General features: G+C 60.8%; 52 protein-coding genes, 1 other RNA gene and 2 pseudogenes (1 of these 55 cut by a window edge). 25 read left to right on the forward strand and 30 right to left on the reverse strand.

Translation table 11 applies throughout. The features are described 5' to 3' along the window. Positions 1-144 precede the first annotated feature (144 nt). From HX855_RS25665 to HX855_RS33505, 6 genes are all read left to right on the forward strand, one after another. Positions 145-1,308: a putative zinc-binding metallopeptidase gene (locus HX855_RS25665; RefSeq protein WP_177084589.1), complete on the forward strand. Its 1,164-nt coding sequence runs from the start codon at positions 145-147 to the stop codon at positions 1,306-1,308. A gap of 208 nt (positions 1,309-1,516) precedes the next feature. Next, positions 1,517-1,613, forward strand: an RNA gene (gene ffs / locus HX855_RS25670) — signal recognition particle sRNA small type. Between the two features lie 295 nt (positions 1,614-1,908). Then, on the forward strand, positions 1,909-3,099 hold the full coding sequence (locus HX855_RS25675; protein WP_309139796.1) for a tyrosine-type recombinase/integrase: 1,191 nt from the start codon (positions 1,909-1,911) through the stop codon (positions 3,097-3,099). 322 nt (positions 3,100-3,421) lie between these two features. Next, positions 3,422-3,802 (forward strand): hypothetical protein, encoded by a 381-nt coding sequence (locus HX855_RS25680; protein ID WP_177084591.1) that lies wholly within the window; start codon positions 3,422-3,424, stop codon positions 3,800-3,802. 40 nt (positions 3,803-3,842) lie between these two features. Continuing rightward, the gene (locus HX855_RS25685; RefSeq protein WP_177084593.1) at positions 3,843-5,804 is read left to right on the forward strand and encodes a hypothetical protein; all 1,962 of its coding nucleotides are present in this window, start codon (positions 3,843-3,845) and stop codon (positions 5,802-5,804) included. Positions 5,805-5,991: 187 nt separating this feature from the next. Next, a complete protein-coding gene (locus HX855_RS33505; protein ID WP_177084595.1) occupies positions 5,992-6,276 on the forward strand; it encodes a hypothetical protein in 285 nt (94 codons plus the stop codon). Positions 6,277-6,575: 299 nt separating this feature from the next. Here the strand turns inward: HX855_RS33505 and HX855_RS33935 are convergent, their stop codons facing one another. Beyond that, the gene (locus HX855_RS33935) at positions 6,576-6,803 is read right to left on the reverse strand and encodes an RNase H family protein (RefSeq protein WP_177084691.1); all 228 of its coding nucleotides are present in this window, start codon (positions 6,801-6,803) and stop codon (positions 6,576-6,578) included. 220 nt (positions 6,804-7,023) lie between these two features. Between HX855_RS33935 and HX855_RS25700 the strand changes: the two genes are divergently transcribed. The 4 genes and pseudogenes from HX855_RS25700 (at position 7,024) to HX855_RS25715 (ending at position 9,668) form a co-directional block, all read left to right on the forward strand. Then, a complete protein-coding gene (locus HX855_RS25700) occupies positions 7,024-7,614 on the forward strand; it encodes a DUF6338 family protein (RefSeq protein ID WP_177084596.1) in 591 nt (196 codons plus the stop codon). 524 nt (positions 7,615-8,138) lie between these two features. After that, complete coding sequence (locus HX855_RS33940; RefSeq protein WP_177084597.1) at positions 8,139-8,603, forward strand: restriction endonuclease; 465 nt, start codon at positions 8,139-8,141, stop codon at positions 8,601-8,603. After that, positions 8,519-9,058, forward strand: a pseudogene (locus HX855_RS25710) (N-acetylmuramidase domain-containing protein); the annotation flags it as partial. The gene HX855_RS33940 and the pseudogene HX855_RS25710, both read left to right, overlap by 85 nt. 1 nt (position 9,059) lies before the next feature. Next, positions 9,060-9,668, forward strand: a complete 609-nt coding sequence (locus HX855_RS25715; protein ID WP_177084599.1) for a hypothetical protein — start codon at positions 9,060-9,062, stop codon at positions 9,666-9,668. 116 nt (positions 9,669-9,784) lie between these two features. On the opposite strand, the gene HX855_RS25720 is transcribed toward HX855_RS25715, so the two are convergent. Both HX855_RS25720 and HX855_RS25725 read right to left on the reverse strand, forming a co-directional pair. Further along, complete coding sequence (locus HX855_RS25720; RefSeq protein ID WP_177084601.1) at positions 9,785-10,696, reverse strand: DUF2167 domain-containing protein; 912 nt, start codon at positions 10,694-10,696, stop codon at positions 9,785-9,787. A 61-nt stretch (positions 10,697-10,757) separates the two neighbouring features. Further along, a complete protein-coding gene (locus HX855_RS25725; RefSeq protein WP_003219067.1) occupies positions 10,758-11,621 on the reverse strand; it encodes a LysR family transcriptional regulator in 864 nt (287 codons plus the stop codon). A gap of 97 nt (positions 11,622-11,718) precedes the next feature. Between HX855_RS25725 and HX855_RS25730 the strand changes: the two genes are divergently transcribed. After that, positions 11,719-12,687: a DMT family transporter gene (locus HX855_RS25730; RefSeq protein ID WP_177084603.1), complete on the forward strand. Its 969-nt coding sequence runs from the start codon at positions 11,719-11,721 to the stop codon at positions 12,685-12,687. On the opposite strand, the gene HX855_RS25735 is transcribed toward HX855_RS25730, so the two are convergent. Then, positions 12,601-12,972: a VOC family protein gene (locus tag HX855_RS25735; RefSeq protein WP_177084605.1), complete on the reverse strand. Its 372-nt coding sequence runs from the start codon at positions 12,970-12,972 to the stop codon at positions 12,601-12,603. The genes HX855_RS25730 and HX855_RS25735 overlap by 87 nt on opposite strands. A gap of 147 nt (positions 12,973-13,119) precedes the next feature. Continuing rightward, a complete protein-coding gene (locus HX855_RS25740) occupies positions 13,120-13,434 on the reverse strand; it encodes a helix-turn-helix domain-containing protein (RefSeq protein ID WP_003219061.1) in 315 nt (104 codons plus the stop codon). A 559-nt stretch (positions 13,435-13,993) separates the two neighbouring features. Between HX855_RS25740 and HX855_RS25745 the strand changes: the two genes are divergently transcribed. After that, positions 13,994-15,685 carry a bifunctional diguanylate cyclase/phosphodiesterase gene (locus HX855_RS25745; protein ID WP_177084607.1) on the forward strand — a complete coding sequence of 564 codons (1,692 nt, stop codon included), beginning with the start codon at positions 13,994-13,996 and terminating at the stop codon, positions 15,683-15,685. A 169-nt stretch (positions 15,686-15,854) separates the two neighbouring features. Here the strand turns inward: HX855_RS25745 and HX855_RS25750 are convergent, their stop codons facing one another. Further along, positions 15,855-16,604 (reverse strand): ABC transporter substrate-binding protein, encoded by a 750-nt coding sequence (locus tag HX855_RS25750; RefSeq protein WP_177084609.1) that lies wholly within the window; start codon positions 16,602-16,604, stop codon positions 15,855-15,857. Between the two features lie 133 nt (positions 16,605-16,737). Between HX855_RS25750 and dnaX the strand changes: the two genes are divergently transcribed. From dnaX to HX855_RS25775, 5 genes are all read left to right on the forward strand, one after another. Continuing rightward, the gene (dnaX, locus tag HX855_RS25755) at positions 16,738-18,795 is read left to right on the forward strand and encodes a DNA polymerase III subunit gamma/tau (RefSeq protein WP_177084611.1); all 2,058 of its coding nucleotides are present in this window, start codon (positions 16,738-16,740) and stop codon (positions 18,793-18,795) included. Between the two features lie 43 nt (positions 18,796-18,838). Continuing rightward, positions 18,839-19,177, forward strand: coding sequence for a YbaB/EbfC family nucleoid-associated protein (locus tag HX855_RS25760; RefSeq protein ID WP_003193199.1), 339 nt, complete (start codon positions 18,839-18,841; stop codon positions 19,175-19,177). Positions 19,178-19,316: 139 nt separating this feature from the next. After that, complete coding sequence (locus HX855_RS25765; protein WP_177084613.1) at positions 19,317-20,351, forward strand: NADP-dependent oxidoreductase; 1,035 nt, start codon at positions 19,317-19,319, stop codon at positions 20,349-20,351. Positions 20,352-20,416: 65 nt separating this feature from the next. Then, complete coding sequence (recR, locus tag HX855_RS25770; RefSeq protein ID WP_177084615.1) at positions 20,417-21,019, forward strand: recombination mediator RecR; 603 nt, start codon at positions 20,417-20,419, stop codon at positions 21,017-21,019. Positions 21,020-21,220: 201 nt separating this feature from the next. Beyond that, positions 21,221-22,369, forward strand: coding sequence for an acyl-CoA dehydrogenase family protein (locus tag HX855_RS25775; RefSeq protein WP_177084617.1), 1,149 nt, complete (start codon positions 21,221-21,223; stop codon positions 22,367-22,369). Positions 22,370-22,569: 200 nt separating this feature from the next. Here the strand turns inward: HX855_RS25775 and HX855_RS25780 are convergent, their stop codons facing one another. Together HX855_RS25780 and fnr are read right to left on the reverse strand one after the other, a co-directional pair. Next, positions 22,570-23,118, reverse strand: a complete 549-nt coding sequence (locus tag HX855_RS25780; protein WP_017477175.1) for an adenine phosphoribosyltransferase — start codon at positions 23,116-23,118, stop codon at positions 22,570-22,572. A gap of 80 nt (positions 23,119-23,198) precedes the next feature. Continuing rightward, a complete protein-coding gene (fnr, locus tag HX855_RS25785) occupies positions 23,199-23,933 on the reverse strand; it encodes a fumarate/nitrate reduction transcriptional regulator Fnr (RefSeq protein ID WP_003219044.1) in 735 nt (244 codons plus the stop codon). A 154-nt stretch (positions 23,934-24,087) separates the two neighbouring features. Here fnr and HX855_RS25790 point away from each other — a divergent pair, with 154 nt between their 5' ends. Further along, on the forward strand, positions 24,088-24,564 hold the full coding sequence (locus tag HX855_RS25790) for a hypothetical protein (protein ID WP_177084619.1): 477 nt from the start codon (positions 24,088-24,090) through the stop codon (positions 24,562-24,564). 7 nt (positions 24,565-24,571) lie between these two features. On the opposite strand, the gene hemN is transcribed toward HX855_RS25790, so the two are convergent. The 16 genes from hemN to ccoN (HX855_RS25870) form a co-directional block, all read right to left on the reverse strand. Next, entirely contained in the window at positions 24,572-25,954 is a 1,383-nt protein-coding gene (hemN, locus tag HX855_RS25795) for an oxygen-independent coproporphyrinogen III oxidase (RefSeq protein ID WP_177084621.1), read from the reverse strand. Positions 25,955-26,057: 103 nt separating this feature from the next. Then, on the reverse strand, positions 26,058-26,741 hold the full coding sequence (locus tag HX855_RS25800) for a sulfite exporter TauE/SafE family protein (RefSeq protein ID WP_169387422.1): 684 nt from the start codon (positions 26,739-26,741) through the stop codon (positions 26,058-26,060). After that, a complete protein-coding gene (gene ccoS / locus HX855_RS25805; protein WP_003219033.1) occupies positions 26,734-26,952 on the reverse strand; it encodes a cbb3-type cytochrome oxidase assembly protein CcoS in 219 nt (72 codons plus the stop codon). The genes HX855_RS25800 and ccoS overlap by 8 nt, the downstream gene beginning before the upstream one ends. 22 nt (positions 26,953-26,974) lie before the next feature. Next, positions 26,975-29,425, reverse strand: a complete 2,451-nt coding sequence (locus HX855_RS25810) for a heavy metal translocating P-type ATPase (protein ID WP_177084623.1) — start codon at positions 29,423-29,425, stop codon at positions 26,975-26,977. Between the two features lie 135 nt (positions 29,426-29,560). Next, positions 29,561-30,100: a FixH family protein gene (locus tag HX855_RS25815; protein WP_008437568.1), complete on the reverse strand. Its 540-nt coding sequence runs from the start codon at positions 30,098-30,100 to the stop codon at positions 29,561-29,563. 30 nt (positions 30,101-30,130) lie between these two features. Next, the gene (gene ccoG / locus HX855_RS25820; RefSeq protein ID WP_177084625.1) at positions 30,131-31,546 is read right to left on the reverse strand and encodes a cytochrome c oxidase accessory protein CcoG; all 1,416 of its coding nucleotides are present in this window, start codon (positions 31,544-31,546) and stop codon (positions 30,131-30,133) included. Between the two features lie 207 nt (positions 31,547-31,753). After that, positions 31,754-32,164 carry a type II toxin-antitoxin system VapC family toxin gene (locus tag HX855_RS25825; protein ID WP_177084627.1) on the reverse strand — a complete coding sequence of 137 codons (411 nt, stop codon included), beginning with the start codon at positions 32,162-32,164 and terminating at the stop codon, positions 31,754-31,756. Then, positions 32,164-32,418, reverse strand: coding sequence for a type II toxin-antitoxin system Phd/YefM family antitoxin (locus HX855_RS25830; RefSeq protein WP_177084629.1), 255 nt, complete (start codon positions 32,416-32,418; stop codon positions 32,164-32,166). The genes HX855_RS25825 and HX855_RS25830 overlap by 1 nt, the downstream gene beginning before the upstream one ends. Before the next feature lie 170 nt (positions 32,419-32,588). Continuing rightward, entirely contained in the window at positions 32,589-33,566 is a 978-nt protein-coding gene (ccoP, locus tag HX855_RS25835) for a cytochrome-c oxidase, cbb3-type subunit III (RefSeq protein WP_177084631.1), read from the reverse strand. Then, a complete protein-coding gene (locus tag HX855_RS25840) occupies positions 33,563-33,748 on the reverse strand; it encodes a CcoQ/FixQ family Cbb3-type cytochrome c oxidase assembly chaperone (protein ID WP_008437575.1) in 186 nt (61 codons plus the stop codon). The genes ccoP (HX855_RS25835) and HX855_RS25840 overlap by 4 nt, the downstream gene beginning before the upstream one ends. Before the next feature lie 5 nt (positions 33,749-33,753). Continuing rightward, positions 33,754-34,362: a cytochrome-c oxidase, cbb3-type subunit II gene (ccoO, locus tag HX855_RS25845; RefSeq protein ID WP_177084633.1), complete on the reverse strand. Its 609-nt coding sequence runs from the start codon at positions 34,360-34,362 to the stop codon at positions 33,754-33,756. Continuing rightward, a complete protein-coding gene (ccoN, locus tag HX855_RS25850; RefSeq protein ID WP_177084635.1) occupies positions 34,362-35,804 on the reverse strand; it encodes a cytochrome-c oxidase, cbb3-type subunit I in 1,443 nt (480 codons plus the stop codon). Before ccoN (HX855_RS25850) ends, ccoO (HX855_RS25845) begins: the two co-directional genes overlap by 1 nt. A gap of 473 nt (positions 35,805-36,277) precedes the next feature. After that, positions 36,278-37,225: a cytochrome-c oxidase, cbb3-type subunit III gene (gene ccoP, locus HX855_RS25855; RefSeq protein ID WP_177084637.1), complete on the reverse strand. Its 948-nt coding sequence runs from the start codon at positions 37,223-37,225 to the stop codon at positions 36,278-36,280. Further along, the gene (locus HX855_RS25860; protein WP_177084639.1) at positions 37,222-37,428 is read right to left on the reverse strand and encodes a cbb3-type cytochrome c oxidase subunit 3; all 207 of its coding nucleotides are present in this window, start codon (positions 37,426-37,428) and stop codon (positions 37,222-37,224) included. The genes ccoP (HX855_RS25855) and HX855_RS25860 overlap by 4 nt, the downstream gene beginning before the upstream one ends. Before the next feature lie 3 nt (positions 37,429-37,431). Next, entirely contained in the window at positions 37,432-38,040 is a 609-nt protein-coding gene (gene ccoO / locus HX855_RS25865; RefSeq protein ID WP_177084641.1) for a cytochrome-c oxidase, cbb3-type subunit II, read from the reverse strand. 10 nt (positions 38,041-38,050) lie between these two features. After that, positions 38,051-39,475 carry a cytochrome-c oxidase, cbb3-type subunit I gene (ccoN, locus tag HX855_RS25870; protein ID WP_177084643.1) on the reverse strand — a complete coding sequence of 475 codons (1,425 nt, stop codon included), beginning with the start codon at positions 39,473-39,475 and terminating at the stop codon, positions 38,051-38,053. Positions 39,476-39,554: 79 nt separating this feature from the next. Between ccoN (HX855_RS25870) and HX855_RS25875 the strand changes: the two genes are divergently transcribed. Continuing rightward, positions 39,555-40,250: an alpha/beta family hydrolase gene (locus HX855_RS25875; RefSeq protein WP_177084645.1), complete on the forward strand. Its 696-nt coding sequence runs from the start codon at positions 39,555-39,557 to the stop codon at positions 40,248-40,250. A gap of 108 nt (positions 40,251-40,358) precedes the next feature. On the opposite strand, the gene HX855_RS25880 is transcribed toward HX855_RS25875, so the two are convergent. The 3 genes from HX855_RS25880 to acnA all read right to left on the reverse strand — a co-directional run bounded on the left by HX855_RS25880 (position 40,359) and on the right by acnA (position 45,653). Beyond that, positions 40,359-41,924, reverse strand: a complete 1,566-nt coding sequence (locus HX855_RS25880; protein WP_177084647.1) for a PAS domain-containing methyl-accepting chemotaxis protein — start codon at positions 41,922-41,924, stop codon at positions 40,359-40,361. An 84-nt stretch (positions 41,925-42,008) separates the two neighbouring features. Next, entirely contained in the window at positions 42,009-42,800 is a 792-nt protein-coding gene (locus HX855_RS25885; RefSeq protein ID WP_177084649.1) for a CPBP family intramembrane glutamic endopeptidase, read from the reverse strand. A 111-nt stretch (positions 42,801-42,911) separates the two neighbouring features. Further along, positions 42,912-45,653: an aconitate hydratase AcnA gene (acnA, locus tag HX855_RS25890; RefSeq protein WP_177084651.1), complete on the reverse strand. Its 2,742-nt coding sequence runs from the start codon at positions 45,651-45,653 to the stop codon at positions 42,912-42,914. A 191-nt stretch (positions 45,654-45,844) separates the two neighbouring features. On the opposite strand from acnA, the gene rlmM reads away from it, so the two are divergent. Both rlmM and tusA read left to right on the forward strand, forming a co-directional pair. Then, positions 45,845-46,918, forward strand: a complete 1,074-nt coding sequence (gene rlmM / locus HX855_RS25895; RefSeq protein ID WP_177084653.1) for a 23S rRNA (cytidine(2498)-2'-O)-methyltransferase RlmM — start codon at positions 45,845-45,847, stop codon at positions 46,916-46,918. A 106-nt stretch (positions 46,919-47,024) separates the two neighbouring features. After that, the gene (tusA, locus tag HX855_RS25900; RefSeq protein WP_003218998.1) at positions 47,025-47,276 is read left to right on the forward strand and encodes a sulfurtransferase TusA; all 252 of its coding nucleotides are present in this window, start codon (positions 47,025-47,027) and stop codon (positions 47,274-47,276) included. On the opposite strand, the gene HX855_RS25905 is transcribed toward tusA, so the two are convergent. Further along, positions 47,273-48,661, reverse strand: a complete 1,389-nt coding sequence (locus HX855_RS25905) for an MATE family efflux transporter (protein ID WP_177084655.1) — start codon at positions 48,659-48,661, stop codon at positions 47,273-47,275. The two genes, tusA and HX855_RS25905, sit on opposite strands and share 4 nt — an antisense overlap. A 311-nt stretch (positions 48,662-48,972) precedes the next feature. On the opposite strand from HX855_RS25905, the gene pdxB reads away from it, so the two are divergent. Then, on the forward strand, positions 48,973-50,115 hold the full coding sequence (pdxB, locus tag HX855_RS25910) for a 4-phosphoerythronate dehydrogenase PdxB (RefSeq protein ID WP_177084657.1): 1,143 nt from the start codon (positions 48,973-48,975) through the stop codon (positions 50,113-50,115). A 51-nt stretch (positions 50,116-50,166) separates the two neighbouring features. Here pdxB and HX855_RS25915 read toward each other — a convergent pair whose 3' ends face one another. Beyond that, entirely contained in the window at positions 50,167-50,340 is a 174-nt protein-coding gene (locus HX855_RS25915; protein WP_177084658.1) for a PA1571 family protein, read from the reverse strand. A 254-nt stretch (positions 50,341-50,594) separates the two neighbouring features. On the opposite strand from HX855_RS25915, the gene HX855_RS25920 reads away from it, so the two are divergent. Then, entirely contained in the window at positions 50,595-52,361 is a 1,767-nt protein-coding gene (locus HX855_RS25920) for an ABC transporter transmembrane domain-containing protein (protein ID WP_177084660.1), read from the forward strand. A 63-nt stretch (positions 52,362-52,424) separates the two neighbouring features. Next, positions 52,425-53,189, forward strand: a pseudogene (locus HX855_RS25925) (Fic family protein); the annotation flags it as partial. Between the two features lie 85 nt (positions 53,190-53,274). Here the strand turns inward: HX855_RS25925 and HX855_RS25930 are convergent. Continuing rightward, positions 53,275-55,203: a transglycosylase SLT domain-containing protein gene (locus tag HX855_RS25930; RefSeq protein ID WP_177084665.1), complete on the reverse strand. Its 1,929-nt coding sequence runs from the start codon at positions 55,201-55,203 to the stop codon at positions 53,275-53,277. A 212-nt stretch (positions 55,204-55,415) separates the two neighbouring features. On the opposite strand from HX855_RS25930, the gene HX855_RS25935 reads away from it, so the two are divergent. Next, positions 55,416-55,930, forward strand: the start of a protein-coding gene (locus HX855_RS25935) for an ATP-binding cassette domain-containing protein (RefSeq protein ID WP_177084667.1). 1,408 nt of this gene lie beyond the right edge of the window; 515 of the gene's 1,923 nt are visible here — the first part of the coding sequence; it begins with the start codon at positions 55,416-55,418; its stop codon lies beyond the right edge, outside the window.

Below are 55,930 nucleotides of genomic sequence, written 5' to 3' on the forward strand. Positions count from 1 at the left end.
ACAAAATTTCTGACACCCCCCAACGGGGGACAAGCCCCCTCGCCACAATAGCCCCTCGCCACAAGTAACAGGCCACCCGTAAAAAACTGGAACGATCAGCGCGTAACCATGATCTAGTCTTGGGCAGCCCAGGGAGAGATCGCCATGTACCGCTTTTTCGAACAACTCAGTTCGCGCATTGCCGCACCGTTCATGGCCGAGACCTCGCGCAACAGCAAGGTCTGGCAGTGCCGCTGTGGGCAGTCGCTGTTCTTTCGCAACAGCCAGTGCCTGGCCTGTTCGGCGCTGCTGGGCTATCAGCCGGAGCAGAGCCGCCTGTCATCGCTGCAACCCGGGCCGTACGCCGATACCTGGCTGCTGGACGCCGACCCGCAAGCCGGCGCGTTTCGCCGCTGCGCCAACCTCGACACACCCGCCGCCTGCAACTGGTTGCTGCCTGCCGACAATGGCCAGACCTTATGCGTGGCCTGCAGCCTGAACCGCACCATTCCCGACCTGTCGATCCCCGAAAACTCCGACCGCTGGCGCAAGGTGGAAACCGCCAAGCGTCGCCTGGTGGCGCAACTCATCAGCCTGGGCTTGCAGGTCATCTCCAAGACTGTCGATGACGACACCGGCCTGGCCTTCGATTTCGTCGGCATCGACCTGGAAGGCAACGCGCCCACCACCGGCCACGCCAATGGCCTGATCACCCTCGACATCAAGGAAGCCGACGACGCCCACCGCGAGAAAATTCGCGTACAGATGCGCGAGCCTTACCGCACCTTGCTCGGCCATTTTCGCCATGAGGTCGGCCACTACTACTGGGACCGCCTGATCGCCAACAGCCATTGGCTGGAGCCGTTCCGCGCAGTGTTTGGCGACGAGCGCGCCAGCTACGCCGACGCCCTTGAGCAGCACTACCAGAACGGCCCGCGCCCGGACTGGCAGCAAACCTGCGTCAGCGCCTACGCCACCATGCACCCGTGGGAAGACTGGGCGGAAACCTGGGCGCATTACCTGCACATGATGGACGCCGTGGACACCGCCCTGGGCTTTGGCATGAGCGCCCGGGAGATGGACCTGGATTACCAGCCGTTTCCCGTCAGCACACTGTATGACCCTGAACATCCTGGCGGTGCGGAGTTCCTGTCCTTCGTCAATGCGTGGATCGAACTGGCCGGCATGCTCAACGAACTGTCCCGCAGCATGGGCCAGCCGGATTTCTACCCGTTCGTCCTGCCGCCGGCGGTGATTGCCAAGCTGCACTTCATTCACCTGGTGATCCAGCAAGAGGGCGGCAGGGCGGATGAGGTCGTGCTTTTGTAGGAGCAAGCTTGCTCGCGAGGGTCGTCAACGATGACGTGCCTATGTGGAATGAACGCGGCGTCTTTGCGGTCTTCGCGAGCAAGCTTGCTCCTACAGCCAAGTACTTGAACCATCAGATGTTTTTAATCCCGCGTGAACGGTTGTAACTTCCGATGAGATCGGTACAATGGCGCGGCTTGCCGAGAGGCCAGCGTCGTTATGGTGACCCCATCGGTCCCCCCGCAACGATTACCCGTGAACCTGGTCAGAGCCGGAAGGCAGCAGCCACAGCGGGAACATTGTGTGCCGGGGTGTGGCTGGTGGGGTTGCCTCCAATCATCTAAGTGATTGATTATTAACGGTTTTTCACCCTTTGCCACGCGATGGTACAAGGAGTGATACATCCGTGTCGACCATCCCGTCCTACCTTTTGCTGTCCCGCGACTCGGTCTACTACTTCCGAATCGTGGTGCCGGATGTCATTCGCCCGTTATTCCCCCAAAAAAAATTCGTCGCTCCCTGCAAACTCGTTGCAAGCGGGAGGCGCTGATTCGTGGGCGTGACATTCTGGCCCAGGTCCAAGGGCTGTTCACGCAAGCGTTCCAGGGGAGTAGACCCTCTGTGGAGCTTCTGCGTGGTGCCTGGGAGGCAGGCGGCAAGCGTCTTGCGTGTTGGGCGTCGTGGCTGCGTCAGCAGCAGTTGCTTGGCGTCGTCATGCCATCGCCTGAAGTCTTGCGGGAAGCGCCCCCAGTCACCTTCCAGGCCCCCACAGCCCCGCCTTCCGTGATAGCAAAAGAGTCGGTACAGCAATCGCTTGGCTTCCTTGCGGTGGTCGACGAACAACTGGTCCAGCAGCGCCGGGAAGGCGTCGCGGTCAAGTCGCTAGACGACAAGCGTGCGGTAGCCGTGCTGCTGACCCGAATCATCGGTGACATGCCCATCGACCAGATAACCCGAAAGGACGCCCACCTTTTCCGGGAGACGGCGCTGAAGCTTCCGCCGCGCTTGCACCAGTTGCCGGACCAGCCCCTTGAACAGTCGATTGCGGAGGCGACCACGACCATCAGCGTGACGACCTTCAACAACTACGTGAAGAACTTGACGACCTTCTTTTCGTACGCGGTCAGGGAGGGCTATTGCAGTCGCAATCCGTTCGATGGTCTGCGTGTGCGTATTCGGCGCAAGGTCAGCGAGGAACGAAGTGCTTTCAGTGCCGAGGACCTGAAGGCTTTGTTTTACACAGCCACGTATGCGCCGGCCCATGGGGGTAAACCAAATCAATACTGGCTCCCTGTCCTGGGGCTCTATACGGGGGCCAGGCTCAACGAACTGTGCCAGCTTTACACTAACGACGTGGTGACCATCGACGGTATTGCCTGCATCCACATACGGGCTACGAGGCCGGACCAGAAGCTAAAGACGCCGTCATCCGAGCGACTTGTGCCGATCCATTCCAAGCTTTTGGCATTGGGTTTCCTAGAGTACGTGACGAAGGTGAAAGAGGCGGGCAACGAGCGTGTGTTCCCGGAGCTGACTTGCCATAAGAAGCACGGTTACAGTGCCGCGCCGTCGAAGTGGTTTACTCGGGTACGTGAGCAGTTAGGCTTCCGCGATGACTCTTCCAAGAAGGACTTTCACAGCTTCCGCCATACCTTGGCTGACCACCTCAAACAAAAAGGGATAGTTGAGGCACTTGTCGGTGGCGTGTTGGGGCATCAGGCCGGCGGGATCACATTTGGTCGCTATGGGAAGGACTTCAGGCCGGACGTATTGGCGCCTGTAATTGAGTTGGTGACCCTTGAGTCGTTCTAGAGCACTTTGGGTCGGTTACTGCGCAAATGCATTTGTGTGTTATGACAGGTGCCCTTGCTGTCATCGGCTAGCTTCCAGAGCGCCGACCCGGGATTACAACTTTTGTTGAACATTCCGTCGAACGGGATGGCCTTGAACTTGGCGTATAGTGTTGATGGGACGAGCATGGGCTGTTCGAAATGACTGCCAGCGGGTTTCAAAGACAGGTCGATGTAATGGGGGCTGTTTTGATGGGTGAGCATAGGGTCGACTTCGTAGGTGTGTCGGGCGCGCTGGATAGCTATTTATTGCTTCCGGCTCGATTTCAAGGGAGGGCCCAGTAATGGCCGACGCAAGCGAAGAAAAGGGTGAGCAATGGCAATGGATGGCGGCCGAAAACTTAGCTGACCATTTGGTTCCGCTGCTTAAGCACCATGACGTCAAGTGGCGCGGGCATGGGATCATCTATATTGACCACCAGCATGACAACATCTGCATCGCGCAACAATTACTCGTGGATTTAAGTATCAGCCTCGGTGCGCCTATTTCTTTGGTGCGCTCTAGGTTGGTTGAGTTGGGCTGGCTCAAAGACATCCGCAGTGCTTTGCCCATTCAGAATAATGTCAGGCGTGGAGTTGAGAGTCTTGCACCTTGGGCCCTGGATTCCGATGAGGAAGATGAAGAGGATGACCCTGATATGAGCGAAGACCATGACCGGGACTGATCTTGTGATGCGTCCTGTTTTTTCTTGTCTATGAGGTTTTATGCTCCCGGAACATTTTGATTTATCTGGCCCTGTGTTCTTGCCCATCACGGAGGAAACCTGTGCTGGCTTGTTGGCTATCCAGGGTGTAAGTGCACTTAACGCCATGACTGATCCGGAACTGGCGGCGATGTTGGTCATCCAGAATCTGGCTCAGGCAGCAGAAAAAGACCTCAATTCTGGTGCGGCTGAGACAGTGTTGTCCAAACTCATTGCATGGGCGGTCGACTCCCGACATTCAGGGTCTTCAGGGTTGTTATCAGAAGCGCAGCGGTTGTTCGATCCACGGAAGTTGTACTTCGGTCTGAACGCCCTCAAAGACTTGAATTTGCGCTTTCTTCTAGGAGATGAAGTATCGGCGAAGGATTACCTGCTGCCAGATGGTAAGTGGGATGTCGCGTACAAGGTTCGCCATCGTAGAAGCAACGACCCATTCAGCGAGCAGGTGGTTACACCCATACACCGTGAGCGTTGGCTGAGCGCTGCGCAAGACAAGTTGGTCAGGATTTTTCGCGCAAATTTGGACGAAGACCTGCATGTTCAGGGGTACGCGGGGATAGGCAAGAGTCACATGCTCGGTGCCTTGATGGAGTATCTGCGGCCAGAAAAAACGTTATTACTGGCGCACACGTCTGGAAAGCTAGAAGCCCTTTGTGAGCGCATGGGAGGAACGCGTGACAGGAAAGCAGGTTGGACGTTCGGGAACTTTGCGCAGAGGCTACTGCATGTTCCTAGGGCTCAACCCGCAACTACGCCCGCCAGAATCCCCGGCAAGCAGAAGGTGGCGCAGGAACTGAATATCCTCGGTTTTCATAGCCATGATTCGCAAGCGACCGTTGATGTTTGCCTTAAGGTGATAGAACGCTTTTGTCGCTCCAGGGGACATAGTCTGTCGGCCAAGCATCTGCCTCATTTCAAGCAACCCTTGTCTAGCCTAGATGCCAAGGTGCTTCTTGAGTATTCGAGCCGGCTGTGGGGTTACCTTGAGGCAAACCCAGGTTGGGGCAGCCAGACCGGGTTCGAGGCATTGCTATTGATAAAGCGGGCGAGCCTCGCGGGCTGCGTGGTGCCTGCTCGCTATACACACGTACTCATTGACGAAAGTCAGGATGTTCCCGAGTCGCTATTGCAGATTATCGAGCGGGGGCGTCAGGTGCTGATAACCCTGGGAGATGAATACCAGCAAGCAGGCGGTGTGCAGGTTCAAAGAAAGCGTGAGGTTCGGCAAAGTAATGTCAGCTACTCCGTGCGCTCAGGGCGCAATGTCGAGCGGCTGCTCAATCCTTTGATACTCCTACATACTCAGAAGAGTAAGGTCCCCTTCGAAGGTGCTCGTAATGCTGATGTAGGTATCGAAATGTTCCCCGAAGGCTTCGTGCCGCCTGAAGGTTGTGTGGTGCTGACGGCGTCCCCTTGGGATACGGCAAAGTGGGCCATTCATTTGCACGACTCCAACTGCGCGTTCAGTTTGTCGGACAAAAAGGCACAAGACAATATTAGGCATTTCATGAGCACTGCTATCGCACTGTTCAAGCCGGATTTCTATAATCCCGAGTACAGTGAAACGGGACCGCACCCGTACTTCAGCGATATGCCCGACTGGAAGCATGTGCGAGATGCCAACCTGTTCGATGAGTCGTTTCTATGGGTGGAGGCCGAGCTGGAAAAAGGCTTTAAAGTTGCTGATTTGACCCGATTGAACAGGATGGTCGGTCGCTCTGGTAAACGCTGCATGTTGATGATGGCGGAAGAGGCGGGGGGGATGGAGTTCAATCGAGTTCTGCTGACGCCCGAGTTGCTCACCAACGTGAAGTTCAAGGATGCCTATGAGTTCGATCAGAGGATCTGTGCTGTGTACATCGCAATCTCTCGCGCAAAGCACCAGCTTTACGTTCCTTACGATGTGGTGGAATGGATTGAGTATCACAATTATCAGGGATTCCGCGAGTCACATGGCTACTGATTGAATTCATCTTAGACGGCGCATAAGTTGCTGCATGTAAATCAGCACCTCCAGGGAGGAGGTCACGGGGAGGTCCAGGTCAATGCTTTTGCGAACCTGCTCTATGTCGGCTGTGCCATGCCCATTGATGTAGGACGTGCCCGAAATGTATCGGTATCATCCGCGCCACTATGAAAGGGACTTCTATATGCTCAAGAGAATCACACTATTCGCCGTACTGGGAGCGACACTAACTGGCTGCGTCACAGCGCCGCCGACGAATTTCTCAGTTCCAGGCGTCCAGCGGGCCACTACCCAGCAAGCAGTAGAACTCAAGGCTGTTTCGGTTTCCTATGGCCTTCCCAGCGAAGTCAAGGGCGACATTCCAACCTACGGCGAAGGTTTCCCCATCCTGTGGGAGAAGTCGCTGGTGGAAGCGATAGACAAGGCTGGGGTGTTCAGCGACGACGCCCCGGACAAGGTCAACATCTAGATCCCCCGGCCGGAGGCATCACCATGGTCACGCCCGCGCGTGCGCGCTACACCGTTGTGAGTCGCCGTACAGGGAAGACTCTGTTTGAAAAAGAAATCTACACGGAGGGGACTGTTCCACCTGGATACGCGTTTTCCGGACTGGTTCGGCTCAAGGAATCGCTCAATAGATCGGTACAGGCGAACATCGCCCAATTCCTTCAGTCGCTGTCGGCCGTGAAGCTGTAGGCCAACTGGTTGGCCGATGAGAGGAAAACGACAGCGGAGTGGACACTCACGGCCATCCACCCTTTCTGTTTCTTACGTTTGAGCGCTAGCCATAGTCAGTTCATAAACGCGCTCGCCATTAGCTCCCCGGCAGGCCAGGGTGTCAGCTTCCTCGTTGCCTGGGTTGCCGGTATGACCTCCGACCCAAATGAACGTCACCTCCCGTTGCTGTATAAACTGGTCGATTTGCTCCCATAGTTCGCGGTGCTCAACAGGCTTCTTGTTACTGTTCTTCCAGCCCTTGGCTTTCCAGTTGGGCAGCCATTAGTTTGCCCCTTTGACCACAAGCTGGGAGTCGCTGTAGAGCGTGATAGGCATTGGCTTGTTGCACCGCTTCAGTGCCTCCAAGGGAGCGCTGATAGCTGCACGCAGGCCGCAGATCCTTGTGGATGTTGCGACATGAATTTGGTGCCGTCGAGGTGATGGCAATTTAATGGTTCGTCGGGTAAATTTCTGGTCAATGGTTTAAAGAGCAGTTGCAATGGAAGACTTAGCTACCAAAATCATTCCGCTGGTTCAAATGCTCATTCCGGGATTCATCACGACGATGATGTTTTATTGGTTGGCAGACGTGAAGACGCCGGGCCAATTTGAAAGGACGATTCAAGCGCTCGTTGGTACTGGCATCATCACCCTGTTAGTGGCTTGCGTTCGCATAGCCCTGGAGTTTGTCGGGGAAAAGTACCCCATATTCTCGCCATGGAGCCCTACGGTAGAAAGCTCGTGGGGAGTAGGGCTGGCGGTGGGTATAGGCCTTCTCCTTGCCTATGCTTCAAACCACGACCATTTCTACAGATTTGCCCGTTGGTTGGGACTTACGTCGAGGGCGTCGAACTCCGAATGGATCTTTACTTTCAGAAGGCGTGAGGGCAAGAACATCGTGTTGACGTTGCTGGATGGAAGGCGTCTGTTTGGATACCCTTCAGCTTGGCCGGCTTCTCCAAAAGATGGCCACTTCTTAATCACCCAGCCTTCTTGGGTGGATGCGAATGACCAATGGGTTGACGTGGTCGGCGTTGAAAGTTACTTGATCTGCAATACCGATGTACTGATGGTTGAGTTCATGGAGTAGGGCCCCACAGAAATGTCATACGCCGTTCGATGGCCTAGCGCCCTTGTGTACTTTCTCATGCCCGCCCAAAGCCTTAGATAGATGAGGAAATGAAATGGAAAAGAGAGGCATATCCAGCCCCCCTAAAAGCCCCGCGACAAACGGGGTGAACAAGCCTTCGGCGCCTACATCAATTCGACCCTCGGCGCCTCCGAAGGCTCCACCCAAACCAGCGCAAAAGTAGGAGATCCTGCATGAGCGACGATAAGAAAAATAGAGTTCCCGTGTTTGATGGCGTCAGCCCGGTGATGGTTGCGGGTAGCAGACCAGCCATGCCTCCCAAAGCCCCTCCACCTGCTCCTAAACCCGTGAAAACTCCAAAGTGAAGGTTTTCAGGCGCCTCCCCCCACCGGGGGGATGTATTTACGTGCCATACCATTCAATCACGCGCGAATTTCTCACCCCAAAACTAGCTTAGGGGACAAGCCCAGTGGGTAGGCGAGTGCACGATAATTCGACGTAGCGGCGTTCGCCGAGGTGATGAAATGTCTTCAGATGGAAAACACCTTAAAAACTTGGTCGCTTGGATCGAATCGACCTTGGTGCCCAACGGATTTGAAGTAGTTCAAAAACTTCGGACACGTGGTGCTGAGGTCGGAGGAGGAGAGTTCGACATTGTGCTTCAAGGACGTGTCGGCTCTTTGAATCTCAAGTGGTTGATTGAGTGCCCTGACCGTCCTTCGGAGGGGCCTGCCCCAAGTAGCTGGGTTCAGCAGTTAATGGGACGCAAACAAGGATTTAGGTTTGATGTGGTCACGGCTGTTTCCACTACAGGATTCACGGCCGATGCCTTGGCGATGGCGCGTACGTTCAGGATTAGCACTAGAACGGTGAGAGGGCTTACTCCGGAAGAGTTTAGCTCTTGGGTATCTCCGTCAATATCATCAAAACCTTCGCCACGGTGGAGTCGGGCGGGCGCTCCGGCTTTGGGCCGGCCAAGTTGCCGGTGATTGCCTTTGAAGGACATCACTTTCGCAAGTACACCAAGAATAAATACGATCAGACCCACCCGCTGTTGTCGTACCCCTACGTGAAGAAGGCCGGCCCCCAGTGGAAGGCCAATAACAAGGACCAGGTCAAGGCCTGGGAGACCATGGCCACCGCCTTTGCACTGGAACAGGAAGCGGCCTTGAAGCCCGCCTCCTGGGGCATGTTTCAGATAATGGGCTCCCACCTCACGGCATGCGGTTATAAAACGGTGTTTGAGTTTGTCGTGGCCATGAAGATTAATGCCGGGCATCAACTAAAGGCTTTCCTCGGTTTTTGCAGCCAGAGCCCGGCACGGGTCAAGGCCATGAAGAACAAGGATTACGCCGCCATGGCGCTGAACTATAACGGCAAGGATTATGACGACTATGACCAACGCATCAAAAAAGCCTACGAAGCACTTGAAGGGAAAAAATAGTATGCCGTTCAAACGTTGCCTGTCCCGGTTGTGGGTTGCCTCTTTTATTTGTGTTGTGGGAACGCCTGCGTTTGCCGCCACGTTGCATTCGGGCACGTACGAAGGGCTGATGCTGGCCGTGACGCCTGCGCATCAGGTGGAGGGTTTTTATGCTGAAGCGATGGGCGAGGGCGTGACTCGTACGTGCACGTTCTTCCTGCAGGGCCAGGTCGATGGCGCGAAGGCGTCGGTATCCACGTGGCTGGATGCGACCTACCCGGGCACTGTTGCCGCGTCGTCGGACGGTGTGACGCTGACTGTGGAGAAGGGCCGCGAACATCCCGGCTGCATCAGTGTGTTGATGCCCGAAATTGCCACCGGCCTGGACTTGACCCAGACGGCCGCCAAAAAGTGGATTGGCCTGGTGACCGTTTCGTCCGACAAGGCCTTCCTGCAGAAGACCCCGGACGCCAAGGCCAGTCATCGTGCCTACGTGGTCAAGGACGATGTGGTCGCGGTGCTGGCCTTCAAGGATGGCTGGGCCCAGGTCGAGTTCATCAATGCTGAAGGTCGCTCTTCCAAGGGCTGGATCAGCCAGGACCAGTACGCCAGCTTGGCCCCTAAAGGCTGAAGAGGTTCCCCGCGCCTCGGTGTGCCAGGCACGCCGCGGCCTTTTTGATCGTTCCCTCGCTCTACGTGGGAATGCAGCCTGGGACGCTCTGCGTCCCGCCTTGCTGCTCTCAGTATTCAGGCCTTGTTGCGGTTGAACAGCTTGCGGACACCGGCGAGCAGCGCCACTACACCTATGACCAGGAACTTCTTCGCTGCCAGCAGGAAGATGCCGATCTTGGCAAACAACCCGGCCTTGGCGGCGATCCCGCCGGCCACGAGTGCCGCGAGGCCGTAGGTCGCGAGTTTGTCAGTCTTGGGGTTGAAGTCGGTGTACAGGTTGCCATCGGTGAAGTTGGTAAACGCCAGGACCTTAGGCAACTCCTGCTTGATGGTGGCCAGATCTGACATCCCGGCGACGGCGTTGAGCTCCAGCACACCTTCACGGCCCAGCACGCGGATGCTGTAGTTGAGGGTGGTCTGCTTGGCGTCGTCGGCTTTCAGTTCACGGGCCCAGTACATCTTGTGGGTGGTGTCGTCGTAGTGCGGCGGCTCGGCCCAGCCCAGCAGGTGCAGGCCTGCGTAACCCTGTTTCTGGCGCGCCTTGTTGTCTTCGACGTCTTCTTCCTGCATTTGCTTGAGCAGTTCGGTGTAGTCGATTTTCGCGGCGTCTTCGTCAGAAATGTGCCCGTCAGCCTTGTAGCTGACGATCACGCCCCAGCCGCGCTCCGACAAGGGGCTGACGGCTTTAGGCACGATCATGCCCAGGGTCTTGAGGCCCGGCGGGTTGCCCCAGCCATCGGTCAGCAGGCGCTCGGTGTCGGCGGGGTCGAGGTAGTAGAACTCGTCGTTGAGCTTGAGGGTGGCGATGTCGCCGGGCAGGGTGACCGTGCCGGTCTTCTGCTTGAGCGAACCGAGAAAGTGTTCGGCGGTTTCGGGGGCTTCGGCGGGGGCGGCAGTTTCAACAGGTGCTGGCTTGGCGGCAGCAACAGCGGGTGCGACAGGCAGGCTCAGGGCGGCCGCCGCCAGCAACAAGCGGAAGTAATTCATGGTAGTCCCTTACAATTTGAATTAATTTCGCGGGAGGATAACTGAAACATGTTGCAACGGGTTAGCCGAATGTTTCCCGCAGCAGCCCTGCAAATGCGTCCCGCGCCAGGTGGCGTTGGGTGTCCTTGTGCCAGAACAGCAGGTTGTCCACCGCCGCCAATTCGTCGAAACGATAGGACGTCAATTGGTTGGCCTGCTCGTAGCGCGCCAGGATGCCTTCCGGCGCCAGTGCCACGCCAATCCCCGCGCTGACGCAGCCAATGATCGTGCCCCAACTGGCATAGCTGGCGATGGCCGGCTTGATGTCGTGGGGCTTGAGCCAGTTTTCCAGGGCGGCGCGGTACGGGCAGCCGGGCGGCCAGACCAGCAACGTGCGGCCGGCCAGGTCACGGGCATCCTCGATTGGCGCGCTGGAAGCACTGGTGATCAGCACCAGGCGCTCGCTGTAGACCACACTTTGCTCGAGCTTCGGGCGTTTGCCGCCGGCGGCCACCAGCGCGGCATCGATGCGGTGGTGTTGCAGGTCATCAAGTAGTTGAGCCCAGGCGCCCGTTACCAACTCCAACTCCACCTGTGGATAACGTCGATGGTATTCAGCCAACAACGGCGGCAGGCGGCCACTGGCGCTGGACTCCACCGCGCCGATACGCAGTTTGCCGCGGGGAATGGCGTTGCTGTCGACGGCGCGCTTGGACTCTTCCACCAGCGCCAGGATGCGCTCGCAGTAGTCGAGAAACACTTCTCCGGCGGCACTGATGGCTAACCCGCGCCCGGCACGAATGAACAGCGGGGTGCCCAACTCGCTTTCCAGTTGCTTGATGCGCGTGGTGATGTTGGAGGGCACACAGTGCAATTGCAGGGCGGCCTGGGCCACGCTGCCGGTTTGCGCCACGGCTTTCACCATTTTCAGTTGGGCCAGTTCCATCGCTCAGTTCCAGTGATTACAGAAGTCAGAAACGGTTAATTGTCCTGCGTCTTGCCGGGGCCAAGACTGATGGCATTCCCACTGCTGGACGCCGTTCATGAAAGCCCCGTCACCTGTAAAGCTTACGCTAGTCACTGCCAGCGTCATCCTCTGTTGGGCGTATTCGCCCATTGGCATTCATCTGGCCTTGCACAGCTACAGCCCGGGCCAGTTGGCCCTGGGGCGGTTTCTGATTGCGTCGGTGTTGATGGCGGGTGTGGCGCTGGTGGGGAAGATCGAGCGGCCGCGTTTGCAAGACCTGCCGTGGCTGTTGGTGTTGGGGTTTTTCGGGATTTTCCTGCACCACCTGACCATCAACTTCGGGCAGCAATTTGTCACGGCTGCCGCGTCCAGTGTGCTGGCGCAATCCGTGCCACTGTTTACGGTGTTGGTGGCGTTTTTCGGGTTGAAGGAGCGGGTCACCGGCTGGCGCTGGGGGTGTGTGTTGCTGGGGTTGAGCGGGGTGCTGGTGGTGATCTGGGGTGAACATGGCCTGGGCGAGATCGACCCCCGCGGCTTGATGATCCTGGTGGCGGCGCTCTCGTGGAGCCTTTACTTCACGATCCAGAAACACTATTCCCGGCGCTACAGCCCGCTGACCACGGTGTGCTACACCGTGTGGTCGGGCACCTTGCTGCTGTGTGTCTATTTGCCGGGGTTGCCGGCGACGGTGTCACAGGCATCAACCCAGGCCAACCTCGCGGTGTTGTTGCTCGGGGTGTTCCCCAGTGCCCTGGCGTACCTGGCCTGGGCTTATGTGTTGCGACATGTCGAGGTCAGCCGCGCCTCGGTGGCGTTGTACCTGGTGCCGCCCGTGGCGATGGTGATGGCCGCCACGCTGCTGGGGGAGGCGGTGTCGATGCGCGTGGTGCTGGGTGGCCTGATCGTGCTGGCCAGTGTCGGCGCCATCAGCCTGGAAGGGCGCTGGCGCCGCAAGCCACTACGGGTTCACGCTGAACACCCGCAGACGGTGACCGTCGGGGTCTTGGGCGACAAAGGTGTAGCCGAAGTCCGCCTCGACCGGTGACTGGATGATGCTCAGCCCCAGGTCCGCCCAGCGCGCTTGCAGTTCATCGACCGTTGCTACATCCGCGACGCAGAATCCCACTTCGCCACCGCCGACCGTGGCCTGGGCCGCGGGCTCCACGGTGTGGCGGGACCACAGGCCGAGTTTCACGCCGTTGTCGAGGACGAACAGGGCAAAGGTCGGCCCCAGTTCCACAGGCGGTTTATCCAGCAGGCGGCTATAGAGGTTGGCGCTGGTGGCCGGGCTGTCGACGTACAACAAAAAGTAATGGGCAAGGCTATTCATGATGACTCCCTGGTAATGCGCAGCAATGGCGCGGCTCAGTCCCTAGTCTAAGGGGCTGTCCTGTCAGTTCATGTCAGGAGTCATCCAGCAAAGAGCAGACAGTCTCGCTGTCTGCTCTTTTTATTGCGTGCACGTGTGTTACGAGCTTTAAGGCTTGGACAAGGCCTGGTCTACCGCTGCGATCAGCTTTCCCAGATCCTTCGGGGTGGCTTTGTGAATGACACCGAACAGGTAAGCGCGCTGTTCCTCTTCGTCGACCAAATCTGCGAAAAAGACTTTCAGCTTCACTCCCAGCGCCTCTGCGAACAAGAACAGAGCCTCGACGCTGGGTGTATAGGTGCCGGTTTCGAAGCGGCTGATGGTTTTAGGGTCAAAACCGGTTTTTTCACCTAGTTCAGCCTGAGTAAGCCCTGCGACCTTGCGGTAACGTCTGATGGCCGGACCCAAACTTGAAATGTGCATCGCTCAATTCCCATTTAGAATCAAGAACTTAACGATAAATCTTAAAATTAGACAACCGCACGTACCATCACCTTTTCTTGCAAAATGTGATGTAATTCGTAGAATCGGCATCTAGGACAAGTATTTGGTGGTCTCGTTTCAGAAGGCAGGTTTATGAAACAGGAAATCATTGCTTTCTCCTTGCTCTCATAAATGTGCCCACAAAACGGACGCTTGGCAGGGACTCAAATGTCGCTCGTCAGTGCCATGCATCATTGCGCCTCACGTGCCGGATACCCGAATTAAAGCCTAGTTGATCATCACTGAATGGATGATGAATCGCTGTGCACAATCGTGGGTTTGCGTCCCTTTGCGGCCAACCAGCCGATCGACGGCGCAGCCCGACTGGAAATACGAAGCCGCCTGTCCTGCCTGCCCGGTGGTCCAGAGAGCGATCGAATGCTGTCCATGGAGCTTTAACGTGCGTCTCAACTTGCCGGTCACCGCTGTTGAACAGACTTTTGGGGAGCCGCAACGGCTAATTTCCGCGACTGACGTCCACAGCCAGTGAGCCTGACTCATGGACGAGAAATACCGCAGGGCCGTGGATGCAGCCGCCATTTTCTCCGAGACGGACCTCGCGGGTTGCATCACTTACGTCAATGACCAGTTCTGCGGCATGTCCGGCTACGGCCGCGACGAGTTGCTGGGGCAAAACCACCGGATCCTGAGCTCGGGGTTGCACCCTGTGACGTTCTTCCAGGGCATGTGGCAGGCCCTCGGCGAAGGCCGCGTGTGGCGTGGCGAGATCTGCAACCGCGCCAAGGATGGCACCCTGTATTGGGTGGACAGCACCATGGTGCCGCTGCTGGATGAGCAGACCGGGCAGGTACAGAAGTACGTGTCGATCCGCTTTGATGTCAGCGAAAAGCGCCAACTGCTGCACACCTTGCAATGGCGGGTCGGCCACGACGTGCTGACCGGCTTGCCCAACCGCGCCTACCTGTCCGAACTGCTCAACCAGTCCCTGGAATTCTCCCGCAGCGAAGACATCCCGCTGGCGCTGTGCATGCTCGACCTGGACGGCTTCAAAGCGGTCAACGATGGCTACGGGCATGCCTGCGGTGATCTGTTGCTGGTGGAGGTGGCCACGCGCCTGCGGGAGATCATTCGGGGCGAGGATGTGGTGGCGCGGCTGGCCGGTGACGAATTTGTACTGATCCTGCGTTACGTGCGTGATATCGACGAGTTGAACGCCGCCTTGCTGCGCATCCTCAAGGCAATCTCCGAGCCCTACTCGATCCAGGGGGCCGAGCTGAACGTGTTCGCCAGCATCGGCGTGACCCTGTTTCCCCTGGACGACGAGGACGCCGATACCCTGCTGCGTCATGCCGACCAGGCGATGTACGTGGCCAAGCAGAGCGGGCGCAACCGTTACCAGTTGTTTGATGTGTCCCTGGAGCAGGAGGTCAAGGCCAGCCACCAGACCGTGGAGCAGATTCGCCAGGCCCTGGCGGCGGGTCAGTTGTGCCTGCATTACCAGCCCAAGGTCAATTTGCGTTGTGGCACGGTGGTGGGGTTCGAAGCGTTGTTACGCTGGCAACACCCCGAGCGCGGCCTGGTGAAACCGGGGGATTTTTTGCCGCTGATCGAGCAAACCGACCTGATTGTCGACATCGGCGAATGGGTGATTGCCCAGGTGCTGGGGCAGATGCATCAGTGGCAGGTGCAGGGCCACTGGTGGTCGGTGAGCGTGAATATCGCGGCGCGGCATTTCCAGCGCGAGGATTTTGTCGAGCGGCTGCAGGCTTTGCTGGCACAGCAACCGGAGGTCGAGCCGCACCGGCTGGATCTGGAAATCGCCGAATCGGTGGCCATCGACAATATCCAGCGCGTTACCCGGCACCTGGAAGCCTGCCAGGCCCTGGGCGTGCAGTTCTCCCTGGATGATTTTGGCACCGGCTATTCCTCCCTGAGCTACCTCAAGCGCCTGCCGACCCAGACCATCAAGATCGACAAGTCATTTGTGCGCGACATCCTGCATGACAAGGATGACCTGGCGCTGACCAAGGCGGTCATCGGCCTGGCCCGGGCGTTTGGCCGCGAAGTGATCGCCGAAGGCCTGGAAACCCTGGAACACGGGCAGTTGTTGATACGCATGGGTTGCGAAGTGGCCCAGGGCTATTTCATCGCCCGGCCGATGCCGGCGGTGGAGGTGCCAGGTTGGGTGGAAGGGTTCAGGCCGCCGGCTCAGTGGCAAAAGCTTGAGTGATATTTGCTGCGAGGGCGCTTGCCGTGGTGAGGGAGCTTGTTGTGGAGAGGGAGCTTGCTCCCGCTGGGCTGCGTAGCGGCCCCAAGATCTTTGGGAGCGCTGCGCACTCCAGCGGGAGCAAGCTCCCTCGCCACAGAACGCTCCCTCGCCACAGTTAAATCAGGTGATCTTAAGGGGAGGGCGCGCTGTCTCCGGTGTACAGCTGGATGATTTGATCAATCTCGCCGGACATTTTCATTCGCAGCAATGTGCGCAAAATCTGTTGCCCTGGCACCTGCGGATCGTTACGCACGTAACAGCCCAGGCGTTGCTCCTCGATCACGGCCACCGTATGCAGGCGCTGTGTGGGCGGTAATTGCTGATTGAAGCGGTCGAGAATCCATTCATTGATCACCGCATACTTGAAGCGTCCGGCTGCCAGCTTCTGCAGCACCTGCTCCTCACTGCGGCTGTCATCGCGGCTGAGCTGGCCGCTGGCGAACCGTGGCTCCAGCGTGGGGTAGCTGTAACCGAGTACGGTGCCAATGTGCTGCGGCGCAAGGCTGTCCAGGCCCACCGATGGCGGCGGCCCATGGCCCGTCACCAGCACATTGCGCTGCACCAGCAGCGGGATGCTCCAGGTGTAGTCGCCCGACAGGTTGTTCAGCCACGCCGGTGTCACGTAGCAGCGCACGTCCACATCCCCGCGTTCCATGGCGGTGTCGATGCGCGCACGGGGCAATACATGGAATTTGGCGGGGCGCCCGACCTGAGTGGCCAGGCTCAACATCAGGTCATACAAAATGCCCTGGGTGGGCTGGCCCTGGTCGAGTTGCACCATGGGCATGGTCCAGCTGTCGGAAATGGAGAATCGCAGAGGTGCGGGGGCCGCCAGGGTGACCGTGGCAATCATCCACAAGGCGCCCAGGACTGCGCGCATAAACTCTCCGGGTTCAGCCTTTTATAGGCTTGGTGGGAACAGCTTAGTCAGATTAGACGAGCGTGCCGGATGCAATTTCCCCCTTGCTCCGCTAGCATTACCCGCTTCCGCTTCCCAGTTGCGACGGTTTTCGATGAGTTATCAGGTTCTTGCACGTAAATGGCGTCCGCGCTCGTTCCGCGAAATGGTCGGCCAGACCCATGTGCTCAAGGCTCTGATCAATGCCTTGGACAGCCAGCGGCTGCACCACGCCTACCTGTTCACCGGTACCCGCGGCGTGGGCAAGACCACCATTGCCCGCATCATTGCCAAGTGCCTGAACTGTGAAACCGGCATCACCTCGACGCCGTGCGGTACGTGCTCGGTGTGCCGGGAAATCGACGAAGGGCGCTTTGTCGACCTGATCGAGATCGACGCCGCGAGCCGCACCAAGGTCGAAGACACCCGCGAGCTGCTCGACAACGTGCAGTACGCGCCGAGCCGTGGCCGCTTCAAGGTCTACCTGATCGACGAAGTGCACATGCTGTCCAGCCACTCGTTCAACGCCCTGTTGAAAACCCTGGAAGAGCCGCCGCCCTACGTCAAATTCATCCTGGCCACCACCGACCCGCAGAAACTTCCTGCAACGATCTTGTCGCGGTGCCTGCAGTTCTCCCTGAAAAACATGACCCCGGAACGGGTAGTCGAGCATTTGACCCACGTGCTGGGCGTCGAGAACGTGCCGTTCGAAGACGACGCCCTGTGGCTGCTGGGTCGTGCCGCCGACGGCTCGATGCGCGACGCCATGAGCCTCACCGACCAGGCCATTGCCTTTGGTGAAGGCAAGGTCATGGCCGCCGATGTGCGGGCGATGCTCGGCACCCTGGACCACGGCCAGGTGTTCGATGTGCTGCATGCACTGATCGAAGGCGACGCCAAGGCGTTGCTGGAGGCTGTGCGTCACCTGTCCGAGCAAGGCCCGGACTGGAATGGCGTGCTCTCGGAAATCCTTAATGTGCTGCACCGCGTCGCCATCGCCCAGGCCCTGCCGGAGGGTGTCGATAACGGCCATGGTGACCGCGACCGCGTGTTGGCCCTGGCCCAGGCGTTGCCGGCCGAAGATGTGCAGTTCTACTACCAGATGGGCCTGATTGGCCGACGTGACTTGCCGTTGGCCCCCGACCCGCGGGGCGGCTTCGAAATGGTCCTGCTGCGGATGCTGGCCTTCAGGCCCGCCGACACGGCGGATGCGCCGAGACAGCCGCTAAAGCCAGTGGGGATCAGCCAGGCCACAGTTGATTCCGCCAAACCAGTGGCTGGCCCGGCTGTTGTCGCGCCAGTGGTTGCGCCGCCTGCGCCCGTTGCACCGGCGCCTGCGCCCGTTGTCGCCGACGCTGTGGCGCCTGTGGTCGTGCCTGAGCCGGTTATCGAGCCTGCGCCCGTGCCCGAGGTCGATCTGCCGTGGAATGACCCGGTAGAAGCCGAGGTGGAACTGCAGCCTGCCGTCGAGCCGGTACTGGAAACCGCGGCCGAGCAGCCCGAATTGACGCCGATGCCGTCGCCAACCCCCGACAGCGTGGTGCCGGATGCACCCGAGTGGGTGTCGGCCCCGGTGCCGGAGCCGACTGTCGCCCAAGTGGATGCTGCGACTCCGGGCACCGACCTCGACGACGAGCCGCCGCTGGACGAAGACTACATCGAGCCGGACATGGACTCGGCCTACAGCTACCTGGACGACCTGGCCAGCGAACACACCGCCGAGCCGGCCCCGGAGCCCGAGCCAGAACCGGCAGCCATGCCGGCCACCGGCCTGGCCCTGCAATGGCTCGAGCTGTTCCCGAAACTGCCGATTTCCGGCATGACCGGCAGCATCGCCGCCAACTGCACGCTGATTGCGGTGGAGGGCGACCATTGGTTGCTGCACCTGGACCCGGCCCACAGCGCCCTGTTCAACGCGACCCAGCAGCGTCGGCTCAACGACGCCCTGAACCAGTTCCACGGACGCACGCTGACCATCAGCATCGAGCTGATCAAGCCCGAACAGGAAACCCCGGCCCAGGCGGCGTCCCGTCGCCGGGTCAACCGCCAGCGCGAGGCTGAAGAGTCGATCCAGGGTGATCCGCTCATCCAGCAGATGATGCAGCAGTTTGGCGCGGTGGTGCGTCACGATACTATTGAACCTGTAGAAGCCCCGGTTCCCCAGGCGACATAAGCCGGGGCCAATAATTGATCCACGTACTTTTGAGGTGATTCCCATGATGAAAGGTGGCATGGCCGGCCTGATGAAGCAGGCGCAGCAGATGCAGGAAAAGATGGCCAAGATGCAGGAAGAACTGGCCAACGCCGAAGTCACCGGTAAAGCCGGTGGCGATATGGTCAGCGTGGTGATGACCGGTCGTCACGACATCAAGCGCGTGAGCATCGACCCAAGCGTATTGCCTGGCGTGGGCGAAGATGACCTGGAAATGCTCGAGGCGCTGTTTGCCGCGGCCGTCAACGACGCCGTGCGCAAGATCGAAGCCAACAGCCAGGACAAAATGTCTGGCGTGACCGCTGGCATGCAATTGCCACCGGGTATGAAGCTGCCGTTCTGATCGGCAAGCGCTTCAGCGAAAATGCCAGGCCCCGTGCCTGGCATTTTTTTTGGGGGTAAGCTGATCGAACGCGTAACGCTTGAATGCTGTCTGCACCCTATACCGTTGAATTCAATCACCGATAGAAGGAGCCTCGCTGATGACCGAGTCATTGACCCTCAACCAGCGCATCGTGCTGGTCTCACGCCCCCACGGCGCCCCGGTGCCGGAAAATTTTCGCCTGGAGCGCGTGGCGCTGCCGGAATTGGCCGACGGCCAGGTCCTGCTGAAAACCCTCTACCTGTCCCTGGACCCCTACATGCGCGGGCGCATGAGTGATGCACCGTCCTACGCCGCGCCGGTGGAAATCGACGAGGTGATGACCGGCGGCGCTGTCAGCCGTATCGAACAGTCCCGTCATCCCAAGTTCGAAGTGGGTGACCTGGTGGTCGGTTCCACCGGCTGGCAGAGCCACAGCATTTCCGATGGCCGCAACCTGATCCCGGTGCCCAAGGGCCTGGCCAGCCCGTCCATGGCCTTGGGTGTGTTGGGCATGCCTGGCATGACCGCCTACATGGGCCTCATGGACATCGGTCAACCCCAGTCCGGGGAAACCCTGGTGGTGGCGGCCGCTTCCGGTGCGGTGGGCTCGGTGGTCGGCCAGGTGGCGAAGATCAAGGGCCTGCGGGTGGTCGGCGTGGCCGGTGGCGCCGACAAGTGCCGCTATGTGGTGGACGAACTGGGTTTTGATGCCTGTGTCGATCACAAGAGCGACAACTTTGCCGAGCAACTCGCCCAAGCCTGCCCCAAGGGTATCGACATCTACTTTGAAAACGTCGGCGGCAAGGTCTTCGACGCGGTTGTACCGCTGCTCAACGCCAAGGCACGCATTCCCCTGTGCGGCCTGATCGCCGGCTACAACGCCCACGAAGCCCCCAGCGGTCCCGACCGGCTGCCCGCGCTGCAACGCACCTTGCTGACCAAGCGTGTACGGATCCAGGGTTTTATCGTGTTCGACGACTACGGCGACCGCCAGCCGGAATTCCTCAGTGCCATGGCGCCGTGGGTGCGGGACGGCAAGATCAAATTCCGCGAGGACGTGGTGGAAGGCCTGGAGCAGGCGCCTGAAGCCTTTATCGGTTTGCTGGAAGGGCGCAACTTCGGCAAGTTGGTGGTGCGCGTCGCACAAGATTGACCATTTGACGCTAATCCGGGGCGCGGGTATAAACCGCGTCTCGTTGTTTTGTCGGACCTTTCCCCATGAGCTTCAGCCCCCTGATTCGTCAACTGATCGACGCACTGCGCACTTTGCCGGGCGTGGGTCAGAAAACCGCCCAGCGCATGGCGCTGCAATTGCTCGAGCGCGATCGCAGCGGTGGCTCCCGGCTGGCCCTGGCCTTGAGCCAGGCCATGGAAGGGGTAGGCCACTGTCGCCAGTGCCGCACCCTGACCGAGGAAGAACTCTGCCCGCAATGCGCCGACCCTCGTCGCGACGACACGCTGCTGTGCGTGGTCGAAGGGCCGATGGACGTGTACGCGGTGGAGCAGACCGGTTACCGGGGGCGCTACTTTGTGCTCAAGGGCCATCTGTCGCCGCTGGACGGGTTGGGGCCGGAGGCCATCGGTATTCCGCAACTGGTGACGCGGATCGAGGAGCAGGGCACCTTTGTCGAGGTGATCCTGGCCACCAACCCTACGGTAGAAGGCGAAGCGACAGCCCATTACATTGCGCAGTTGCTGACCAACAAAGGCCTGATCACATCGCGTATCGCCCACGGCGTACCGCTGGGTGGCGAGTTGGAACTGGTGGATGGCGGAACCTTGGCGCATTCGTTTGCCGGGCGTAAGCCGATCGCCCTGTAACAAACACCGCAGGACAAAAATGTGGGAGCGGGCTTGCTCGCGAATGCGGTGCTTCAGTCAATGCATGTGGCGACTGATACACCGCATTCGCGAGCAAGCCCGCTCCCACATTTGTTTTGTGGCGTTCACGAGTCTTTCTTCTTGCTTGATAACCAAGCAAGCGCTTGGTAAGTTCGCTCCACCTTCCCGTGGAGCTTGCCGATGTCTGCCTATCAGGAATACTTCGACCCCAGCCACCAATTGGTCCGCGACAGCGTGCGACGTTTCGTCGAGCGCGAGATGTTGCCGGGCATCGAGCAGTGGGAAGAAGCCGAGAGCTTCCCTCGGGAGCTGTACCTCAAGGCCGGTGCGGCGGGGATTCTGGGCATCGGTTATCCCGAAGCCCTCGGTGGCAGCCACGAAGGTGACCTGTTCGCCAAGGTCGCCGCCAGCGAAGAGCTGATGCGCTGCGGTTCCGGCGGTGTGGTGGCGGGGTTGGGGTCGCTGGATATCGGCTTGCCGCCCATCGTCAAATGGGCCCGGCCCGAGGTGCGCGATCGTGTCGCGCCGTTGGTGTTGTCGGGCGAGAAGATCGCCGCCCTGGCCGTCACCGAGCCCGGTGGTGGCTCCGACGTTGCCAATCTGCAAACCCGCGCCGTGCGCGATGGCGACCATTACCGCGTCAGCGGCAGCAAAACCTTTATCACCAGCGGCCAGCGCGCCGACTTCTACACCGTCGCGGTGCGCACCGGCGGGCCGGGGTTTGGCGGTATCAGCCTGTTGTTGATCGAAAAGGACACCCCCGGCTTCACCACCGGTACACCGCTGAAGAAAATGGGCTGGTGGGCGTCGGACACCGCCGAACTGTTCTTCGACGATTGCCGCGTACCGGCAGGAAACCTGATTGGCGCCGAGCACATGGGCTTCGCCTGCATCATGGGCAACTTCCAGAGCGAGCGGCTGGCCCTGGCCTTGATGGCCAACATGACCGCACAGATGGCCCTGGAGGAAAGCCTGAAATGGGCGGCGCAGCGCGAGGCCTTTGGCAAGCCCATCGGCAAATTCCAGGTGCTCAAGCATCGCCTGGCGGAAATGGCCACGGCGGTGGAGGTCTCCCGGGAGTTCACCTACCGGCAGGCCGCCAAGATGGCCGCCGGCAAGAGTGTGATCAAGGAAATCTCCATGGCCAAGAACCTCGCCACCGACACCGCCGACCGCGTGACCTACGACGCGGTGCAGATCCTCGGCGGCCAGGGGTATATGCGCGGCAACCTGGTGGAGCGGCTGTATCGCGACAACCGCATCCTGTCCATCGGTGGCGGGACTCGGGAAGTGATGAACGAAATCATCAGCAAGCAGATGGGCTTGTAGAAAGCGCTTTTGTGGCGGGGGGGGCTGTGGCGAGGGAGCTTGCTCCCGCTGGGCTGCGTAGCGGCCCCAAGATCTTTGGGAGCGCTGCGCACTCCAGCGGGAGCAAGCTCCCTCGCCACAGCAAGCTCCCTCGCCACAGCAAGCTCCCTGCCACAGCAAGCTCCCTGCCACACAAGCTCCCTCGCCACACGAATCCCGGTTTATTGGTCTGTCAGTGCAAACTGCGTCAGGCAGAACGTCGGAATGCCCATGTCTTCCAGGCGCTGGGACCCACCCAGCTCCGGCAGGTCAATGATCGCCGCCGCTTCGAAAATCCGTGCCCCCATGCGCCGGGCCAGGTTGGCCGCCGCAATCAGCGTGCCGCCCGTGGCGATCAGGTCATCGAACATCAGCACCGAATCACCTTCACACAGGCTGTCGGCGTGCACTTCCAGGAAGGCTTCGCCGTATTCGGTCTGGTAACCCTCGGCCAACACGTCAGCCGGCAACTTGCCTTGCTTGCGGAACAGGATCAGTGGTTTGTTCAACTGATAGGCAATGATCGAACCGATCAGAAAGCCCCGGGCATCCATCGCACCAATGTGGGTGAACTCGGCTTCGACGTAGCGATGCACAAAGGTGTCGGCCACCAGGCGCAGGGCCTTGGGCGACTGGAACAGCGGCGTGATGTCGCGAAAGATCACCCCAGGCTTGGGGAAGTCGATGACTGGGCGAATCAGGGATTTGATGTCGAACGAATCGAAGACCATCGTCGAAGAGTCCTGGGGAGAAAAACGGACTCGAAGTATACCTGCGACCCAGCCGATTGGCTCGGCCGCAGGCGTCTGGATCAACCGTCGAGGGAACCGCCAGCCAATGCACAGAGCTGGATCGGGTCGAGGATGTGCACTTCCTTGCCTTCGGCCGCAATCAACTCGTTCTGCTGGAAGCGGGTGAATACACGGGACACGGTTTCCACCGCGAGGCCCAGGTAGTTGCCGATTTCGTTGCGCGACATGCTCAGGCGGAACTGGTTGGCCGAGAAACCCCGGGCACGGAAACGCGCGGAGAGGTTGACCAGAAACGTGGCGATCCGCTCGTCGGCGGTTTTCTTCGACAACAACAGCATCATCTGCTGGTCGTCGCGGATTTCCCGGCTCATCACGCGCATCAGTTGGCGGCGCAATTGCGGCAATTGCAGGGCCAATTCATCCAGGCGTTCGAACGGGATTTCACACACCGAGGTGGTTTCCAGGGCCTGGGCCGACACCGGGTGAATCTCGGTGTCCATGCCCGACAGCCCGACCAGTTCGCTGGGCAGATGGAAACCGGTGATCTGCTCTTCGCCACCATCACTCAGGCTGAAGGTTTTCAACGCGCCCGAGCGTACTGCATAAACGGAGTCAAACTTGTCGCCCTGGCGAAACAGAAACTCGCCTTTTTTCAGCGGGCGACCCCGTTTAACGATCTCGTCCAGCGCTTCCATGTCTTCCAGATTCAACGAAAGTGGCAGGCAGAGGGGGGCCAGGCTGCAATCCTTGCAATGAGCCTGGCTGTGAGCGCGCAGTTTAACTGGCTCGGACATTTCTTAAATCCTTGTGGGAAAACACACATAAGACGTAAGGGTAACGCACTGGGAGCCGATCAGGCCAGCGTGTACAAAAAAGCAGCAACGGTATAAAGGAAGTTGTATCGAGGCCGATACAAGGGGGTCACTCCAAGAGCCGGAGGCTCAGATCATGCTACCCATTGGCGCAACCAACCCTGCCCTTGTTTCTTCGCTAACCGTGCCTGATGCGAAAAAAGACGCTGCCGTAGACGATAAAGACAAAGCGTCTACTACCGATTCGGCCACTCACACCAAGCCCCAGGGTTTAGTGGTAGACATTTCGGGGGCGGGGCTGAAAGCCTCCAAAGCCAGCACCAACCCCAACCAGGATATCGACGACAGCAACCTGAAAGACAACATCAAGCAGCTGTTGAAAATGATTCGTGAGCTGAGAAAGCAGCTCGCCGAGAAGATGGCTCAGCTCTCCGCCGCCATGAATGACACCTCCATGAGCCCCCAGGCTCGCCGGGCCAAGGTGGCCTCCTTGCAGAGTGATGTGGCGTCATTGCAGTCCGGGTTGATGACCGCCCAGTCGCAGTTGACCAAGTCCTTGAAGGACGAGTCGCCTGAGTCGCAGCTGGAAGCAATGGCCCTGCTGGCGAAGTAGTGCAGGGTCAGATCACCCGCGAAAACCGTTGCCGATTCTGGTGCTCCAGATAGGCATCGAACACCATACACACCGACCGCACCAGCAGGCGGCCGGCCGGCAATACGCGGATGCCCTGCGGGTTGAGTTCAATCAGCCCGTCCTCGGCCATCGATGCAAGTTGTGGCCAAAGTTCGTCGAAATAGCCGCGAAAATCGATGTTGAAGGCCTGTTCGATCTTCTCGAATACCAGGCTGAAATTGCAGATCAACTGCTGAATCACCTCCCGCCGCAACCGGTCATCCGTGGTGCACAACACGCCACGGCTGGTGGCCAACTGCGCGCCGGCGAGGGCGTTCTGGTAGTGGTTCAGGTCGCTGCTGTTCTGGCAGTACAGGTCGCCAATCTGGCTGATCGCCGACACTCCTAGCCCGATCAAGTCGCAATGCCCATGAGTGGTGTAGCCCTGGAAGTTGCGTTGCAGGGTGCCTTCTTCCTGGGCGATGGCCAGTTCATCATCGGGCAGGGCGAAGTGGTCCATGCCGATGTAGCGGTAGCCGGCCTGGGTCAACTGTTCGATGGTGGTGTGCAGCATCAGCAGCTTTTCGGCCGGGTTCGGAAGGTCTGCACTGTCGATCCGCCGCTGGGGCATGAACCGCTCCGGCAGGTGCGCATAGTTGAACACTGAGAGCCGGTCGGGTTGCAGGCTGATGACTTCCTGCACGGTGCGGGCGAAATTCAACGGTGTCTGCTTGGGCAGGCCGTAGATCAGGTCGATATTGATCGAGCGAAATTGCAGGGTGCGGGCGGCGTCGATCACCGCGCGGGTCTCTTCCAGGCTTTGCAGGCGGTTCACCGCGCGCTGCACGTCGGGGTCCAGGTCCTGCACGCCGATACTGACGCGGTTGAACCCCAGCTCCCGCAGCAGGCCCATGGTCGCCCAGTCGGCTTCCCGTGGGTCGATTTCAATCCCGTAGTCGCCGGATTCATCGTCCAGCAGGTTGAAGTGCTGGCGCAGTCGGCCCATGACCTGGCGTAATTCGTCGTGGCTGAGAAAGGTCGGGGTGCCGCCGCCAAAATGCAGCTGTTCTACCGGCTGCCTGGGGTCGAGGTGGCAGGCCACCAGCTGGATTTCCTGCTCCAGGCGTTGCAGGTAGGCCTGGGCCCGCCCGCGGTCCTTGGTGATGACCTTGTTGCAGGCGCAGTAGTAGCAAATATTCGCGCAGAACGGCACATGCACATACAACGACAATGGCCGTGCGGCCTTGCGACTGTCACGCAGGGCGTGGAGCAGGTCGAAGGTGCCGACCTGGCTGTCGAATTGTACGGCGGTGGGGTACGAGGTGTAGCGCGGCCCCGCCAGGTCGTAGCGGTGAATCAGATCAGTGTCCCAACGAATGGCGTCGAGCATGCGGGCGTTCCCCCGGATAGGCTAGTGGGCCGAGTCTAGGGGGTGGGCGCAGAGGCCATCTTGATTTGCATCAACGGGGAGCGGCGCTATGCCACATGGCCTTTTAATGGCCCATTAGCCAGTGCTGATGGGGGCCGGGCAATGTCCATAGACCAAACACAATCACCAGCAAGCCACCGGTCATGCGCACGCTGCGTTTGCGCAACAGTGCAGTGACACGTTCGGCGGCCAGCCCGGTGGCCAGCAGCACCGGCCAAGTGCCGAGGCCGAACGCGAGCATCAGCACGGCACTGTCCAGCGCATTGCCCTGGCTGGCGGCCCACAACAGGGTGCTGTACACCAACCCGCACGGCAACCAGCCCCAGAGCGCGCCCAGCAGCAATGCCCGGGGCAGGCTCGACACCGGCAGCAAACGGTTGGCAACCGGCTGGATATGCCGCCACAGGCCGCGTCCGAGGCTTTCGATACGGGTCAGGCCGCTCCACCAGCCGGCCAGGTACAACCCCATGCAAATCAGCAACAGCCCGGCGAGGATGCGCATGAACATCGCCGCGGGGCTGTTGGCCACCGCCCAGCCCGCCAGGCCGATCAACAGGCCGGCAGTGGCGTAGCTGAGGATGCGCCCGAGGTTATAGGCCAGCAGCAGGCGAAAGCGGCGGCTGCGTTGCTCCTTGGGAATCGCCAGGGTCAGCGCGCCCATCAGGCCGCCGCACATGCCCAGGCAATGGCCACCGCCCAACAGGCCGAGGATCACCGCCGAGACCAGCAGGGGGGCCAGTTCAAGCATGGGGCGGGTCTTTGGGCTTGGGCGGTTGCTCGGGGCCGTTGGCTTCATCGACGGCGGCCAGGTGATTGGGGTCCTGGTCGTCGAACAGCACGCTGTGGGCGGGGCCGTCGAGGTCGTCGTACTGGCCGCTGTCCACCGCCCAGAAGAAGATGTAAATGGCGATGGCCACGATCAACAGCGCCGCCGGAATCATCACGTAAAGAGCTGGCATCTGCACTCCATGCCCGTGCGGCTCACGCCGGCAACGGACGGGTTACGGGGGCGGCGTTCGCGGCTGGCGTGCTCGGCAGGCGAGTCAGGCGCAGGGCGTTGAGCACCACGGTCAACGAACTGAGGGACATGCCGATCGCGGCCCAGATGGGCGTGATCCAGCCGAGGGCGGCAAATGGCAACATCAGGCCATTGTACAGCCCGGCCCACAGCAGGTTTTCAATGATTACCCGACGGGTGCGCCGGGCCAGGGTAAAGGCTTGCACCAGGGCGTCGAGGCGGTTCGACAGCAGCACCGCGTCGGCGCTGGTCTTGGCCAGGTCGGTGGCCGAGCCCATGGCCACGCTGATATCGGCAGCGGCCAGTACCGGCACGTCGTTGACCCCGTCACCGAGCATCAGCACCTTGCGGCCTTCCTTGTGCAGCTGTTGCAGCTTGTGCAGCTTGTCGTCGGGGCGCAGGCCGCCGTGGGCTTCGTCGATACCCAATTCAGCGGCGACGCTGGCGACCATCGGCGAACTGTCTCCCGACAGCAGCAAGGTGCGCCAGCCGCGAGCCTTGCAGGCGGCGAGCAAGGCGGGGGCGTCGCTGCGTAGGCGATCGTCCAGGACAAACCAGGCCAGGGCGCCCTCGGTATCGCCCAGCAGCAGCCATTGGCCGGCTTCCTTCGGCGAGGCGGGGAGGGCACAGCCGCTCAGTTCGCAGACAAACCCCGGCTGGCCGATGCGCAACCGGCGTTTGCCAACCGTGCCTTCCAGCCCCAGGCCCGGCGTGCTGAGCACTTCGTCTGCCGCCAGTGGTGCACGGCCGAATGCGCGGGCAATCGGATGTTCCGAGCGTTGCTCCAGCGCGGCGGCAAGGCTCAGGCATTCGTCGCTGCCCAGCACGTTCAACGGACGGATAGCACGCAAGGCCAGGCGACCTTCGGTGAGGGTGCCGGTCTTGTCGAAAATCACCGTGTCGATCTGGTTCAGGCCTTCCAGTACGTGGCCTCGGGTCAGCAGCAGGCCGAGTTTGTGCAAGGTGCCAGTCGCCGCCGTCAGGGCGGTGGGTGTGGCCAGGGACAGGGCGCAAGGGCAGGTCGCAACCAGCATCGCCAGGACGATCCAGAACGCCCGTGACGAATCCAGCTCCCACCACACCAGGCCGATCACCGCCGCCGCGATCAGCGAGCACAGCAGGAACCATTGGGCGGCGCGGTCGGCGATTTCTGCCAGCCGGGGTTTTTCCGCCTGGGCCCGCTCCAGCAGGCGCACGATGGCCGACAGGCGCGTGTCGTGGCCCAGGGCGCGAACTTCGACGGTCAGCGCGCCATCGACGTTGAGTGTGCCGGCGGTGACGGCGTCGCCGACGCGTCGCGGTTGCGGCAGGTACTCGCCGGTCAGCAGGGACTCGTCGATGCTCGACTGCCCGTCGAGGATGACGCCGTCGGCCGGTAGCACCGCGCCCGGATGCACCAGCACCCGATCACCCAAGGCCAACTCGCGGAGCAGGATGCGTTCACTCTGGCCATCGGCACTCATGCGCAGGCACGAGGCCGGCAGCAGGTTGACCAACTGCGCGGTGGCCGCCGCCGTGCGTTCCCGGGCGCGGCGCTCCAGGTAACGCCCGGCCAGCAGGAACAGGGCAAACATGCCGACCGCATCGAAATACAGCTCGCCGGTGCCGGTGATGGCGGTCCAGATTCCGGCCAGGTAGGCACCCCCGATCGCCAGGGATACCGAGACATCCATGGTCAGGTGACGAGTACGCAGGTCGCGCATCGCGCCTTTGAAGAACGGCGCGCAGCTGTAGAACACGATCGGTGTTGTGAGAAACATCGCGACCCAGCGCAGGATCACGTGCAGTTCCGGGCTCAGGTCGATATTGAATTCAGGCCAGGTGGCCATCGTCGCCATCATCGCCTGGAACCACAGCAGCCCGGCCACTCCCAGTTGGCGCAAGGCCCGGCGGTTTTCGCTGGCCAGTTGTTCGGCGGCGCGGTCGGCTTGATACGGGTGGGCGGCGTAGCCGATATGGCGCAACTCGCCGAGCAGTTGGCTCAGGGGCAATTGCCCATCGGCCCAGCGCACATGCAGGCGGTGGTTGGACAGGTTCAGGCGGGCCTCGGCCACGGCGGGCAGGCTGCGCAGGTGTTTTTCGATCAGCCAGCCACAGGCGGCGCAGCTGATGCCTTCCATCAACAGGGTGGCTTCCGACAAGTCACCGTCGTGGCGTACGAAGGGTTTTTGTACATCGGCACGGTCATACAGCGCCAGTTCGTCCACCAGTTGCACCGGCAACGCCTCGGGGTTGGCCGAGGCTTCGCTGCGGTGCTGGTAGTAGCTTTCCAGGCCGCCGGCGACAATCGCCTCGGCCACCGCCTGGCAGCCCGGGCAGCACAGCTCGCGGGACTCGCCGAGGATCACGGCGGTGAACCGGCTGCCGGGCGGAACGGGCAGGGCACAGTGGTAGCAAGGGGTTGGGGTGGTCATGGCTCAGTTCCGATGATCGTTCCCACGCTCTGCGTGGGAACGCCTCGCTGGACGCTCCGCGTCCGCTCTTGTGACGCGGAGCGTCACGGGCTGCATTCCCACGCAGAGCGTGGGAATGATCGAACAGGTACGGTGCTATTTTTTCAGGTCTTCAGCACCCTGCAGCGGCTCGTCGCCCAGCAGCAAGTCCTTGTCATGGCTGACCTGTTCCTCTTCAAACATGCGCCAGGTCCGGTCGCCTTCCACCCCCAGCAATTCGACGAAGCGGCGGCCTTCGACCTTGTCGGTCACCTGGCCGATGTAGCGGCCGGGTTCGCTGTCGCTGCGGGTCAGGATGATCTTGCGGTCCTTCTCCGGCTGGGTCGGTGAAATCAGGTTCAGTTCCAGGGTGCCGGGCCCGCTGTTACCGGTCAGGTGCAGTTCCACTTCGCCGGTCAGCTCATCCAGGTGCACCTTGGCGCGCAGTTGCAGGGTCTGGGCCAGCAGTTCGCGGTCGAGGGAGCGGTTGATGCCTTTGCCGGCCTCGTAGTAGTTGTCGTTGACCAGGTTGTCGGGGTTATTCACCGCGATGGTCACCATGGACAAGGTCAACGTCACCGAGCAGGTCAGGATCCCAATGATGATCCAGGGCCAGAGGTGCTTGTACCAGGGGCTTGCGGCAGTAGCTGCGGGCATTGTTCTGCTCTCTTGTTAACGGCTTGTTGTTTAGCGGACTTGTGGGCCGATGAATCGGCTCTTGGCTTCAATGCGGACGCTGTCGTCATCGGCATCCCTGAGGATGAATTTCACCTCGTTGGTGCTCGACGGCAGTTGTTCCGGTGCGCTCGACAGCTCCACCGGCATGCTGAAGATTTCCCCGGCCGCCACCTTGATCTCGCGCCGGCCTTGCAGTTTGAGGTCCGGCAGGCCCGAGGCATCGAGCACGTAAGTGTGGTCGCGCTGGTCCTTGTTCATGATCTTCAGGCTGTAGACGTTTTCGATCCGGCCTTCGGCGTTTTCGCGGTACAGCACACGGTCCTTGCTGACGTCGAAACCCACCAGCGAACGCATGAAGAATGCGCCGGCCAACAGGCTGATCATCGCCAGCAGCACCAGGGCATAACCGATGAGGCGCGGGCGCAGCTTCTGGGTTTTCTGCCCCGACAGGTTGTGCTCGGTGGTGTAGCTGATCAGGCCGCGGGGGTATTCCATCTTGTCCATGATGTTGTCGCAGGCATCGATGCAGGCCGCGCAGCCGATGCATTCGATTTGCAGGCCGTCGCGGATGTCGATGCCGGTGGGGCACACCTGCACGCACATCGTGCAGTCGATGCAATCTCCCAGGCCCTCGGCCTTGTAGTCGATGCCTTTTTTGCGCGGGCCACGGGCTTCACCACGGCGCGGGTCGTAGGAAACGATCAGGGTGTCCTTGTCGAACATCACGCTCTGGAAGCGCGCATAGGGGCACATGTAGATGCACACTTGCTCCCGCAGCCAGCCGGCGTTGCCGTAGGTGGCGAGGGTGAAGAAACCGACCCAGAAATACGACCAGCCATCGGCCTGGCCGGTGAAGAAGTCGAACACCAGTTCACGGATCGGCGAGAAGTAGCCGACGAAGGTCATGCCGGTGACAAAACCGATGATCAGCCACAGGCTGTGTTTGCTGAATTTGCGCAGGAACTTGTTGGCGCTCATCGGCGCCTTGTCCAGCTTGATGCGTTGGTTACGGTCGCCTTCGGTGACCTTTTCGCACCACATGAAAATCCATGTCCATACGCTTTGCGGGCAGGTGTAACCGCACCAGACGCGGCCGGCGTACACCGTAATGAAGAACAGGCCAAACGCTGCCACGATCAGGATGCCCGACAGCAGGATGAAATCCTGGGGCCAGAAGGTCGCGCCAAAAATGAAGAACTTACGCTCCGGCAGGTTCCACCAGACGGCCTGGTGGCCACCCCAGTTCAGCCACACCGTGCCGAAGTACAGGAGGAACAAACCGGCCCCCCCGAGCATCCGCAAATTGCGGAACAAACCGGTGAAAGCGCGGGTGTAGATTTTCTCCCGGGACGCGTAGAGATCGACGGTGTTGTTCGAGTTTTTGGCAGGCGGGGTAACGTTCTGTACCGGTATCTGGTCGCTCATCATTGCATCCCACGGCGGTGGAGATTTGCCTCGGCCAGTACGTGCCAACCGGGGTCAAATTGGGGGTGTTGCAGTGGCGCAATGATACGCCCCTGATCCCCCTCAACGGGTGCGACCTTTGGTCGCGTTGGGGGAAATCAATTGATGGTGTACGTGATCTGGATCAATTGACTTGTGAAGTATGGACGGTTTTTGCAGCCTTACCGGTCATTTGTCCCATGGATTGATCAGCGCGACGCCGCTGGATTGAAAATCGCTGACGTTGCGTGTGACGACGGTCAGTCCATGCACCAGAGCGGTTGCAGCGATTAGCGCGTCACTTTCGTTGGCTTGGTCTGGCACATGCAAACTGGCACAGCGCAACGCCACTGCTGCATCAATCGGCAGGATTCTGGCATCAAACGCTGGCATCACATGGCGCTTGAGCCAGGTACGTAAAATCTTCCCCTGAGCAGGATCACGACGCTCCATCCGCAGGACGCCTGTTTCCAACTCTTTGAGGGTAATGGCTGAAATATACATCCGTGGTGCGATGACGCTTTTGGCCCAGGCGACGACGTTGGCATCGGCCTGGGGTTTACGCAGTTCAGAGATGACATTGGTGTCGAGTAGATACATCAAGAGAGGTCCACGGGTCGATGAATGATCACGGCGCGCTCGGTTTCGAACTCGATATCTGCCGCGTCTGGCATCACCAAGAGGTCAACGATGTCTGCATTGAGGCCCGTCAGCTTTTGGTAGTCCTCAATGCTTAGCAGCACATGGGCAGGCTTGCCCCGATCAGTGATGAAAACCGGGCCTTGGCGGGCGGCTTTTTTGGCACCGCTTGTGTCTTGATTGAATTCACGGCTGGAAATGGTGGTGATGGTCATGGGGGCTAGCCTCCTCATGGGGTACGAATGTAGTTACGTTACTACTTCCGGTTTTCTTGATCAATCTCAAATGTAGATACGTTGCTGGAGGATGACGAATTTTTTGATGTGAAAACAAAACGGCCCCGCCAATTTCCACTGGCGGGGCCGTTTTTTATGGGCACTTTGCCTTACTCGGCGTCCTTCGCCTTGTCCCCATGGGACAGGCTGTAAACATACGCCGCCAGCAAGTGCACCTTGTCATTCCCCTGCAACTGCTCCTGCGCAGGCATCTGGCCCTGGCGGCCGTAACGGATGGTCTGCTGCAGTTGCGCGAAGCTCGAACCGTAGATGAACGCGCCCGGATGCGTCAGGTCAGGTGCGCCCATTGCCGGCGTGCCTTTACCCTGCGGGCCGTGGCAGGCCACGCAGTTGGCGGCGAAGAGTTTCTCGCCGTTGGCCACGTCTGCCTTGGCGCCTTCCGGCAGTTTGCGGCCATCGAGGTTGGTCACCACAAAACCGGCCACGTCGGCCACGCCTTGCTCGCCAATGACTTCGGCCCAGGCCGGCATCACCGCGTGGCGGCCTTTCATGATGGTTTCCTTGATGGTGGCCGGGTCGCCGCCCCAGCGCCAGTCGGCGTCGGTCAGGTTGGGGAAGCCGTAGGCACCCTTGGCGTCGGAACCGTGGCACACCGAGCAGTTGGAGGCGAACAGGCGCCCACCCATCTTCAAGGCTTGCGGGTCCTTGGCCACCTCTTCAATGGGCATGGCGGCGAATTTGGCGAAAATCGGCCCGAACTTGGCGTCCGACTTGGCCATTTCCTTTTCCCATTCGTGCACGCCGGTCCAGCCGGTCTGGCCGTTGGCAAACGGGGTTTGCTTGTCGTTGTCGAGGTAGTTGTAGCCCGGCAGCAGGCCTTTCCAGTTGCCCAGGCCGGGGTACAGCGCCAGGTAACCGAGGGCGAAGATGATGGTGCCGACGAACAGCATGAACCACCATTTGGGCAGCGGGTTGTCGTACTCCTCGATGCCGTCGAACGAGTGGCCAACGGTTTCATCGGTTTGCTCGGCGCGCTGGCCCTTGCGGGTCGACAGCAGCAGCCAGGTCAGGGCGAAAATGGTACCCAGACTGAGGACTGTGACGTACAGACTCCAGAACGTAGTCATTCTTTGTTACTCCTAGACGCTTCTACGACGTGCTTGATGGCTTCGGGATCATCCGCGAAGGGCAGCAAGGTCGCGTCTTCAAACTCCGACTTGCGCTTGGGGCTGAACACCCACAACGCCAGGCCGATAAAGGCCACCATCACGACAACGGTGCCCAGGCCTCGAATCATCCCGATATCCATCCTGATCACCGTTTGCTTTTGATGATGGTGCCAAGGCCTTGCAAGTAGGCCACCAGTGCGTCCATTTCGGTCTTGCCCTTCACGGCCGCTGCCGCGCCGGCGATGTCTTCGTCGGTGTAAGGCACGCCCAGGGTGCGCAAGACTTCCATCTTCTTGGCGGTGTCCTTGCCGTCGAGCTTGTTTTCGACGAGGAACGGGTACGCCGGCATTTTCGACTCGGGCACCACGTTGCGCGGGTTGTACAAGTGCGCACGCTGCCAGTCATCGGAGTAACGCCCACCCACCCGGGCCAGGTCCGGACCGGTGCGTTTGGAACCCCACAGGAACGGGTGGTCCCACACGCTTTCACCGGCCACCGAGTAGTGGCCGTAGCGTTCGGTTTCGGCACGGAACGGACGGATCATCTGCGAGTGGCAGCCGACACAGCCGTTGGCGATGAAGACGTCACGGCCTTCCAGTTCAAGGGCGGTGCGCGGCTTCATGCCTTCCACCGGCTTGTTGGTCACGTCCTGGAAAAACAGCGGAACGATCTGGGTCAGGCCGCCGATACTCACGGCGATGACCATGAAGAAGGCCAGCAGGCCGATATTCTTCTCGACTACTTCATGCTTCATCAGTGAGCTCCCACAACGGCGATCTTGGTAGCGGCTTCGGCTTCTACAGGGTCGGAAGCACGCACGGTGCGCCAGACGTTGTAGGCCATGAACAGCATGCCGCTGGCAAAGATCGCACCGCCCAGGGCGCGCACGATGTAACCCGGGTGGCTGGCTTGCAGCCCTTCGACGAAGGAGTAGGTGAGGGTGCCGTCATCGTTGATTGCACGCCACATCAAACCCTGGGTAATGCCGTTGACCCACATCGAAGCGATGTACAGCACGGTGCCGATGGTGGCCAGCCAGAAGTGCGCGTTGATCAGGCTGACGCTGTGCATCTGCGCCCGGCCGAACAGTTTCGGGATCATGTGATACAGCGCGCCGATGGAAATCATCGCTACCCAACCGAGGGCGCCGGCGTGTACGTGGCCGATGGTCCAGTCGGTGTAGTGGGACAGCGAGTTGACGGTCTTGATGGCCATCATCGGGCCTTCGAAGGTCGACATGCCGTAGAACGCCAGGGAGACCACGAGGAAGCGCAGGATCGGGTCGGTGCGCAATTTATGCCAGGCGCCCGAGAGGGTCATCATGCCGTTGATCATGCCGCCCCAGCTTGGGGCCAGCAGGATGATCGACATGGCCATGCCCAACGATTGGGCCCAGTCCGGCAGTGCGGTGTAGTGCAGGTGGTGGGGACCGGCCCAGATGTACAGGGTGATCAGCGCCCAGAAGTGCACGATGGACAGGCGATAGGAGTAGATCGGACGCTCGGCCTGTTTCGGCACGAAGTAGTACATCATCCCCAGGAAGCCGGTGGTGAGGAAGAAGCCTACGGCGTTATGGCCGTACCACCACTGGATCATCGCGTCCGTCGCCCCGGCGTAGGCCGAGTAGGACTTGAAGAAGCTCACCGGCAAGGAGGCGTGGTTGACGATGTGCAGCATCGCCGTCACCAGGATAAACGCCCCGTAGAACCAGTTGCCGACGTAGATGTGCTTGGTCTTGCGCTTGACGATGGTGCCGAAGAACACCACCGCGTAGGTCACCCAGACAATCGCCAGCAAAATGGCGATCGGCCATTCCAGCTCGGCGTATTCCTTGGTGGTGGTGTAGCCCAGCGGCAGGGTAATGATCGCGCCCACGATGACCGCTTGCCAGCCCCAGAAGGTAAAGGCAGCCAATGCATCGGAAATCAGTCGCGTTTGGCAGGTTCGCTGCACGACGTAATAAGAAGTGGCAAACAGTGCACAGCCACCGAAGGCGAAAATCACCAGGTTGGTGTGCAACGGGCGCAGGCGTCCAAATGTCGTCCATGGCAGGCCAAAATTCAACTCAGGCCAAACCAGTTGCGAGGCAATGAAAACGCCGAGCCCCATGCCAAGGATCCCCCAGACCACCGTCATGATGGCGAACTGGCGGACTACCTTATAGTTATAAGCAGTCGGACTGATTGCTGTGCTCATTCTAAGGTTCCACGGTTTAGTTTTTTTATAGGGTAAAAATCGGTCGCAAGTATGGAGAAAGCAAGATTCCATTGCAACGCAAGGTGACCTGCGTCAATGCGTTCCACACCAGATTCTGCGCCCTTTCCATGTTTGGCGTAAGGACAAAATTCAGGGTTAAAAGCTGACGACTTGGACAGGATTTTAAAGGGGTCGAAGGTACTTGTAACTAGGTGTGTGTAAACAAGCGGCCCGGGTGACGAATGGTCAGTGGCACGACAGCCGGTAAGTACCAGCCTTTGCGCCTGTCATCGAGCAGAAATGTTTCAACCCATCGAGTGCAAGTCGGCCGTCGACCGGCCAATGCCAGTCCACTGTGGAAACAAGCGTAGACCCGAATGGCAGGAGGGGAAAGTCGCTGATCGCAAGGGTGCGACAATGGGTCGCAAAAAAAGCCGCACCTGAATCAGGCGCGGCTTTTGGGTCGGGCGGGTTTACTCGGGTTGGCTGTCTGGGGTTGTGCCATCGGCGTTATGGGACAGGCTGTAAACGTACGCGGCCAGCAGGTGCACCTTGTCATTGCCTTGCAGCACTTCCTGTGCGGGCATCTGGCCCTGGCGGCCGTGGCGAATGGTCTGCTGCAACTGCGCGAGGCTGGTGCCGTATATGAAGCCGCCGGGCTGCGTCAGGTTCGGTGCACCCATGGCTTCCATGCCATGGCCTTGCGGGCCGTGGCACGCCACACAGGTGGTGTTGAACGCGGCCTGGCCGGCCGCGACGTCCGCCGTGCTGTCCGCCGGCAACGGCAGGCCCGCCAATTCATGGCGCACATAGGCCGCGACGTTTTTCACGCCGTCCTCGCCCAGCACTTCACCCCAGGCCGGCATCGCTGCGTGACGGCCATTCATGATGGTCATCTTGATTGCATCGGCCGAACCGCCCCAGCGCCAGAGGTTGTCCGCCAGGTTCGGGAAGCCGTAGGCACCCTTGGCATCGGAGCCGTGGCACACCGCGCAGTTGGAGGCAAACAGGCGGCCGCCCATTTTCAGCGCCTGGGGGTCCTTGGCCACTTCTTCCACGGGCATGGCCGCGAATTTGGCGAAGATCGGTCCGAACCTGGTGTCGGCCTTGGCCATTTCCTTGTCCCACTCCTTGGCCGAGGTCCAGCCGTCTTCATAGCCCGGCAATACACCTTTCCAGTTACCCAGGCCCGGGTAGAGGATCAGGTAGCCGACGGCAAACACCAGGGTGCCGGCGAACAGCATGAACCACCATTGCGGCAGCGGGTTGTCGTACTCCTCGATCCCGTCGAACGAGTGGCCCATGGTCTGGTCCACGCTGCCCTTGGTCTCGCCCTTGCGCGTGCCGATCAACAGCCAGGTCAGGCCGATCAGGCTGCCGAGGGTCAGTACGCAGATCCATGTACTCCAGAAGGTCGTCATGGCCGGTTGCTCCTTGTTGCAGGCTCTTCCTGAGCGTCGGTGGTGGGTGGCAGCGGTTCATCGGCAAATGGCAGCAGGCAGGCTTCGGCGAACTCCGCGTTGCGCCGGGCGTTGAACACCCACAGCGACAGGCCAATGAAGGCGATGGCCACGACCAGCGTGCCTAGCCCGCGGATGGTTCCTGCATCGAAATCAAATCCCATGGCTCACCTCTTGCTCTTGATGGCAGTGCCGAGCACTTGCAGGTAAGAAATCAGCGCGTCCATCTCGGTCTTGCCCTTGAGGGTGGCCACGGCGCCGGCGATGTCTTCGTCGGTGTACGGCACGCCGAGGGTGCGCATCACGTTCAGCTTGGTCTCGGTGTGGCTGCTGTCGACCGGGGCGGTGACCAGCCAGGGGTACGCCGGCATCTTCGATTCCGGCACCACGTTGCGCGGGTTGTACAAGTGCGCGCGGTGCCAGTCGTCCGAGTAGCGCGCGCCGACGCGGGCCAGGTCCGGCCCGGTGCGCTTGGAGCCCCACAGGAACGGGTGGTCCCACACGCTTTCACCGGCGACCGAGTAGTGGCCGTAGCGTTCGGTCTCGGCGCGGAACGGGCGGATCATCTGCGAGTGGCACTGTACGCAACCTTCGCGGATGTAGATGTCGCGGCCTTCCAGTTGCAGCGCGGTGTAGGGTTTCATGCCTTCCACCGGCTTGTTGGTCACGTCCTGGAAGAACAGCGGCACGATCTGGGTCAGGCCGCCGATGCTCACGGCGAGCACCATCAGCAGCATCAGCAGGCCGACGTTTTTTTCAATGGTTTCGTGTTTCATCATCGACTCCTCAGGCCATCTGCGCGGCGTTGGCGACTTCGGCGGGCAGTGCCGAACGCACGGTGCGCCAGGTGTTGTAAGCCATCAGCAACATGCCGCTGAGGAAGATTGCCCCGCCCACCAGCCGCACGATGAAGCCCGGGTGGCTGGCCACCAGGGTTTCGACGAAGGAGTAGGTCAAGGTGCCGTCTTCGTTGACCGCACGCCACATCAGGCCCTGGGCGATGCCGTTGACCCACATCGAGGCGATGTAGAGCACGGTGCCGATGGTGGCCAGCCAGAAGTGCGCGTTGATCAGGCCGAGGCTGTACATCTGCTCGCGACCGAAGATTTTCGGGATCATGTGGTACAGCGCGCCGATGGAGATCATCGCCACCCAACCCAGCGCCCCGGCGTGTACGTGGCCGATGGTCCAGTCGGTGTAGTGGGAGAGGGCGTTGACCGTCTTGATGGCCATCATCGGCCCTTCGAAGGTCGACATGCCGTAGAACGCGAGGGACACCACCAGGAAGCGCAGGATCGGGTCGCTGCGCAACTTATGCCAGGCGCCCGACAAGGTCATCATCCCGTTGATCATCCCGCCCCAGCTCGGTGCCAGCAGCACCAGGGACATCACCATGCCCAACGACTGTGCCCAGTCCGGCAACGCGGTGTAGTGCAAGTGGTGGGGCCCGGCCCAAATGTACAGGGTGATCAGCGCCCAGAAGTGCACGATGGACAAGCGATAGGAATACACCGGGCGTTCGGCCTGCTTCGGCACGAAGTAGTACATCATCCCGAGGAAGCCGGCGGTGAGGAAAAAGCCTACTGCGTTATGTCCGTACCACCACTGCACCATGGCATCCGTCGCACCGCCGTAGGCCGAGTAGGACTTGGTCCAACTCACCGGCAGGGACGCGTGGTTGACGATGTGCAGGATGGCCACGGTGATGATGAACGCACCGAAAAACCAGTTACCCACGTAGATGTGTTTGGTTTTTCGCTTCATCACCGTGCCGAAGAACACGACGCCGTAGGCCACCCAGACCACGGCGATGAGAATGGCGATCGGCCATTCCAGTTCAGCGTATTCCTTGGAGGTGGTGTAGCCCAGCGGCAGGCTGATCGCGGCCAGCACGATCACCAATTGCCAGCCCCAGAAGCAGAACTGCGCGATCTTTGGCGCAAACAGCTGCGTCTGGCAGGTGCGTTGCACCGAGTAAAAGGAACTGGCGAACAGCGCACAACCGCCAAAGGCGAAGATCACCGCGTTGGTGTGCAGCGGGCGCAAACGGCCGAAACTGGTCCAGGGCAAATTGAAGTTGAGTTCGGGCCATACCAACTGGGCGGCGAGAAAAACCCCGAGCCCCATGCCGACGATGCCCCACACCACCGTCATAATGGCGAATTGGCGGACCACCTTGTAGTTATAGGCGGTACTTAAAGTAGTGTTCATGGTTCCCCATCCACGGTTCAACCCAAGCCAGTGCGGCACTTGGGCTGGAGTTATAGGCAGACTAAAAAGCGAGGCAAGCATGGGCAAAGAGCACAAGGCCAGTATTGACGGGGATCAATGGGCACAGTGTGTGCGGGAGCGCGGCTGGTTGTGGGATGCCGCCCCAGGGTCTTTCGCGCACGGGCCGGTGACGTTGATCCTGGCCCACGGTGCGGGTGCGCCGATGGACTCGGGTTTCATGAACGACATGGCTGCACGCCTTGCCGGGCATGGCGTCAACGTATTGCGCTTCGAGTTTCCGTACATGGCCCAACGCCGTGTGGACGGTGGTAAACGCCCGCCCAATCCGGCTCCGAAACTGTTGGAATGCTGGCGTGAGGTGTATGCCGAGGTGCGACGTCATGTCGCTGGGAAACTGGCGGTGGGCGGCAAGTCCATGGGCGGGCGGATGGCCAGTTTGCTGGCGGATGAACTGGGTGCGGACGGGTTGGTGTGCCTGGGCTATCCGTTTTATGCGGTGGGCAAGCCGGAGAAACCACGGACTGAGCACTTGGCCGGGCTGAAGACGCCGACGTTGATTGTGCAGGGCGAGCGGGATGCGCTGGGCAATCGGGCGGCGGTGGAAGGGTACGTGTTGTCGCCGGGCATCGAGGTGATGTGGCGGGTGGCGGGGGATCATGATTTGAAGCCGTTGAAGGCTTCGGGGTTTAGTCATGAGCAGCATCTGGAGGCTGCAGCGGTGAAGGCGGCTGAGTTTCTCGCAGGTCTTGAGTGAAACCTGTGGCGAGGGAGCTTGCTCCCGCTGGAGTGCGCAGCGCTCCCAAAAATCTTGGGGCCGCTACGTAGCCCAGCGGGAGCAAGCTCCCTCGCCACAGTGAGTCGTTTACCGGTTAAACCGCTCTACCAGCGAATACTGGGTATTCGCCGTATGCGTCAGCTCTTCACTCAACTGCGCCGAGTTCAAGGCCTGTTCCGACGTCTGGTCCGCCAACAGCGCAATGGTGCTGATGTTGCGGCTGATCTCTTCGGCCACCGAGCTCTGCTCTTCGGTTGCCGCCGCGATTTGCGTCGTCATGTCGGTGATGTGCGCTACGGCTTCGCTGATCCCGATCAGCGCCTTATCCGCTTCCATCACCCGCGCCACGCCTTCTTCCGCCTGGCGATGCCCGGCGTCCATGGTCTGTACGGCGGCATTGGCGGTCTGCTGCAGCTTGGCGATCAGCGCATGAATCTGCCCGGTGGACTCGCTGGTGCGTTGGGCCAATTGCCGCACTTCATCCGCCACCACCGCAAAGCCCCGACCCATCTCACCGGCCCGGGCTGCTTCGATGGCCGCGTTCAGGGCCAGCAGGTTGGTCTGGTCGGCGATGCCCTTGATCACATCGACCACGCCGCCGATCTCGTCGCTGTCCTTGGCCAGTTGGGTCACGGTCACGCCGGTTTCGCCCACGGCGACTGACAGCCGCTGAATCGCCTCGCGGGTTTCACCGGCGATATCACGGCCGCGCCCGGTCAGGCGATTGGCTTCCTGAGTGGCATCGGCGGTGCGTTGCACGTGGCTGGCGACTTCCTGGGTCGTCGCGGCCATCTGGTTGACGGCCGTGGCCACCTGTTCAGTCTCCACGCGCTGGCGCTCAAGACCACTGGAGCTGTTATGCGCCAGGGTGTTGGACTGTGCCGCCTGGTCAGTGAGGTGTTCAGCGGTGTCCTGCAAGCGCGTCAGACACGTCTTCAGACGCGCTTCCTGGCTGAGGATCGACATCTCCAGGCGCGCCTGGGCGCCGCGGCTGTCGGTGTACATCTGCGCGATCAACGGGTCGGACGTGGTCTGCTCGGCCAGGCGCAGCAAACGCTTGAGCCCGCGCTGTTGCCAGCTCAAACCCAACAGGCCCAGCGGCACCGACAGCGCGGCGGCCAGGGCAAAACCCCAATGGGAGTCGAGCCATACACCGATCAGGAAGCTCAGTTGGCTGACCAGAATAAACGGCAGCCAGTCCTGCAACACCGGCAGCCATTTGTCACTGCTCGGAATCGCCGACTTGCCCTGATTGATGCGCTGGTAAAGCGCTTCGGCACGGCGGATCTGCTCGGCGGTGGGCTTGACCCGCACCGACTCGTAGCCGACCACCTGCTTGCCATCGAAGACCGGCGTCACATAGGCGTTGACCCAATAGTGATCACCGTTCTTGCAGCGGTTCTTGACGATGCCCATCCATGGCAAGCCTTGTTTGAGCGTGGACCACATGTGTGCAAACACGGCCGCCGGAACATCCGGGTGACGCACCAGGTTGTGCGGGGCACGTACCAGTTCGTCATGGGAAAACCCACTGATCTCGACGAAGGCGTCGTTGCAGTAGGTGATCACACCTTTGGCATCTGTGGTGGAGATCAACCGTTGCTGAGCGGGGAAGGTGCGTTCGCGCTGGGTAACGGGTTGGTTATTACGCATGAGTGTTCAATCCGCAAGGCTTTGATGGGTTGTCGGCCGTTACGGGGGTTTATTTAACTTATTTTTGCAACAATCGCTTCAACCTCAGCCCGCCAGCATCGGATACGTAAACAACCCGAAGTGCAGCAAATTCAACCCGAAGTGCGTCACGATCGCCGCGCCCAACCCGCCAAACCGATACGCCAGGCCGTAGCCGAGGCCTGCAATGGTCGCCAGCAACGTCCACTGCCAGCCTGCACCCAGGTGCACCAGCCCGAACAGCAGGGCTGCCAACAACAGCGCGAGGTTTTCACCATAGGGTAGCTGGCTGAACCGCCGACTCAGGCCACCCTGGATGTAACCGCGAAACAACGCTTCCTCTACAAGGGTGACCAACAGCAGGTTGTTCAACACCCACAACCACGCCTGTTCCGGCCACTTCGGCGCCCAACTGATTACCCCCAGCAATGCTGCGCCGCCGAGCGCTGCAATCGCCGTCAGGGTCAGCGCCATGGCCGCCGCGTAGATCGACAGTCGCAATGAACGGCGGGCAACAATCCACGGGCACGCCAGCAGCAGCCAAAAGCCGATCAGCGGCTTATCCTGGTTCAGGTACATCGAGAACGGCACGGCATCGTCTGTAAAGCGCTGCGGGGCGATCCCGCGGCCGTTGTAGAAGCCCGGTAACCAGTGCATCGCCAACCCCAGCGCCAGCACCACAAACAAACCGTGGCCCAGATAACGCACCCAAGGGTTGCGCTGTTGGCGTACGGCAAACCCGGCCAACAGCAACATGGCGACGGACAACCCTGCCAGCACACCCAATTGCCCGTAGCTCAAGGCGAGTACATAGCCGATGGAAAGAAGCGCCAGGTACAGCCATGGCATCGCGAGCATGGGGAATCCTTGTGACGGTCAAAATCTGAGGCGGGCAGTATAACGACCGCTACCCTCGGTAAAAATGAAAACACCGCCTATGAAGGCGGTGTTTTGTGTAGCGCGTGTCAGTTACGAGGCTATCAACTGCCGCAACACGTAGTGCAGGATCCCGCCCGCCTTGAAGTACTCGACCTCATTCAGGGTGTCGATGCGGCACAGCACCTCGACCTTCTCGCTGCTGCCATCTTCGCGGGTGATCACCAGGGTCAGGTTCATGCGCGGTTCGATCTGGGCATCGGTCAGCCCGAGGATGTCGATCTTCTCCTTGCCCGTCAGCTTGAGTGCCTTGCGGTTCTGGTCCAGCTTGAACTGCAGCGGCAGCACACCCATGCCCACCAGGTTGGAGCGGTGAATCCGCTCGAAGCTCTCGGCGATCACCGCCTTGACCCCCAGCAGGTTGGTGCCCTTGGCGGCCCAGTCGCGGCTTGAACCGGTGCCGTATTCCTGGCCGGCGACCACCACCAGCGGAGTGCCCGACGCCTGGTATTTCATCGCGGCGTCGTAGATCGGCATTTTCTCGCCGGTCGGGATGTAGATCGTGTTGCCGCCTTCTTCACCGCCGAGCATTTCGTTGCGGATGCGGATGTTGGCGAAGGTGCCGCGCATCATCACTTCGTGGTTGCCGCGACGGGAACCGTAGGAGTTGAAGTCCCGCGGCTCGACGCCTTGCTCGCGCAGGTATTTGCCGGCCGGGCTGTCGGTCTTGATGTTGCCGGCGGGGGAGATGTGGTCGGTGGTCACGGAGTCCCCCAGCAGTGCCAGCACGTTGGCGGCCTTGACGTCCTCAATCACCGGCAGTGGCCCACCAATGTTGTCGAAGAACGGTGGGTGCTGGATGTAGGTCGAATCCTTCTGCCACACGTAGGTCGCGGCCTGCGGCACTTCAATGGCTTGCCACTGTTCGTCACCGGCAAACACTTCGGCGTATTCCTTGTGGAACATGCCGGTGCTGACTTGGGCGACGGCGTCGGCGATTTCCTTGCTGCTGGGCCAGATGTCCCGCAGGTACACCGGTTTTCCATCGGAGCCGGTGCCCAGAGGTTCGCTGCTGATGTCGATGCGCACGGTGCCGGCCAGTGCGTAGGCCACGACGAGGGGCGGCGAGGCCAGCCAGTTGGTTTTCACCAGCGGGTGCACCCGGCCTTCGAAGTTACGGTTACCCGAGAGCACCGAGGCCACGGCCAGGTCGGCTTTCTGGATGGCTTTTTCGATCGGCTCGGGCAGCGGCCCGGAGTTGCCGATGCAGGTGGTGCAGCCATAACCCACCAGGTCGAAGCCCAGCTTGTCGAGGTACTGGGTCAGGCCCGCCGCTTTATAGTAATCGGTGACGACTTTCGAGCCCGGCGCCAGGGAGGTTTTCACCCAGGGCTTGCTCTTGAGGCCTTTCTCTACGGCCTTTTTCGCTACCAGGCCGGCGGCCATCATCACGCTCGGGTTGGAGGTGTTGGTGCAGGAGGTAATCGCCGCAATCACGACGGCGCCGTTTTTCAGGCGATAGGTCTGGCCTTCGAAATCGTAGTCGGCTTCACCGATCAGGTCGGCATTGCCTACCGCAACACCGCCACCACCTTCGCTTTCCAGGCGGCCTTCTTCCTTGTTGGTCGGTTTGAATTGCAGGTCGAGGAAGTCGCTGAAGGCCTGGCCGACGTTAGGCAGGGAGACGCGGTCCTGCGGACGCTTCGGCCCGGCCAGGCTGGCTTCGACGCTGGCCATGTCCAGGGCCAGGCTGTCGGTGAAGATGGGCTCCTGGCCGGCGTTGCGCCACAGGCCCTGGGCCTTGGTGTAGGCCTCCACCAGTTTGACGGTTTCGGCCGGACGGCCCGACAGGCGCAGGTAGTCCAGGGTTACGTCGTCCACCGGGAAGAAACCACAAGTGGCGCCGTATTCCGGGGCCATGTTGGCGATGGTGGCGCGGTCGGCCAGGGGCAGGTCGGCCAGGCCATCACCATAGAATTCGACGAATTTGCCGACCACACCCTTTTTACGCAGCATCTGGGTGACGGTCAGCACCAGGTCGGTGGCGGTGATGCCTTCTTTCAGCTTGCCGGTGAGCTTGAAGCCGATCACTTCCGGGATCAGCATCGACACCGGCTGCCCGAGCATCGCGGCTTCCGCTTCAATCCCGCCCACGCCCCAGCCCAGTACGCCGAGGCCGTTGATCATGGTGGTGTGGGAGTCGGTGCCTACCAGGGTGTCGGGGAAGGCGTAAGTGCGACCGTCTTCATCCTTGGTCCACACCGTGCGGCCGAGGTATTCCAGGTTGACCTGGTGGCAGATGCCGGTGCCCGGTGGCACCACGCTGAAGTTGTCGAAGGCGCTCTGGCCCCAACGCAGGAAGGCGTAACGTTCGCCGTTGCGCTGCATTTCGATGTCGACGTTTTCCTGGAACGCGCCGGTGGTGGCGAATTTGTCGACCATCACCGAGTGGTCGATCACCAGGTCTACCGGTGACAGCGGGTTGATGCGCTGTGGGTCACCGCCGGCCTTGGCCACCGCGGCGCGCATGGCGGCCAGGTCGACCACGGCGGGCACGCCGGTAAAGTCTTGCATCAGCACCCGGGCCGGGCGGTATTGGATCTCGCGGTCGGAGCGGCGCTCCTTGAGCCAGGCGGCAATGGCCTTGAGGTCGGCGCCGGTGACGGTCTTTTCGTCTTCCCAGCGCAGCAGGTTTTCCAGCAGCACCTTGAGGGACATCGGCAGTTTGTCCAGGTCACCCAGGCTCTTGGCGGCTTCGGGCAGGCTGAAGTAGTGATAGGTCTTGTCGTCGATCTGTAAGGTTTTAAGGGTTCTCAGGCTATCAAGGGATGACATTACATGACTCCTTATGGTCCGCACGGCTACGGACCTGACGGGACGAACAGAGCTTACAAATTAGCCCTGTTTTAAGTAGCTGGCTAATTACTGGACTCTATCAATAAGTCCAAGGTTCCGAACTCGGCTATCATGCGCGCGTTTTCATGACAGGCATTGCGCTACAGCAAGTCCGTGATCCAGGAGAGTTGATGAACACCCTTTTTATGCACTGCCGCCCGGGTTTTGAAGGCGAAGTCTGTTCCGAGATCGCGGAGCACGCCGCGCGCCTGAACGTTTCGGGCTACGCCAAGGCCAAGACCGGCAGCGCCTGCGCCGAATTTGTGTGCACCGAAGAAGACGGCGCCCAGCGCCTGATGCGCGGCCAGCGTTTTGCCGAGCTGATCTTCCCAAGGCAGTGGGCGCGCGGGGTGTTCATCGATTTGCCGGAAACCGACCGCATCAGCGTGATTTTGGCGCACCTGCGGGATTTCCCGGTGTGCGGCAGCCTGTGGCTGGAAATGGTCGACACCAACGATGGCAAAGAACTGTCGAACTTCTGCAAGAAATTCGAAGGGCACCTGCGCAAGGCGCTGATGGCCGCCGGCAAACTGGTGGAAGACGCCAGCAAGCCGCGCCTGCTGCTGACCTTCAAGAGTGGCCGTGAAGTGTTCATGGGCCTGGCCGAGTCGAACAACTCGGCGATGTGGCCGATGGGCATTCCGCGCCTGAAGTTCCCCCGGGACGCACCCAGCCGCTCGACCCTGAAGCTGGAAGAAGCCTGGCACCACTTTATCCCCCGGGATCAGTGGGACGAGCGCCTGCACAGCGACATGACCGGCGTCGACCTGGGCGCAGCGCCCGGCGGCTGGACCTGGCAACTGGTCAACCGTGGCATGCTGGTGACCGCCATCGACAACGGCCCTATGGCCGAAAGCCTGATGGACACCGGCCTGGTGCAGCATTTGATGGCTGACGGCTTCATCTACACGCCCAAGCAGCCGGTGGACTGGATGGTCTGCGACATCGTCGAGAAACCGGCGCGTAACGCGGCCCTGCTGGAAACCTGGATTGGCGAGGGACATTGCCGCGAGGCGGTGGTCAACCTGAAGTTGCCGATGAAGCAGCGTTATGCCGAAGTGAAGCGCTTGCTCGACCGCATCGCGGAAGGCTTCAAGGAGCGGGGCATTCGGGTGGAAATCGGCTGCAAGCAGCTGTACCACGACCGTGAAGAAGTGACCTGCCATTTGCGTCGGCTGGATGTGAAGAAGCCCAAGGCCCGGTAACCCGCCCCCTGTAGGCGCGAGCTCGCTCGCGAAAACCTTGAGGGCGCCGCTGACTACCTGGCGCCCCGCATTACCGCTAAAATGCCGGCCTGTTTAGGAGTAAACCATGAGCCTGACCCCTGATTTACCCGTCGATGCCGTTCTCGACGCCACCGGCCTCAACTGCCCGGAACCCGTGATGATGCTGCACCAGCACATCCGTGACCTGGCGCCCGGTGGCTTGCTCAAGGTCATCGCGACCGACCCGTCGACCCGTCGCGACATCCCCAAGTTCTGCGTGTTTCTCGACCATGAGCTGGTGGACCAGCAGGAACAGGCCGGTACTTACCTGTACTGGATCCGCAAGAAGTCCGCTTAAACCCGGCGAATCCGCTTGCGTGCACTGCGCATCAGGCGGATCACCAGCATCGCCGCCGCACAGCTCAGGCCCACGATCAGCCCCTGCCACAGGCCGCTCGGGCCGCTGGCCTGGCCCAGCCAGTCGGTCAGCCCCAGCGCATAGCCCACCGGCAACCCGACGCCCCAATACGCAAACAGCGTCAGCACCATGGTCACCCGCGTGTCCTGGTAACCGCGCAAGGCACCGGCGGCCGTGACCTGGATCGCGTCCGAGAACTGAAACAGCGCCGCAAACACAATCAGCATCGCCGCCACCTGGATTACCCGCGGGTCTGAGGTGTAAAGGGTGGCGATCGGTTCACGCAACAGCAGCATCAGGCTGCAGGACAGGCAGGCATACACCAGCGCGGTGCCCATCCCCACACCGGCGGCGAAGCGTGCCTCACGGGGCTCGCCACGGCCCATGGCCTGGCCCACCCGCACGGTGACCGCCATGCTCAGGGAGTAGGGGATCATGAACACCAGCGAGCTGAAGTTCAGGGCGATCTGGTGCCCGGCCACCACCGTGGCGCCGAGGCTGCCGATCAGCAGCGCAATCACCGCGAAGATGCTCGACTCGGCAAACACCGCAATCCCGATCGGCAAGCCAATGCTCAAGACGCGTTTGATCACCGACCACTGCGGCCAGTCAAAGCGCTTGAACAGCTCGCTGCTCTGATAGACCGGCGCCCAGCGGGTCCAGGCGGCCAGGCCGAGCGTCATCACCCACATCACGATCGCGGTGGCCCAGCCACAGCCGACGCCGCCCATGGCCGGCACGCCGAAGTGGCCGTAGATGAACACGTAGTTCAGCGGAATATTCAGTGCCAGGCCGCACAGGCCCATGACCATGCTCGGCCGTGTGCGGCCCAGGCCGTCGCTGAAGCACCGCAGCACGTAATACAGCGCAATCGCCGGCATGCCCGAGGCGATGCCGTGCAGGTAACCCATGCACGGTTTGATCAGCTCGGGATCGACGTTCATCAGGTGCAGGATCGGTTCGGCGCTGATCAGCAGCAGCAACGCGGTAATCCCCACCATCAGCGCCAGCCACATCGACTGGCGCACCAGCGGGCCGATTTCAGCGTGGGTGCCGGCGCCAAAGCGCTGGGCGACTTTTGGCGTGGTGGCCAGCAGGGTGCCGGTCATCAGCAAGTAGATCGGGATCCAGATGGAGTTGCCCAGGGCGACCGCCGCCAGGTCCCGGGCGCTGACACGCCCGGCCATCACGGCATCGACAAAACCCATGGCGGTGGTCGCCAGTTGCCCGATCATGATCGGCAGGGCCAGGGCCAGCAGGTTGCGCACCTCAAGGCTGACGCGGGCGGGGCGGGAGAGGGCGGGGGTGGTTGCGGCAGTGTTCACGTACAGATGTCCGATAAAGGGGGAGCGCAGGACGGCGCATTCTACGCCCTGACGTGTTGGTCAGGAAAAAACCTGTGTTGTGGATTTGTAAGCACTTCTGCGCGCAAAGATTGCTTTTTGTGGCGAGGGAGCTTGCTGTGGCGAGGGAGCTTGCTCCCGCTGGCTGCGCAGCAGCCCCAGAACGGGCAACCGATGTGTACCTGAAAAAAACACGTTGCTTCATTTGGGAGCGCTCCGCACTCCAGCGGGAGCAAGCTCCCTCGCCACAAGGAAAACCGCTGTACACTGCTGATCCGCGAAAGGAGCCTGCCATGCTGATTGTTGCCGACGAAAATATCCCGCTGCTCGATGCATTCTTCGAAGGATTTGGCGAGATTCGCCGAGTGCCGGGCCGGTCCATCGACCGCGCGACCGTTGAGCAGGCCGATGTGCTGTTGGTGCGTTCGGTGACCAACGTCAACCGGGCCTTGCTCGAAGGCACACAGGTAAGGTTTGTCGGCACCTGCACCATCGGCACCGATCACCTCGACCTCGATTACTTCCAGCGCGCCGGCATCCAGTGGTCCAGCGCCCCCGGCTGCAACGCCCGTGGCGTGGTCGACTATGTACTGGGCAGCCTGCTGACCCTGGCCGAGATCGAAGGCGCCGACCTGGCCCAGCGCACCTACGGCGTGGTGGGCGCCGGTGAAGTTGGCGGGCGCCTGGTCAAGGTGCTCAAGGCCCTGGGCTGGAAGGTGCTGGTGTGCGACCCGCCGCGGCAGATCGCCGAGGACGGTGATTACGTCAGCCTGGAACAGATCGTCGAGCAATGCGATGTGATCAGCCTGCACACGCCGCTGAACAAATCCGGCAACGGTTCGACCTGGCACCTGTTCGACCGCGAGCGCCTCAACCAGCTCCAGCCCGGCGCCTGGCTGATCAACGCCAGCCGTGGCCCGGTGGTGGACAACGCCGCCCTCAAGGCCGTGCTGCTGGACCGCGAAGACCTGCAGGCAGTGCTGGATGTGTGGGAAGGCGAGCCCCAGGTGGACGTCGACCTGGCCGACTTGTGTGTACTGGCCACCCCGCATATCGCCGGCTACAGCCTGGACGGCAAGCAGCGCGGTACGGCGCAGATATATCAGGCGTTTTGCCAGCATCTTGGCCAGGAACCGACGATTCAACTCAGCGACCTGCTGCCCGAACCCTGGTTGGCCGAAGTCAGCTTAAATCCTGGTACCGACCCGGCCTGGGCCCTGGCGACACTTTGCCGCGGCGTGTATGACCCGCGCCGTGACGACGCGGATTTCCGCCGCAGCCTGGTCGGTACCGTGGACGAGCAGCGCAAGGCGTTTGACCTGCTGCGCAAGCACTACCCGGAGCGCCGTGAGATTGATGGCTTGAAGGTACGGCTCAGCGTCGAGTCTGCCGCTTTGTCGAACATCGTCTTGGCGTTGGGTGCTCAGGTTATCTGAGGCCATAAAAAACCCGGCCATCAAGGCCGGGTTTAAAAGAGCGTGGACGAATCAGCCGTGCTTGGCAGGCTTGACCAATTTCTGCTCCAGTTCGGCGCATGCGCTCTGGATCATCTCTTCGGTGATTTGCACTTCGCGGCCTTGAGCGTCGATGTACGAGCAAGGCAACTGCTGCGGCTGGCGGATCACTTCAATCTTGGCATCGCTGCTGTTTTGCAAGGACATGGCCCGTCTCCTCATCAGGTTGTGTACCTACTCTAAAACCCCCCCATGACCGCGTTGTTACAACTCCATACACGGTTGGCGGATCGAATGCCCAGTCCAGCAGAAACCGATACAAATTTCCAGCCGGGCCTTAGACCGATAGCCTCTAGGCGCTGGGTCCGGTAAGCATAATTAACCTGACTCATTGTGATTCGTCCAAGTTCCCCCCATGTAGCTGTGTAGGTGCCCGTCTCCAACCTTCAGGTGAACCCCTCATGCTCTCAGCCCGTCAACGCCGCGCGATTCGCCTGGCCAGCCGCTTCGTCGCTCCCTATCGCTGGCAGGCCCTCGGAGCCTTGTTGGCGTTGATCGTCACCGCCGGCATCACCTTGTCCATGGGGCAGGGCATCCGCCTGCTGGTGGACCAGGGCTTCATGACCCAGTCACCGCACCTGCTCAACCAGTCCATTGGCCTGTTCATGGTCCTGGTGATGGGCCTGGCGGTGGGCACCTTCACGCGGTTTTACCTGGTGTCGTGGATCGGCGAGCGGGTGGTGGCGGACATCCGGCGGCAGGTGTTCAACCATTTGATCTACCTGCACCCGGGCTTTTATGAAAACAACCGCAGCTCGGAAATCCAGTCGCGCCTGACCACCGACACCACCTTGCTGCAATCGGTGATCGGTTCCTCGCTGTCGCTGTTCCTGCGCAACGCCCTGATGGTGATCGGCGGGATCGTGCTGTTGTTTGTCACCAACCCCAAGCTCACCAGCATCGTGGTGATCGCGCTGCCGCTGGTGCTGGCGCCGATCCTGATCTTCGGCCGTCGGGTGCGCAGCCTGTCGCGCCTGAGCCAGGACCGTATCGCCGATGTGGGCAGCTACGTGTCCGAGACCCTTGGCCAGATCAAGACGGTGCAGGCCTACAACCATCAGGTGCAGGACGAGCAACGCTTCGCCGTGACGGTGGAAGAGGCTTTCGACACTGCCCGCAAGCGTATCCTGCAGCGTTCGTGGTTGATCACCCTGGTGATCATGCTGGTGCTGGGCGCTGTGGGCGTGATGCTCTGGGTGGGCGGCATGGACGTGATTGGCGGGCGTATTTCCGGCGGTGAACTGGCGGCGTTCGTGTTCTATAGCTTGATCGTCGGCAGCGCCGTCGGCACGTTGAGCGAGGTGTTGGGTGAGTTGCAGCGCGCCGCCGGTGCGGCAGAGCGGATTGGCGAGCTGTTGCAGTCGAGCAATGAGATCAAGGCGCCCGAGGCCGGCGTCATCACGCTGCCGGAGCGGGTCAGTGGCCGTCTGGAAATCCAGGAACTGCGCTTCTCCTATCCGTCGCGCCCGGATCGTTTTGCCATCGACGGCTTGAGCTTGAGCATCAATCCCGGTGAAACCCTCGCCCTGGTTGGCCCGTCCGGCGCTGGCAAGTCGACCATTTTCGATCTGTTGCTGCGCTTCTACGATCCGCAGCAAGGCCGCATTCTGCTTGAAGGCCACCCGCTGACCGACCTCGACCCGCTGGACCTGCGTCGTGGTTTCGCCCTGGTGTCCCAGAGCCCGGCGCTGTTTTTCGGCACCGTCGAAGAGAACATCCGCTACGGCAACCCGTCGGCCACCTTTGCCCAGGTCGAAGAGGCGGCACGCATCGCCCATGCCCACGACTTCATCCTGCAAATGCCCGATGGCTACCAGACCCACCTGGGCGACGGCGGCATGGGCCTCTCCGGCGGGCAGCGCCAACGCCTGGCCATCGCCCGGGCGTTGTTGGTGGACGCGCCGATCCTGCTGCTGGACGAAGCCACCAGCGCGCTGGATGCTCAGAGCGAACACCTGATCCAGCAAGCGCTGCCGCAGTTGATGCAAGGGCGCACCACGCTGGTGATTGCCCACCGGTTGGCCACGGTGAAGAACGCGGATCGGATTGCCGTGATGGACCAGGGCAAGCTGGTGGCGGTGGGAACGCATCAGCAGTTGATCGCGAGTAATCCGCTGTATGCGCGGTTGGCGGCGTTGCAGTTCAGTGATGGGGCTGACGCGGATTGAGGCTGTAGTGCGACCTTCCCTTAGGGCATTATGTGGGCTTTCGTAATGAACTTGGATGAGGATATGAGCCGTTATCAACCTCCGTTGACCCTGACTGCCAGGATGTTGAGTCTGGTTGCTGATATCAGTGAGCAGATTGGTCAGCTTTCGGCTGGCGACGACACCCGGCAGACCCCGCAATTGAGGCGTGGCAACCGGATTCGTACGATTCAAGCGTCGCTGGCAATCGAGAACAATACCCTGAGTGTCGAGCAGGTGACCGCGGTGTTGGCGGGCAAGCGTGTACTGGGTTTGCCTCGGGAGATTCAGGAAGTACGCAACGCTTTTTCTGCTTATGAGGCGATGCCGCAGTGGGCGCCGGGTGTGCGGGCGGACCTGCTGCGTGCCCATGAGTTGTTGATGTATGGATTGATCGACGATGCGGGTCGGTTTCGTCAGGCGGGCGTAGGGATCTATCGGGGCGAACAGTTGGTGCACATGGCGCCACCGGCGAGTCGTGTTACTCACTTGGTTGATGATTTGCTGAAGTGGCAGTCAGCCTCTGACTGGCATCCGCTGATCGTCAGTTGCGTCTTTCACTACGAATTCGAGTTTATCCATCCTTTTGCCGATGGAAACGGTCGCATGGGCCGCCTGTGGCAAACCCTGATTCTCAGTCAGTGGCGTCCGGTGCTGGCTTACTTGCCGGTAGAGGCCGTGATCCGCGAGCAGCAGGATGCCTATTACGCTGCCCTGTCGGCGGCAGACCAGCAGGCAGAGGCCACTCCCTTTGTCGAGTTCATGCTGCAAGCGTTGAACCTTGCGCTTGCAGAAGCCGTGCAAAGCGAGCCCCCGGCAGCACCATAAAAAATGCCCGCATCTCAATGCGGGCATTTTTTGTCAGCTTCAAGCTTGCCGCTTGCGGCTGCTCCCTTTACTGATCATCAAAATACCGCTCATGCCAATCCACCAGCGGCTGTGGCGCATTGAGCTTCTGCCCGTAGATCACCGAATAAGACAGCACGTTCTGCACATACTGGCGGGTTTCGTCGAATGGAATGCTTTCCACCCACACGTCGAAGCTCAAGTGATCGGCGCCGCGCAGCCATTGGCGCACACGGCCAGGGCCGGCGTTGTAGGCAGCGGTCGCGAGCACGCGGTTGCCGTTGAACTGGGCATGGACCTGGCTCAGGTACGCGGCACCGAGCTGGATGTTCTTGTCGGGGTCGAGCACCTGCTGCTGCGAAGCCAGCGGGATGCTGAACTTGCGCGCGGTTTCCTTGGCGGTGCCGGGCATCAGTTGCATCAGGCCGGTGGCACCGACGCCGGAGCGGGCGTCGTCCATAAAGGCGCTTTCCTGGCGGGTGATCGCAAACACCCAGCTTGAATGCACGCCGCGGATCTTGGCTTCACGCACCAGGGTGTCGCGGTGGGCCATCGGGAAGCGAATGTCCAGGTCGTCCCAGTACTGCGCCTGGCTGATGGTGCGGATCGCCGGGAAGTACCATTTCATGTCGTAGGCCAGCTTGGCCTGGGCGACCATTTCGTCGCGGTTGAAGTGCCGGCTGACGTGGTACCACTCGCGGCGGCCATCAACGATTTGGCCACGGGCATAGAACTCCAGGGCACGGCGTACGCCCGGGGTGTTACGCACCTTGTTGATCAGCGCCTGGCTCATCACCAGCGGCTTGTTGTTCAGTTGATACGGTGACTGGGAGCGGTCCGCGGCCAGGAACCCGTAGAAATCCCGTTCCTTGGCCAGGCTCTTGTACAGCACCAGGGGTTGCGGGCTTTTCGGCTCTGCCAGTTCCAGGCTGCGGGCCTGCCAGTAGCGCCAGCGGTTGGTGGTGGCCAAATCCTGGGGCAGCTTGCGGGTCAACTGGTAGGCATCTTCCCAGCGCGCCAGGCGCAGCAGCAGGCGCAGGCGCCATTCGGAAACGGTGTTGTCCCGCAACTCCGGGTCGTATTGGGTCATCACGTCGAGGGCGCGCGGGTCGTAGCGGCGCGCCAGGGTCAGCCCGATTTCCCGGGCGATCGACACTTTTTCGTCACGAGAGAAGTGCATGCTGCTGGCATAACCGTCGAGCAGGGCCATGGCCTTGTCCGGGTCCTGGCGTGCCAGGCGGCGAAGCCCCAGGCCCACGGCGTCCGACATGGCCTCGTTGGCCGGCAGGAAGCGCGACGGGTCGCTGAGCATGTCGGGCTTTTGCGCCACGTCCACCATCAGGCGGCCCTGCGCACCGAGGGTTGGCAGGGTTTTCACCAGGCTGTTGGCCAGCGGGTAGTTGCGGGCTTCGGCGGCCAGCTTGGCGCGGTCCCAGATTTTCTGTTCGGTCAATTGGCCGTCAGCGGCCCACTGGCCAAAGGTTGCATCACAGGCGGCAGGCTGGGATTTTCCGGTCAGCCATAGCTTCTCGGTGGTTTTGTAGCCTTCGGCCTTGAGGTTGTGGGTTAGCTGGAACTGGCCATGGAGGCAGTCCAGTTCGACGAAATTGAGTTTTGCGTCGTAGTACTTTTCAAAGGTTTGCCAATCGCCACGGTCGGCCAGCCAGCGCAACCAGCGCAGCTTCATCCAGTTGGCCTGGGGCAGGTCGCCGTTCTTGGCGAGGAATTGTTCAATCTCTTCGTTGCTGGCGGTTTTCAGGCGCGCGGTCAATTCGTCGTAGGCCAGGTAAGGCGTCAACGGGTAGTCGGCCAAGGCCTGGCTGTATTGGAAATACGGGCCGCTGTCGCCTTTGGCGAGGGCTCGTTTGGCTTCATCGTAATATTGACGTTGGGTGGTGAGGTCCACGGCCTGGGCGGATTGAACGGCGGTGGCAGAAAGAAGCAGACAAGATAAAAAGCTGAAAAGGCGACTGCGCATGAGACGTCCGTGCAGAGGAAACTGGACTAGTGCCGACGTCGCCGACACTGATTGCCCCTAGCTTAGCCTTTTGCCCGCGGCCGGTGAAAGCTTTGCCGGTCGCTTCGTTCAAGTTCATCCCAAATGTCCAACAGAACATGTCAGTGGCGAAAATGCCGGCCGCCTCAAGCCCTAAGTCAGGTAGAATGCGCGCCCAGTTTTTGGAGAAGCGTATGACCCTGCTCAAATTCAGCGATGTGTCCCTTGCTTTCGGCGCTATGCCGTTGTTGGACAAGGTGTCCTGGCAGATCGCCCGTGGTGAGCGGGTGTGCATCATCGGCCGCAACGGCACCGGTAAGTCCAGCATGATGAAGCTGGTAAAGGGCGACCAGAAGCCCGACGAGGGCTCTGTATGGCGCGCGCCGGGCCTCAAGATTGGCGAATTGCCGCAAGAATTGCCGGTGGCCGACGGACGGACAGTGTTCGACGTGGTCGCCGAAGGCCTGGACGGCGTGGGCGCACTGCTCGCCGAATACCATCACCTGGCGCAGAACTGCGTCACCGAAGAAGACCTGGACAAGCTGATGCACGTCCAGCAGGACCTCGAAGCCCGTGATGGCTGGCGCCTGCAGCAACTGGTCGACAGCACTTTGAGCCGCCTGCAACTGCCGGCCGACAAGACCCTCGCCGAATTGTCCGGCGGCTGGCGTCGTCGTGTACTGCTGGCCCAGGCCCTGGTGTCCGAGCC

Source organism: Pseudomonas sp. IPO3778 (assembly GCF_013386825.1).
Taxonomy (GTDB): domain Bacteria; phylum Pseudomonadota; class Gammaproteobacteria; order Pseudomonadales; family Pseudomonadaceae; genus Aquipseudomonas.

What these genes read in the sequence shown, in the direction of transcription:
- HX855_RS25765 (WP_177084613.1), top strand. Translation starts at nt 19,317, where the DNA reads ATGACCGAGTCATTGACCCTCAACCAGCGCATCGTGCTGGTCTCACGC.
- ccoP (WP_177084637.1), bottom strand. Translation starts at nt 37,225, where the DNA reads ATGACGACCTTCTGGAGTACATGGATCTGCGTACTGACCCTCGGCAGC.
- recR (WP_177084615.1), top strand. Translation starts at nt 20,417, where the DNA reads ATGAGCTTCAGCCCCCTGATTCGTCAACTGATCGACGCACTGCGCACT.
- HX855_RS25920 (WP_177084660.1), top strand. Translation starts at nt 50,595, where the DNA reads ATGCTCTCAGCCCGTCAACGCCGCGCGATTCGCCTGGCCAGCCGCTTC.
- HX855_RS25725 (WP_003219067.1), bottom strand. Translation starts at nt 11,621, where the DNA reads ATGGAACTGGCCCAACTGAAAATGGTGAAAGCCGTGGCGCAAACCGGC.
- HX855_RS25760 (WP_003193199.1), top strand. Translation starts at nt 18,839, where the DNA reads ATGATGAAAGGTGGCATGGCCGGCCTGATGAAGCAGGCGCAGCAGATG.
- HX855_RS25735 (WP_177084605.1), bottom strand. Translation starts at nt 12,972, where the DNA reads ATGAATAGCCTTGCCCATTACTTTTTGTTGTACGTCGACAGCCCGGCC.
- ccoG (WP_177084625.1), bottom strand. Translation starts at nt 31,546, where the DNA reads ATGAGCGACCAGATACCGGTACAGAACGTTACCCCGCCTGCCAAAAAC.
- pdxB (WP_177084657.1), top strand. Translation starts at nt 48,973, where the DNA reads ATGCTGATTGTTGCCGACGAAAATATCCCGCTGCTCGATGCATTCTTC.
- tusA (WP_003218998.1), top strand. Translation starts at nt 47,025, where the DNA reads ATGAGCCTGACCCCTGATTTACCCGTCGATGCCGTTCTCGACGCCACC.
- HX855_RS25740 (WP_003219061.1), bottom strand. Translation starts at nt 13,434, where the DNA reads ATGCACATTTCAAGTTTGGGTCCGGCCATCAGACGTTACCGCAAGGTC.
- HX855_RS25880 (WP_177084647.1), bottom strand. Translation starts at nt 41,924, where the DNA reads ATGCGTAATAACCAACCCGTTACCCAGCGCGAACGCACCTTCCCCGCT.
- HX855_RS25810 (WP_177084623.1), bottom strand. Translation starts at nt 29,425, where the DNA reads ATGACCACCCCAACCCCTTGCTACCACTGTGCCCTGCCCGTTCCGCCC.
- HX855_RS25780 (WP_017477175.1), bottom strand. Translation starts at nt 23,118, where the DNA reads ATGGTCTTCGATTCGTTCGACATCAAATCCCTGATTCGCCCAGTCATC.
- HX855_RS25680 (WP_177084591.1), top strand. Translation starts at nt 3,422, where the DNA reads ATGGCCGACGCAAGCGAAGAAAAGGGTGAGCAATGGCAATGGATGGCG.
- ccoO (WP_177084633.1), bottom strand. Translation starts at nt 34,362, where the DNA reads ATGAAGCATGAAGTAGTCGAGAAGAATATCGGCCTGCTGGCCTTCTTC.
- HX855_RS25745 (WP_177084607.1), top strand. Translation starts at nt 13,994, where the DNA reads ATGGACGAGAAATACCGCAGGGCCGTGGATGCAGCCGCCATTTTCTCC.
- HX855_RS25775 (WP_177084617.1), top strand. Translation starts at nt 21,221, where the DNA reads ATGTCTGCCTATCAGGAATACTTCGACCCCAGCCACCAATTGGTCCGC.
- HX855_RS25825 (WP_177084627.1), bottom strand. Translation starts at nt 32,164, where the DNA reads ATGTATCTACTCGACACCAATGTCATCTCTGAACTGCGTAAACCCCAG.
- HX855_RS25720 (WP_177084601.1), bottom strand. Translation starts at nt 10,696, where the DNA reads ATGAATTACTTCCGCTTGTTGCTGGCGGCGGCCGCCCTGAGCCTGCCT.
- ccoP (WP_177084631.1), bottom strand. Translation starts at nt 33,566, where the DNA reads ATGACTACGTTCTGGAGTCTGTACGTCACAGTCCTCAGTCTGGGTACC.
- HX855_RS25840 (WP_008437575.1), bottom strand. Translation starts at nt 33,748, where the DNA reads ATGGATATCGGGATGATTCGAGGCCTGGGCACCGTTGTCGTGATGGTG.
- HX855_RS25875 (WP_177084645.1), top strand. Translation starts at nt 39,555, where the DNA reads ATGGGCAAAGAGCACAAGGCCAGTATTGACGGGGATCAATGGGCACAG.
- acnA (WP_177084651.1), bottom strand. Translation starts at nt 45,653, where the DNA reads ATGTCATCCCTTGATAGCCTGAGAACCCTTAAAACCTTACAGATCGAC.
- hemN (WP_177084621.1), bottom strand. Translation starts at nt 25,954, where the DNA reads ATGCTCGACGCCATTCGTTGGGACACTGATCTGATTCACCGCTACGAC.
- ccoS (WP_003219033.1), bottom strand. Translation starts at nt 26,952, where the DNA reads ATGCCAGCTCTTTACGTGATGATTCCGGCGGCGCTGTTGATCGTGGCC.
- HX855_RS25790 (WP_177084619.1), top strand. Translation starts at nt 24,088, where the DNA reads ATGCTACCCATTGGCGCAACCAACCCTGCCCTTGTTTCTTCGCTAACC.
- HX855_RS25815 (WP_008437568.1), bottom strand. Translation starts at nt 30,100, where the DNA reads ATGCCCGCAGCTACTGCCGCAAGCCCCTGGTACAAGCACCTCTGGCCC.
- HX855_RS25830 (WP_177084629.1), bottom strand. Translation starts at nt 32,418, where the DNA reads ATGACCATCACCACCATTTCCAGCCGTGAATTCAATCAAGACACAAGC.
- HX855_RS25800 (WP_169387422.1), bottom strand. Translation starts at nt 26,741, where the DNA reads ATGCTTGAACTGGCCCCCCTGCTGGTCTCGGCGGTGATCCTCGGCCTG.
- ccoN (WP_177084643.1), bottom strand. Translation starts at nt 39,475, where the DNA reads ATGAACACTACTTTAAGTACCGCCTATAACTACAAGGTGGTCCGCCAA.
- HX855_RS33505 (WP_177084595.1), top strand. Translation starts at nt 5,992, where the DNA reads ATGCTCAAGAGAATCACACTATTCGCCGTACTGGGAGCGACACTAACT.
- ccoO (WP_177084641.1), bottom strand. Translation starts at nt 38,040, where the DNA reads ATGAAACACGAAACCATTGAAAAAAACGTCGGCCTGCTGATGCTGCTG.
- HX855_RS33940 (WP_177084597.1), top strand. Translation starts at nt 8,139, where the DNA reads ATGTCTTCAGATGGAAAACACCTTAAAAACTTGGTCGCTTGGATCGAA.
- fnr (WP_003219044.1), bottom strand. Translation starts at nt 23,933, where the DNA reads ATGTCCGAGCCAGTTAAACTGCGCGCTCACAGCCAGGCTCATTGCAAG.
- HX855_RS25700 (WP_177084596.1), top strand. Translation starts at nt 7,024, where the DNA reads ATGGAAGACTTAGCTACCAAAATCATTCCGCTGGTTCAAATGCTCATT.
- HX855_RS25930 (WP_177084665.1), bottom strand. Translation starts at nt 55,203, where the DNA reads ATGCGCAGTCGCCTTTTCAGCTTTTTATCTTGTCTGCTTCTTTCTGCC.
- HX855_RS25915 (WP_177084658.1), bottom strand. Translation starts at nt 50,340, where the DNA reads ATGTCCTTGCAAAACAGCAGCGATGCCAAGATTGAAGTGATCCGCCAG.
- HX855_RS25685 (WP_177084593.1), top strand. Translation starts at nt 3,843, where the DNA reads ATGCTCCCGGAACATTTTGATTTATCTGGCCCTGTGTTCTTGCCCATC.
- ccoN (WP_177084635.1), bottom strand. Translation starts at nt 35,804, where the DNA reads ATGAGCACAGCAATCAGTCCGACTGCTTATAACTATAAGGTAGTCCGC.
- dnaX (WP_177084611.1), top strand. Translation starts at nt 16,738, where the DNA reads ATGAGTTATCAGGTTCTTGCACGTAAATGGCGTCCGCGCTCGTTCCGC.
- rlmM (WP_177084653.1), top strand. Translation starts at nt 45,845, where the DNA reads ATGAACACCCTTTTTATGCACTGCCGCCCGGGTTTTGAAGGCGAAGTC.
- HX855_RS25860 (WP_177084639.1), bottom strand. Translation starts at nt 37,428, where the DNA reads ATGGGATTTGATTTCGATGCAGGAACCATCCGCGGGCTAGGCACGCTG.
- HX855_RS25715 (WP_177084599.1), top strand. Translation starts at nt 9,060, where the DNA reads ATGCCGTTCAAACGTTGCCTGTCCCGGTTGTGGGTTGCCTCTTTTATT.
- HX855_RS25750 (WP_177084609.1), bottom strand. Translation starts at nt 16,604, where the DNA reads ATGCGCGCAGTCCTGGGCGCCTTGTGGATGATTGCCACGGTCACCCTG.
- HX855_RS25665 (WP_177084589.1), top strand. Translation starts at nt 145, where the DNA reads ATGTACCGCTTTTTCGAACAACTCAGTTCGCGCATTGCCGCACCGTTC.
- HX855_RS25885 (WP_177084649.1), bottom strand. Translation starts at nt 42,800, where the DNA reads ATGCTCGCGATGCCATGGCTGTACCTGGCGCTTCTTTCCATCGGCTAT.
- HX855_RS25730 (WP_177084603.1), top strand. Translation starts at nt 11,719, where the DNA reads ATGAAAGCCCCGTCACCTGTAAAGCTTACGCTAGTCACTGCCAGCGTC.